This window comes from Roseivivax sp. CAU 1761 (genome assembly GCF_054482755.1).
Genome location: NZ_JBTLRM010000001.1, coordinates 270591 through 324647, shown reverse-complemented (window position 1 = coordinate 324647; position 54057 = coordinate 270591). Strand labels below are relative to the sequence as shown.

Genomic DNA, 54057 nt, shown 5'->3' with positions numbered 1-54057 from the left:
ACGGTTGCGACCTGCCGGCGACAGCCCGCTCAGCCGCGCCGGCAGCGCGGTCGGCGCAGGCCCTGCGGCTTTGCGCATCGGCGCCGTTCCGGCGCGCCGGAGGCGGTCGCGGCCCTCCCGGGACAGCGCGCCCGAGCGGGCGGGCGGACGCCGAGCGCGCCGCGCGGCGCGGCCCCGGCGCGCCGCCGGATCAGCGGTCGGGCACCAGCAGCGAGGCGTCGCCGTAGGAGAAGAAGCGGTAGCCTTCGCGCACCGCATGGGCATAGACGGCGCGCATGCGCTCGGTGCCCATCAGCGCCGAGACCAGCATCAGCAGGGTCGATTTCGGCAGGTGGAAATTGGTCATCAGCGCGTCGGTCGCGCGGAACGCGAAGCCGGGATAGATGAAGATGTCGGTCTCGCCCTGCCAGGGCCGGATCGCGCCGGTCTCGCGCGCCGCGGTCTCGATCAGGCGCAGCGCCGTGGTGCCCACGGGGATGATGCGGCCGCCGGCGGCGCGGGTGGCGGCGATCTCGGCCGCGGCGGCTTCGGTGACCTCGCCCCATTCGGCATGCATGCGGTGGGTGGTGACGTCCTCGACCTTGACCGGCAGGAAGGTGCCGGCGCCGACATGCAGCGTCACCCGCGTCGTCTCCACCCCCTGGGCGGCGAGCGCCGCGAGCAGGTCGGCATCGAAATGCAGCGACGCGGTCGGCGCCGCCACGGCGCCCGGCTTTTCGGCCCAGACGGTCTGGTAATCCTCGCGGTCCTGCGCGTCGGCCGGGCGGCGCTGGGCGATGTAGGGCGGCAGCGGCATCGCCCCGGCCTCGGCCAGCGCGGCGTCGAAGGCCTCGCCCGCGAGGTCGAAGCGCAGCACGCCCTGGCCCTCCTGCTTTTCCACCAGCTCGGCCGAGAGCCGGTCGGAAAAGCGGATCGCCTCGCCCTCGCGGATCTTCTTCAACGGCTTCAGGAGCGCCGTCCAGGTGCCGTCGGCGCGCGGCTCGAGCAGCGTCACCTCGATCCGCGCCGCGGTCTCGCCCTCGGACCCGGCGCGCTTCCGCGTGCCGGAGAGCCGCGCCGGCAACACCTTGGTATCGTTCAGCACCAGCCGGTCGCCGGGGCGCAGCCAGTCGCCGAGGTCGCGGACCACCGCGTCGCTGATCCGGTCGCCCTCGGCCACCAGGAGCCGCGCCGAGCTGCGCGGCCGGGCCGGCCGCGTGGCGATCAGCTCCTCGGGCAGGTGGAAGTCGAACTCGTCCAGTTTCATCCGGCACTCCGCAGGCTCGGTCAGGGCGAGAGATCCGGCGGCGGGCGGCGGAAGATCTCGCGGAACATGCCGGGGGTGAACACCGAAAGCGGATTGACTGCAACCTTGGGCGCGGCGGCGTTGCCGCTCAGTGTGAAGCTGAAGCCGACCAGGCCCTCGCCGCGCCGGGTCAGGAGGCTGCCGATCGAGTTCAGCACGTAGATCGGCGACAGCACGCCCTGCATGTCGAGTTCGCGCCGCCGCAGGTCGTAATAGCCGTCCATCGACAGCCCCATCGACGGGCCGGTGGCGCTGGATTGCGACAGCACCACCCGGTCCGGGGTCAGGCGGAACCGGGCCTGCACGTTCTCGAAATAGATCCCCGGCCCGCGCAGCTGGTCGATGATGCCGACGATGGAGATGCCGTCGAGCAGCGCGGCGATGGCCGGCGCGTCGCGCAGCCGGGCATCGGTGACGGTGACCGCGCCGTCGTAGCTGCCGGGCTGGAGCGGGATCGGCGCGAGGTTCAGCACCATGCGCCCGCCCGCCACGGTCTTCAGGATGCCGGTGGATTCCAGCACGTCGCCAGCCTGGTCGGAGGCCAGGCGCAGCCCGGTGCCGCCATTCTGCGGGAGGAGCTGGCCCTCGACCGCGGCGCCGGTGCCGTCCATCCGGGCGCTGAAATTGCCCTCCAGCCCGCTGCCGCGCGTGGCGAAGCGGCCGGCGAGATCGGTCAGCGCGATGCCCTCGGCCACCACCAGACGGTCGAGGGAAAGCTGGATCGGCATGCTGCCGCCGCCCGCGCCGTCGCCGCCCCCGGCGCTGTCCAGCCCGCGCAGGTCGACCCGGCCGCCGGCGACGCGCAGCTCCGGCATCTGGCCGGCGCCGCGGCCGGCCAGCGTCACCCGGGCATCGAGCCAGTCGCCGATCTGCACGCGCTCGAGCCGCAGCGCGTCGAGCCCGCCGCCCGGGCGCAGGCTGAGGGCGCCGGTCGTCCGCAGCCCGCCTGCCTCCAGGCGCAGCCGGTCGATCCGCGCCGGCGCGCCCAGTTCCCCGGCCAGCTCCAGCGTGCCGGTGGCCGCCGCGGGCAGTCGCCAGCCCAGCTGCGGCAGCGCCAGCCCGATCCCCGCCAGCCTCGAGCTCAGGGTGAAGCGCGGCGCGCGGCCGGGCGGCAGCTCCAGCTCCAGCCGCCCCGGCCCGGCGCCCGAGAGCAGTCCCTGCGGCAGCGCGATGTCGAAGGCCTCGGCCGCTTCCGGCGACAGCCGGACCTCGCCGCTGACCCTTCCGGCGGCGCCCGGCGCAAAGAGCGGTTGCGTCCAGGCGCCGTCGAACGGCACCCCGGACAGCGTGCCCGCCCCGGCGATCCGGACCTGCTCCATGTCGACCGTCAGGTCGAGCCGGTCCGCCGCCAACCGCCGTCCCGGCACCACCCGGTCGCTGTCGAAATCCTCGATCGTGCCGGCCATCGACAGGGCCATCTCCTCGGGCGGCACGCCCGGTCCCAGCGGCCGCTGCAACCGGCCCTCGATTCGGACCCGGCCCGAGCCCAGGTCGACCGGGCGGCCGCTGCGGCGCATCACCGCCAGCGGCTCCTGGTCGAGCAGCGACAGCGCCGCGGTGAGCGGCGCCTCGGCGCGGAGCCGCAGGTCGCCCTGGGCCGGGCGCTGGGCGGTGTCGGGGATCACGAAGGCGGTGCCGGCGATGTCCACCGCGCCGCCCTCGGGCGGCACCAGGCGGCCCTGCGACACCGCCACCGACAGCCGGTCCTGCCAGAAGGTGAACTGCCCGGAGGCCGCCTCGGCCGGCGGCAGCGTCTCGTGGAACCGCACCCGGGCCTCCTCGAAACGGAAATCGACGTAGAGGTCGGGCCGCTCGCCGGGATCGCGGCGCAGGGCGAAGATGGCATCGCGGATGCGCCCGCCCTCGACATTGTCGAGGAACCAGGCCCGGCTGCCGGCGGCGAGCCGCGCCGGCCAGTAGGCGGCGACGAGGTCGGGCCCGGCCTCGGGCGCGGTGGCGTCGAGCGCCGCGCTCCAGCCCTCGGCATCGGCGCGGACCCGGCCGCGCGCCTCCAGCGCCAGCCCCGGATCGGTCACGCTGAGCCGGCCGAGGGTGAGCCGGAAGGGGTCGAGGCGCAGGCGGAACTCGGTCTCGGCGCGCTCGATGACCAGCGGCTCGGCCAGAACGTCGGGCATCGGCGCGGCGCGCCCCGACAGGGTGAACTGCCCGGTCAGCTCGGGGCGCAGCCCGCCGCCGCCGAGCCCCGACAGGGTCGCCCGCCCGGCGGCCGAGACCCGGCCCTGCGGCCCCTCGGCGGCGATCTCGGAGAAGTCCAGCGCCCCGGCGGAGGGCAGGTAGGAGAAATAGGCATGGGCCGAGTCGAAGGGCACCGGGCTCGCGGCGTCGCTGGGCTGCAGCGCCCCGGCGCCGATGCGCAGCGTGGCGTCGAGCCCGCCGAGCCCGCCGCCGGGCTCGCTCCAGCCGCGCAGCGAGCCCGAGATCGGCGCGCGCAGGGCCGACAGCCAGGACAGCGCCGGGCTCTGGCTTGCGATGTCGTCGGCGGCCAGGCCGGTGAGACTGAGCCCGAAGCTCAGCGAGGTCGAGCCGATGCGGCGCTCGGCGTCGATGGCCAGGCGCGCCGGATGCGCGCCCTCGCCGGCCAGCCGGGCCGCCGCGGCGAGCCGCATGCGCCCGCCCTCGCGGCGCATCGTCAGCTCCTCGGCGCGCGTCGTCCAGCTGCGCCCGGCGCGCAGGTCGTCGTAGCGCAGGGTGACGTCGCTGACCCGGATCAGGTCGAGATCGGCCAGCCGCGGATCGGCGAGCAGGCGGTCGAGCCGCCGCTGCGCCTCCGCCAGATCCGGCACCGGCCCCTGCCCCGGCCGGCCGAGCCCGATCCCGAGCCGGCCTTCGGCGTCGCGTTCCAGCGCCAGATCCAGCCCCGACAGCCGCACGTCGCGCAGCGCCACGCCGCCGCGCAGCAGCGCCGGCGTCGAGACCGTCACCGCGATCTCCTCGATGCTGGCCACGGTGCCGCCATCGGCGGTGCGGAGCGCCGTCTGGTCGAGGATCAGCTCCGCCGTGCCGTCGCCGCGCAGCCCGACGCGCAGCGCCTCGAGCTCGAGCCGCCCGCTGCCCAGCACCGGCGCCAACCGCGCCGCGATGTCGCGCTCGAGCCAGCCCGGCGGCGGCAGCGGCCGGTCGAGCAGCGCCCAGCCGGCGAGCCCCAGCGCCACCACGGCCAGCGTCGCGGCGCTGAGCAGCGCGCCGATCCAGCGCCACGGATGGCGCCACAGGCGCCGCGGCGCGGGGCGGCGGCGGCCGCGCCGCGACGGCGGAACGGGAGCGGGAGCGGCGTTCAAGTCTGCGGTTCTCGGGACGGGCGCACTGGCGGTTTCCTTGCGGGACGCGCTTCACTATGGTCCGCGCGGCGTCCGAGACCAACCGCCGGACGCAGAGATTTCCCGGTCGAGAAGGTTCAACATGCTGGCATCCGACGATCCCGCCCCTGACTTCACCCTGCCGGTCACCGGCGGTGGCACGGTGACCCTGTCGCAGCTCCGCCCGTCGCCGGTGGTGCTGTTCTTCTATCCGCGCGACGCCACCTCGGGCTGCACCACCGAGAATCGCGACTTCACCCGGCTCGCCCCCGAATTCGAGGCGCTGGGGGTGCGGGTCTTCGGCATCTCCGCCGACAGGATCGAGAGCCACGACAAGTTCATGGCGCGCCAGGAGCTGACGGTGCCGTTGCTCGCCGACACCGAGGCCGAGACCTGCACCGCCTACGGCGTCTGGGCCGAGAAGAAGATGTACGGCAAGACCTTCATGGGCATCCAGCGCGCCACCTTCCTGATCGACGGCGAGGGCCGGGTGCGCAAGGTCTGGCCCAAGGTGAAGGTCCCCGGCCATGCCGAGGAGGTGCTGGAGGCCGCGCGGGAGCTGCAGGCGTGAGCGCCGCGGGCGACGCCCGGCCCGACAGTCTAGCGGCGATGGCGGTGGACGTGCTGACCACCGCCGACGGGCGCGCGAAGACCGCCCGGTCGCGGGCCCATGCGGCGCGCTGGCAGGCCGCGCGCGCCGCCGGCGCCGCGCTGCCCGTCGGCCGCGCCGCCCCGCCTGACCGCCCGGCCCGCCCCGCGGCGCCGGAGCTGCGCGATCCCCGCGACGTGCCGCGGCGCCGGCCGGGGTCGCCGGCGGGGCGGATCGCGCTGCTGCACGCGGTGGCGCATATCGAGCTCAACGCGGTCGATCTGCACTGGGACCTGATCGCGCGCTTTACCGACACCCCGATGCCGCCGGGCTTCTATGACGACTGGGTCAAGGCGGCGGACGAGGAATCGAAGCATTTCAACCTGATGTGCGACTGTCTCGAGGGCGCGGGCAGCCATTACGGCGCCCTGCCCGCGCATGCCGGCATGTGGCGCGCCGCCGAGGACACCCGCGACGACATCCTCGGCCGGCTCGCGGTGGTGCCGATGGTGCTGGAGGCGCGCGGCCTCGACGTGACGCCGGGGATGATCGAGCTCTTCCGCAAGGCCGGCGCCGCCGACGCGGTGGCCGCGCTGGAGACCATCTATGCCGAGGAAGTCGGCCATGTGGCCTATGGCTCGAAATGGTTTCACTTCCTCTGCGGCCGGGGCGAGATCGACCCGCTGCCGAAATTCCACGAACTGGTGCGGCGCTATTTCCACGGGCCGCTGAAGCCGCCCTTCAACGCCGAGAAGCGCGCCGAGGCGGGGCTCGCCCCGGATTTCTACTGGCCGCTTGCTGAGACCGACGGCGACACCCGCAGGGCTTGAATCGGGTTAACACATGCGGGAATCGGCGGATTTCTGCCGCTTCGGCGCGTTTCCGCGACCTGCCCGGAATCGTTTGCCTGAAAATGTTGCGGAAAAGCAGCGGACTGGCTACTCGCTTTCCTCAAGGCGCCGCAGGGGATGATCGAGCGCCGGCCCGGGGACGGCAAGAGGGACAGACCTGTGAGAACGCGGCTCGCGATCAAGACACACGCCATTCTGGAACGTTTCTTCCCCGAGCGCCGGCTCTTCCTGCGATCCGACAGCGACACCCGCTTCATCCGTCTGCGCTCCGAGACGCAGGCCGTGGCCTTTCTCGGCGGCGCGCTGATCGTCGCCTGGGCGATCGTCGCCACCGCGGTGCTGCTGATGGATTCGATCGGCGCCGGCAGCTACCGCGAACAGGCGCGGCGCGACCAGATCAACTACCAGCAGCGGCTCAACGACCTTGCCGCGGCCCGCGACGCCCGCGCCGCCGAGGCGCGCGCCGCGCAGGAGCGCTTCAACTCGGCGCTCGAACAGGTGTCGCAGATGCAGTCGCGCCTGCTCGATTCCGAGGCCCGGCGCCGCGAGCTCGAGACCGGGCTCGACGTGGTCCGCTCGACGCTCGGCGACACCATGAAGCAGCGCGAGGAGGTGCGCGACCAATACGCCGCCCTCCGCACCCGGCTCGAACAGGGCGGCGGGCTGGCGCCGGCCGGCAGCGACGCCACGGTGGACTTCCTGACCGCGGCGCTGGCCCGCACCGCGGAGGAGCGCGACCGCGTGGTCGCCGATGCCGAGGATGCGCTGGTGCGCGCCGACGAGCTGGCCACCGAGATCCGGCTGATGGAGGAGAAGAACGACCTGATCTTCCGCCAGCTCGAGGAAGCGATGACCGTCTCGGTCAAGCCGCTCGACAAGATGTTCGAGGCCGCCGGCATGGATCCCGACCGGATCATCAGCCAGGTCCGCCGCGGCTATTCCGGCCAGGGCGGCCCGCTGACGCCGCTGTCCTTCTCGACCCGCGGCGAGGATCTGGGCGCCGACGCCGCCCGCGCCAACGGCATCCTGTCCGAGATGGACAAGCTGAACCTCTACCGGATCGCGGCCCAGAAGGCGCCCTTCGCCTCGCCGCTGAAGGACGCCTTCCGCTTCACCTCGGGCTTCGGCAAGCGCTGGGGCCGGCTCCATGCCGGGACCGATTTCGCGGCGCCGCACGGCACCCCGATCTACGCCACCGCGGACGGCGTGGTGACCCATGCCGGCTGGCAATCGGGCTACGGCAAGCTGGTCAAGATCAAGCACGAGTTCGGCATCGAGACGCGCTACGCCCACAATTCCAAGATCAATGTGACGGTCGGCCAAAGGGTCTCGCGCGGCCAGCAGATTGCTGCTATGGGGAACACAGGACGGTCCACGGGCACGCATCTCCATTACGAGATCCGTGTCGGAGGCGAGCCCGTCAATCCGATGACCTACATCAAGGCTGCGAACGATGTTTTCTAAGAGCAAGATCAACGAGCCGGCGCCGAAGCCGGAGGACAGCAAACCGGCGGCAGCCCCGGAAGCCCCACGCCAGTCGGGCGAATACAAGCCCTCCGCGCCGAAGGCCAAGCCGCCGGCCTCGGTGCTCTCGAGCGATCTGCACATCACCGGCAACGTCAAGACGACCGGCGACATCCAGGTCGAGGGCACGGTCGAGGGCGACATCCGCGCGCATCTGCTGACCGTGGGCGAAACCGCCACGATCAAGGGCGAATGCATCGCCGACGACGTCGTCGTCAACGGCCGCATCGTCGGCCGGGTGCGCGGCCTGAAGGTCCGCCTGACCGCCACCGCGCGGGTCGAGGGCGACATCATCCACAAGACCATCGCGATCGAATCCGGCGCCCATTTCGAGGGTTCGGTGCAGCGTCAGGACGATCCCCTGTCGCGCGGCCGCACCTCGCAGGGCGGCGGTCAGGCCGGCGCCCAGCCGACCAACGGCCAGCCCGCCGCGCCGGCGCAGTCGCGCCAGGGCTGACGCCCCCGGCCCCGCCCGGGCCCCCCGCAAGAACGAACCCGGCCGGCGGTGCCATCCGCCGGCTTTTTCGTTGGCCGTCGACCGGCGCGCCGCGCCGCGCGCGGGACCGCGATCAGGCTTGCAGCTCGGCGTCCCAGTACAGGAAGTCGATCCAGCTCTCGTGCAGATGGTTGGGCGGGAAGCGGCGGCCCATGTTGCGCAGCTCCTCGGCGCCCGGCTGGCGCGGCGGCTTGCGCAGGCTGAGCCCGGCCTGCCGCAGGCTCTTCGAGCCCTTGCGCAGATTGCACGGCGCGCAGGCCGCCACGACGTTCTGCCACGAGGTCACGCCGCCGGCGGCGCGGGGCACCACGTGGTCGAAGGTCAGGTCGCCCTTCGAGCCGCAATACTGGCAGCGGAATTCGTCCCGCAGAAAAAGATTGAAGCGCGTGAAGGCCACGCGCTTCTGGGGTTTGACGTAATCTTTCAGGACCACCACGCTCGGTATCCTGAGCGTCATCGAGGGACTGCGCACCACCTCGTCGTATTCGGCGATGATGTCCACCCGGTCGAGGAAGGAGGCCTTCACCGCCTCCTGCCACGGCCACAACGAGAGCGGGTAATAGGAGAGCGGCCGGTAATCGGCGTTCAGCACCAGGGCCGGGTGATTTCTGAGCGCGCCCGGCTCGCGCACGAAACTTGTCCTGAAGTCGCCGTTCATGGTCGAGTCGTCCTCCGCCCTGTCTGCCCGTCCTCCGGACCGCCAGGGCGGGAGCCCCGCCCCAGCCGTAACTCCACTATATATCGCGGAACCCCTCTGGCAAGCTCCGCGATATGCTGTGTGGCTCCCGGCATAGCGGGTGCCTGCGACAGCGGCATGACACCGCCCCCTGGCGCGCCGCGTCCGGACCTCTACCTTACCACGGATGAGCCCGCCCGACGCCCCCAGCCACGTTCTCGAAGCCGCGATCTACGCGGGCGATCTCGACGCCGCGGAACACTTCTGGGGCGATGTGCTGGGGCTCGACCGCATCGTGCGGGTGGCGCAGCGCCACGTCTTCTTCCGCTGCGGCAGCGGCGTCGTGCTGGTCTTCAATCCCGATGAGACCGAGAAGCCGCCGGGCAACCCGGACCTGCCGGTGCCGCCGCACGGCGCGCGCGGGCCGGGCCACGTCTGCCTGGCGGTCGACGGCACGGCGCTCGATGCCTGGCGGCAGCGGCTGGAGGCACGCGGGGTGGAGATCGAGGCCGATTTCAACTGGCCGAACGGCGCCCGCTCGATCTATGTCCGCGACCCGGCCGGCAATTCGGTGGAACTGGCCGAGCCGCGGCTCTGGCAGGGCTAGGCGGCGGCGGACCGGCGGCGCGGCCCGCCGAGGCTTGGCGGCCGGATCAGAGGTTGCACTTGTCGCGCAGGAAGGCCAGCGCCACCGACAGCCCGTCGGGCGCGATGCCGTGCGCGGTGCCCTTCATGATATGGGCGTAGACCTCGGACCAGCCGGCCTTCTGCAGCGCCTCGGCCGCCGCGGGAAGGCTCTGGACCGGGACCACGTCGTCCTGATCGCCATGCACCAGCAGCACCGGCGGCCGCGACAGGGTCTCGTCCTCGAGCAGTTCGGGCTGCAGCAGCCGGCCCGAAAAGCCCACCAGGCCGGCCAGCTCGTCCTCGCGCCGCGGCGCCACGTGCAGCGCCATCATCGTGCCCTGGCTGAAGCCGAACAGCACCACCTGTTCGGGCAGCAGGTCCTCGTCGACCATCAGCGCGTCGAGGAAGGCGTCGAGATCGGCCACCGCGGCGCGCATCCCGGCCTCGGCCTCCTCCTGGCTCGAGCCGTCGATCCAGGGGATCGGGAACCACTGGTATCCCATCGGCGCGCCGGCGCAGGCCTCGGGCGCGTCGGGCGCCACGAAGAGCGTGTCCGGCAGGTGCTCGGCCAGGGGTTCGGCGAGCCCCAGCAGATCGGCCCCGTTGGCCCCGTAGCCGTGCAGGAAGACCACGGCGGAGCGGATGGAGCCCGAGGCGGGCTCCCGGCGGCCGGCTTGCAGAACGCGCGTCATGCGATGCCCTCTCTCTGTTTGGCCACGTGGTAGTAGGCCCAGAGCGCACGCGCCGCAACCGCCCGCCAGGGCGACCAGGCCTCGGCCATCTGCCGGAGCGCGCGCTCGCGCGGCCGCTCGGGCAGCGCGAAGAGCAGCCGCGCCGCCTCCTGCAGCGCCAGATCGCCCGGCGCGAAGACGTCGGCCCGGCCGAGCGAGAACATGGCGTAGATCTCCGCGGTCCAGACGCCGATCCCCTTGACCCGGGTCAGGGTGGTCACGACCGTCTCGGTGGGCGCCCTGCGGAGCGCGTCGAAGTCGATCCCCGCCTCGGCCAGCGCCTTGGCATAGCTGGCCTTCTGGCGGCTCAGGCCGAGGGCGCGCAGATCCTCGATCTCGGCGGCGCGCAGCGCCGTCTCGCTGGTCATCCCGGCGGCGTCGAGGCGGGCCCGGATGGCCCGCGCCGAGGCCACCGAGACCTGCTGGCTGACGATCGCCGAGAGCAGCTGGTCGAAGCCGTCGGGGCTGCGCCGGAGCGGCAGCGGGCCGGTCAGTTCCAGCGCATGGGCAAAGCGCGGCTCGGCCGCGGCCAGCCAGGCCGCGCCCTCCGCGACGCAGGCCTCGCCGCGGATCACGCGGCCGACGGGGTCAGGGTCTGCAGCCATCTCAGGGCCTCCTTCACGCTTGCCGCCCGCGGCCCCGCGGGCCGGGCCGGCCGGTCGATCATCGCCACCCGGAGGCCGAGCCGTTCGGCCGCGCGCAGCTTGGGCTCGGCGCCGGGGCCGCCGGCATTGCGCAGCAGCAGCGCCTCGATGCCCAGGGCGCGGAACAGCCGCATCTCCGAGCCGAGGTCGAAGGGCGGCCGGCCGGGCACGAAGGCGACGCGGCCCAGGCGCCCGGCCCGGTCGTCCGAGACCACCCGCAGATAGGTCGCGACCGGCAGGCGGCGCAAGGCGGCGAGGTCCTCGCGGCCGGTGGCGGCAAAGAGCCGGGCGCCCCGCGGCAGCACCCGGGCGGCCTCGCCGGCATGGCGCAGCCGGTGCCAGAATGCGCCGGCGCCGGGTCGCCAGGGCGGGCGGACGAGTTGCAGATGCGGCAGGCCGAGACCGCGTGCGGCGCGGGCGGCGGCGTGCGCGGTCTCGGTGTCGAACGGGTGCGCGGCCTCGATCACCGCGACGACGCCCTGCCCGCCGAGCCATTCGGCATCGATCGGGCCGGTCGCCGCCGGCGGCGCGCCCGGCACCGCCCGCCCGGTGGCGGGCAGGCGCAGCCGCGCCCCCGGCAGGCTGCGCGCGAGCTGCCGGGCCTCCTGGCTGGCGCCGATCACCAGGACCGGCAGGGGCGAGGCATCCATCATCGCCCCCGACCTAGCGCGCCCGGCGGCGCGATGCCAGCGTGGCGGCACCGGCCCTTCCTGGGCCTTCCCGCGCCTCCCCGGCCCGCACGCCGTCGATGCCGCCGCTGGCGCCCCCCGGGCGGGCCGGGCCCGAGCCGCCGCCGCCCGGGGCCGAGGGACGCCGCGCCCCCTGCCCGTCCGGCGCCGCGTGCGAGACCGGTTTTGCGGTACAACCGCGGGCTTGCCCGGGGGATGCGGGGGCACTACCCCTTCGGCATGAAAAGTCCCGCCGACCACCGCGCCCGCCGCAACGTCGCCGTCCTCGTGGCCGCCCAGGCGCTGCTCGGCGCGCAGATGCCGATGCTGTTCATCGTCGGCGGCCTCGCCGGACAGTCGCTGGCGCCCAATCCCTGCTTCGCCACGTTGCCGATCTCGCTCATCGTGTTGGGCTCGATGCTGTCGGCGCAGCCGCTCTCCTTTCTGATGCAGCGCTTCGGCCGCCGCGCCGGGTTCTTCGCCGGAGCCGCGGGCGGCGCCGCCGGCGGGGCCATCGGCGCCTGGGGGCTGGCCACGGGGTCCTTCCCGATCTTCCTGGCCGGGTCGCTCTGCACCGGGCTCTACATGTCGGCGCAGGGCTTCTACCGCTTCGCCGCCGCCGACACCGCCTCCGAGGCGTTCCGGCCCAAGGCGATCTCTTACGTGCTGGCCGGTGGGCTCGCCTCGGCGCTGATCGGCCCGCAGCTGATGAAGCTCACCGCCGAGGCCTACGCCGTCCCCTTCCTCGGCACCTACCTCGCGGTGATCGGCGTCAACCTCGCGGGCGCGACGCTGTTTCTGTTCCTCGACATCCCGCGGCCGCCGGCGCCGGCGCATGACGCGCCGCGCGGCCGCTCGGTGGCCGAATTGCTGGCGACGCCGCGGATCGCCGTGGCGGTGATCTGCGCCATGGTCTCCTACGCGCTGATGAACCTGGTGATGACCTCGACCCCGCTCGCCGTGGTGGGCTGCGGCTATACCAGCGCCAACGCCGCCGACGTGGTCAGCGCGCATGTGCTGGCGATGTTCGCGCCCTCCTTCTTCACCGGCCACCTGATCGCCCGCTTCGGGGTCGAGCGCATCGTCGGGACGGGCCTCGTGCTGCTCGCCGCGGCGGGCGCGGTGGCGCTGTCGGGGGTCGCGCTGGGGCAGTTCTTCGGCACCCTGATCCTGCTCGGGCTGGGTTGGAATTTCGGCTTCATCGGCGCCACCGCGATGCTCGCCGGCGCCCATGCCCCGGAAGAGCGCGGCCGCGTGCAGGGCATGAACGACATGATCGTCTTCGGCGGCGTGACCCTCGCCTCGCTGGCCTCGGGCGGGCTGATGAACTGCTCGGGCGGCTCGGCCGCGGCCGGCTGGACCGCAGTCAACCTCGCCATGCTGCCGTTCCTGACGCTGGCCGGCGGCGCGCTGCTCTGGCTGGTGCTGCGGTCGCGGCGCGCGGCGCGGCCGGCGGAGTAACTGGTTGGACCTGCGCGGCGCTCCTGCCGGGGCCTGGTGCAATGCGTCCTCGAACGTGCGCCACGGGTAACGCGTCAGTGGGCCATCCTTGCCGACGATCGGGCCAGGCACCCGGTGCGGAGCGAAGGCCGAAGGCCTCCGCGCAGCGCCGGGCGGCCCCCCGGCCCGGCGATCTGGTGGGGCTGGGTCCGTCGCTTCAATCTTTTCCGGATGTGGCCAGGATAAAACACTGGAGTCCACGGTCGGGATCGCCGCGCCGCGGCCCGTCGATGCGCGGCTCCACACTGTAATTTCAAACCGCGGTTTTCAGATCAGCCTGGCACCGTTTTCTCTAGCGTCCGGCGGCGCATACACCCTCCGCTCGGCTCCGTGCCCGAAGGTCGCTGGGCCGGATCAGGCACCCGGTGCGGAGCAAAGGCCGCAGGCCGCCGCATATCGCCAGGCCGCCCCCTGGCCCGGCGATCCGGTGAGGCTGGGCACTCAGCTTCGATCTCTTTCGGAGGTTGCAACGATAAACCAAGGGATTCCGCGGGCAGGCTCGCCGCGCCGCGGCCCGTCGATGCGCGGCTTCGCGCTGCAGGACGAACGCAAATCTGCGCTCCGGGGCGTGGTTTGTCCGGAGGGGCGTTGCAACAGCCTGTCGGCCTCAGGGCAGCCGGCGCAGCCCGGCGGCGGCGGCGGCAAGGCCGGCCCGCTCGGCGAGGCCCGGGCCGGGAAGCGTGCCGTCCAGCACCGCCTGCGGAGCGCGCGCAGCGGCGGCCAGAACGCCCTGCACCCGCCACGCGGCGAGATCGGCCTGCCGCTGCGGCGCGTCGGGCCGGGTTGCCAGCGCCCCGCCGGAGAGCTCGTGCCGCCAGTCCCGGACCAGGGCCGAGACCGCCTCCGGCCCGGCGCCGGGCAGCGGTCTCGCGCCGCGGCGCAGAAGCTCCGGCACCGCACGCAGCCAGCTCGCCCGCGCCACCGCCGTGCCCACCGCCCTTGCCCGCGCCTCCTGGCGCGACCCGAGCGCCCGCGACGCCGCCCAGTGAAGCGCCCCGCCGGTTGCCGCGAGGAAGGCGTCGAGCGTCGCGGCGTCCTCGAACCGCACGCCCTGCGCCTCCTGCCGCCGCGCCTCGACTCCGGCGGCAAGGATGCGCGCCCCCTCGGCATCGAGCACATGGGCCAGCGGCGTCACCACCTCATGGCGGCGCACCACCCCGCCCCCGGCGATCTCGGCGAGCGCGTCGGCCCACCATTGCAGCCGCATCTCGGCGATCAGCGGCTCCTGCGTGACGTAGGGCGCGCGCGCCACTTCCAGGTTGCAGGCATAGAGCGGGAACAGCACGCGACGCGCCGGTACCGGCGCCGCCATGACCGCGCGGAAGCGGTCGGGGTCGCCGCGCTCGACGATGCGGGCGCAGGCGATGGTGTCGGCATCGAAGCTCATGGCCCCCACCCAAGCCCCGGCGCCGGCCCCGCCAGCCTCACGCCGTATCCCGGGCGAGCTTCCAGCGCACCGCGTCCAGCAGCGCCTCGAAGCTGGCATCGACGATGTTGGCCGAGACGCCCACGGTGGACCAGCGCCGGCCCTCGCCGTCCTCGCTGTCGATGATCACCCGGGTCACCGCCTCGGTGCCGCCCTGGGTGATGCGCACCTTGAAGTCGACGAGGCGCATGTCCTCGATGACCTCCTGGTAGCGCCCCAGATCCTTGGCCAGCGCCTTGGCCAGCGCGTTCACCGGGCCGCGGTCCGACCCGGTCTCGTCCATCGACTCGCTGACCGACAGCTTCTTCTCGCCGTCGATCTTCACCACCACCACGGCCTCCGACAGCGACACCGTCTCGTCGCGCTTGTTCTTGCGGCGCTCGACGGTGACCCGGTAGCGCTTGACCTCGAAGAACTCCGCCGCCTGGCCGAGCTCGGAGCGCGCCAGCAGCTCGAACGAGGCCTGCGCGGTGTCGTAGGCGTAGCCCTCGGCCTCGCGCGCCTTCACCGTCTCGAGGATGCGCGCCAGCGCCGGATGGTCGGGGGCGACCTCGATCCCGGCCTCGACCAGGCGCCGGCGCAGGTTCGACTGCCCGGCCTGGTTCGACATCGGGATGAAGCGCCGGTTGCCGACCGCGGCGGGGTCGATATGCTCGTAGGTCGCCGGATCCTTGAGAATGGCGCTGGCATGCAGCCCGGCCTTGTGGGTGAAGGCCGAGGCGCCGACATAGGGAAGCTGCTTTAGCGGCACGCGGTTCAGGATGTCGTCGAGCATCCGGCTGGTCCGCGTCAGCCCCTCGAGGGCGGCGTCGCTGACGCCGGTCTCGAAGGCGTCGCGGTAGGGGGCCTTGAGCTTCAGGGTCGGGATCAGCGAGACGAGGTTGGCGTTGCCGCAGCGCTCGCCCAGCCCGTTCAAGGTGCCCTGGATCTGCCGGGCGCCGGCCAGCACCGCGGCCAGCGAGCCCGCCACCGCGGTCTCGGTGTCGTTGTGGGTGTGGATGCCGAGCCGGTCGCCGGGGATGCCGGCGGCGATCACCTCGGCCACGATGCGGCCGATCTCCACCGGCAGGGTGCCGCCATTGGTGTCGCAGAGCACCACCCAGCGCGCCCCGGCCTCCAGCGCGGCGCGCAGGCAGTCGAGCGCGTAGCCCGGATCCGAGAGGTAGCCGTCGAAGAAATGCTCGGCATCAAACAGCGCCTCGCGGCCCTGCGCCGCGCAATGCGCGATGGAGGCGCGGATGTTCTCGACATTCTCCCCGGGCGCGATGCCGAGCGCGGTCGCGACATGGTAGTCGTGCGTCTTGCCGACGAGGCAGACGGCCGGCGTGCCGGCGTTGAGCACCGCGGCCAGCACGTCGTCATTCTCGGCCGAGCGGCCGGCGCGCTTGGTCATGCCGAACGCGGTGAGGGTGGCGCGGGTCGGCGGCACCTCGTCGAAATAGGCGCTGTCGGTCGGGTTGGCGCCGGGCCAGCCGCCCTCGATGTGATCGACGCCCAGCGCGTCGAGCGCGCGGGTCACCCGCAGCTTCTCGGCGGTGGAGAACTGCACGCCCTGGGTCTGCTGCCCGTCGCGCAGGGTGGTGTCGTAGAGGTAGAGGCGGTCAGGCATCGGCGGTCTCCGAAAACGGGGCGCGATGGGCGGAGCAGGCGGGTCGGGCATCGACCGGCGCCGGGGACGGCGGCACGGGGGTGTGCGCGACGGTCCTGCGCGGGGCCGGCGCCGGCGCCGGGCGGGCCTGGTGCAGCCCGGGCTCGGTGACCAGCACGCGGCTTGGTGCCGCCGGGCCGCACCCGTGACGGACAGCGCCTGCCCGGGCGGGCGCCGAGGCGGATGCGGGACGGCTGGCAAACGTTTGCGCGCCGTGCTGCGGCTGCCCCCCGTGGCGCGGTCGAAAGCGCCAGCCGCGGGGCGGGCAGGCGCTGCCCGGCGCGGGCGCCGGGCGGGCCGGTTGAAACCGGTGCCCGGTGACCGGCGCCGGGGTGGTCCGGACAAGCTGGTGGCGCAAGCGGGCCGCAGGGGCCGCCTGCGGCGCCGTGGCGGCGCTCCGGCTCACGCCACGCCCTCGAGCCGGGCCGGGTCGAAGCCGGGACCGGGCAGCAGTTCCACCCCGGCCTTCGACATCCGCACCTCGACCCCGGCCGCGGTCAGCACAGCCTTCAGCCGGTCGACCTCGGCGAAGTCCTTGGACTGCATCGCCGCCGCGCGGGCCTCGGCGAGCCGCGCCTCCCAGCCCGCCAGGCCCTCGGTGCCGGCGCTCTCCCAGCCGCCCAGCGCGGGCTCGAGGAGCCCGAGCAATTCCGCCCCGGCCTTGAGGCCCGCGGCGTCGCCCGCCGCCGCCAGCCGGTGCAGTTCGCCCAGCGCGCCGGCGGTGTTGAGATCGTCGGACAGCGCCGCGAGCACCGGCTGGGGGAGCGCGCCCGCCGCAACGCCGTCGGTCAGCGCCCGCCACTTGCGCAGCGTCGCTTCGGCGTCGCGCCGCTTCTCCGCGGTCCAGTCCATCGGCTTGCGGTAATGCGTCGAGAGCAGCACGAAGCGGATCACCTCGCCCGGGATGCCCTGATCCAGAAGGTCGCGCACGGTGAAGAAGTTGCCCAGCGACTTGGACATCTTCTTGCCCTCGACCTGCAGCATCTCGTTGTGCAGCCAGACCCGGGCGAACTCGCCGCCCGGATTGGCGCAGCAGGACTGCGCCAGTTCGTTCTCGTGGTGCGGGAACAGCAGGTCGTTGCCGCCGCCATGGATGTCGAAGCTCTCGCCCAAGAGCTCGAAGCTCATCGCCGAGCACTCGATGTGCCAGCCCGGCCGGCCCCGGCCCCAGGGGCTGTCCCAGCCCGGCAGGTCGGGCGCCGAGGGTTTCCAGAGCACGAAATCCATCGGATCGCGCTTGTAGGGCGCGACCTCGACCCGGGCGCCGGCGATCATGTCGTCGAGGCTGCGGCCCGAGAGCCGGCCGTAATCCGGATAGCTGCCGACCGCGAAAAGCACGTGGCCCTCGGCTTCGTAGGCATGGCCCTTGGCGATCAGGTCCTCGATCATCGCAACCATCTGGGCGATATAGGCGGTGGCGCGCGGCATGTGGTCGGGCTCGAGCGCGCCGATGGCGGCCATGTCCTCGAGATACCAGCGCGCGGTCTCGTCGGTGATCTCGGCGATCGGCCGGCCGGTCTCGGCGGCGCGGGCGTTGATCTTGTCGTCGACGTCGGTGAAGTTGCGCACATAGGTCACGTGCCCGGCGCCGTAGACCTGCCGCAGCAGTCGGTAGAGCACGTCGAACACCACCACCGGGCGGGCATTGCCGAGATGCGCCCGGTCGTAGACCGTCGGCCCGCAGACATACATCCGCACATCGCCGGCATCGAGCGGGGTGAAGTCCTCCTTGCGGCGGGTCTTCGAATTGGTCAGCCGGATCTGCATGTCTGCCTCCGCACGGGGTCGCGTTCGGGGAGCGGGATAGCAAGGCAAGGGGCCGAGGGAAACCGCTTCCCGCCACCCGGCGCGCCGGCGCGGGGACGCTCCGGAGCCTGTCCCGCCGGACCTGCGCGACCTGCCCGCCCCGCCGCCCGTGCCCGCCGCCCGCAGGGCGAAGGCCGCAGGAACTCCGCCATTCCCCTCCGCGTTTGCCCCGCAACACGGTTTACCATCCGGAGGAGTCCCATGGACCTCGTTCGCATCATCCTGGCCATCCTGCTGCCGCCGCTCGGCGTCTTCCTGCAGGTCGGCCTCGGCAAGCATTTCTGGATCAACATCCTGCTGACCATCCTGGGCTACATCCCCGGCATCGTGCATGCCGTCTGGGTCATCGCCCGCACCGGGCCGCGCACGGCATGAGCCGGGCCGCGCAACCGCTTCACCGGGATCGCGATTTCGAGCATCTCGAACGCGTCGAACGCCTGGCGCACCGCATGGACCGGGCGTTCCGCCTGCCGGGCACGCGGATCCGGCTGGGCTGGGATTCGATCCTCGGCCTGGTGCCGGGGATCGGCGACACGCTGGCGCTCGCCCCCGCGGCCTATATCCTGCAGACCGCCTATCGCATGGAGGCGCCGACCTCGACGCTGGTGCGGATGGGGGCCAATGTGGGCATCGACTGGCTGATCGGCCTGGTGCCGCTGGCCGGCGATATCCTCGATGTCGGCTACAAGTCCAACACCCGCAACGCGCGGCTGCTGCGGCGTCTGGTGGAGCAGCGCCACGGCGCCGCGCCGATGCGGACCTCCGACCTGCACGCCGCGTGAGCGGCACCGCGATCGGGCGGGAGGCCAAAGAAAAAGGGGCCCGGGGGCCCCTTTTGCATGCGGCGATGACGCCCGCGTCAGCCGACGATCTCGAGGCCCGCGAAGAAGAAGGCGATCTCGTCCTTGGCGGTCTCCGGCGCGTCCGAGCCATGCACCGAGTTCTCGCCCACGGATTCGGCGAACTCGGCGCGGATGGTGCCCTCGGCGGCGTCGGCCGGGTTGGTGGCGCCCATCACTTCGCGGTTCTTCTGGATCGCGTTCTCGCCTTCCAGCACCTGCACCACGACCGGCTCGGAGGCCATGAACTCGCACAGCTCGTCGTAGAACGGACGCTCGGCATGAACCTTGTAGAACTCGCCGGCCTGCGCCTTGGACAGGCGGATGCGCTTCTGCGCGACGATGCGCAGGCCCGCTTCCTCGAACTTGGCGTTGATCTTGCCGGTCAGGTTGCGCCGGGTGGCGTCGGGCTTGATGATGGAAAGCGTGCGTTCGGTGGCCATTGTCGCCTCTCTCATGGTGCTGCTGGCGCCATGGCGGCGCCCGTCCGGCGCGCCCTTACCACGCGCCCGGCAGCTTGCAAACCGGATAGCGGCGGGCGCCTCTCAGGCCGGCTCGATGTCGCCCTCGGCGCGGCGGGCGTGGAACTCGGCCTCGAAGGCGGCGAAGCGGCCGCCGGCGATCGCCGCGCGCATCTCCGCCATCAGCGTCTGGTAGTAATGCAGGTTGTGCCAGGTCAGCAGCATGCCCGAGATCATCTCCCCGGCGCGGAAGACGTGGTGCAGGTAGGCGCGCGAATAGCCCCGGCAGGCGGGGCAGGTGCAGTCCTCGTCGAGCGGCCGCGGATCGTCGGCGTGCCGGGCGTTCTTCAGGTTGACCTGGCCGCGCCGCGTCCAGGCCTGTCCGGTCCGGCCCGAGCGCGACGGCAGCACGCAATCCATCATGTCGATGCCACGCTTGACGGCGCCCACGATGTCGTCGGGCTTGCCCACCCCCATCAGGTAGCGCGGCTTGTCCACCGGCAGGTGCCCCGGCGCGTGGTCGAGACAGGCGAACATCGCCTCCTGCCCCTCGCCCACGGCGAGACCGCCCACGGCGTAGCCCTCGAAGCCGATCTTCGTGAGCGCCGCGGCGCTCTCCTCGCGCAGATCGGGCTCCAGCCCGCCCTGCTGGATGCCGAAGAGCGCGTGGCCCGGCCGGTCGCCGAAGGCCTCGCGCGAACGCTCGGCCCAGCGCATCGACAGCCGCATCGACTCCTCGATCCGTGCCCGGTCGGCGGGCAGCGCCGGGCATTCGTCGAAGGCCATGACGATGTCGGAGCCCAAGAGCCGCTGGATCTCCATCGACCGCTCCGGCGTCAGCTCGTGGCGCGAGCCGTCGATATGGGAGCGGAAGGTGACGCCCTTTTCGGTGAGCTTGCGCAACTCGGCCAGGCTCATCACCTGGAAGCCGCCGGAATCGGTGAGGATCGGCTTCGACCAGTTCATGAAGCGGTGCAGCCCGCCGAGCCGCGCCACCCGTTCGGCGCCGGGGCGCAGCATCAGGTGATAGGTGTTGCCGAGCAGGATGTCGGCGCCGGTCGCGGCGACGCTCTCCGGCAGCATGGCCTTCACCGTGGCGGCGGTGCCGACCGGCATGAAGGCCGGCGTGCGGATCTCGCCGCGCGGCGTGGAGATGGTGCCGGTGCGGGCCGCGCCGTCGGTGCCGTGAAGCGAGAAGCTGAAACCTGTCATGGCCGCCCGTTTGGCCGATCCGGCGCGCCGCGGCAAGGCCCCCGGCCTTGCGGCTGCGCGGCCCGCTTGCTACCGCTGTGTCCCCCGACCCGCTTCAGGAACGTTGCATGACCGACAGCCAGGACCCCGCACAGGATCTCATCCGCTTCGGCTGGGAGGAATGGGTGGCGCTGCCGGGGCTCGGCCTGCCGGCGCTCAAGGCCAAGGTCGATACCGGCGCGCGCACCTCGGCGCTGCACGCCTACGACATCGAGACCTTCGGCTCGGCCAGCGCGCCGCGGGTGCGCTTCACCGTGCACCCGGTGCCGGGCCGCGAGGACCTGGTGATCCCGTGCTCGGCCAAGGTGCTGGACCGCCGCATGGTGACCAGCTCCAACGGCGAGAGCGAGAGCCGCTACGTCATTGCCGCCGATCTCGAGGTCGGCGGCCAGCGCTGGCCGATCGAGCTCACCCTGACCAACCGCGCCGCGATGGCGAGCCGGATGCTGTTGGGCCGCGAGGCGCTGAAGGATCATATCGCCATCGTCGCCACCGACCGCTTCCTGCAGCCGGAACTGTCCTACGACGTCTACGCCTCGACCAAGATGCGCAGCTCCGCGCCCAACCGCGCGCTGCGCATCGCGGTGCTGAGCCGGGAGGCCAATTACTCGACCCGCCGGCTGGTCGAGGAGGGCGAGGGCCGCGGCCACACCGTCGAGGTCATCGACACGACGCGCTGCTACATGGCGATCAACGCCATGGCGCCGGAGGTGCATTACGACGGCGCCCGCCTGCCCCGCTACGACGCGGTGATCCCGCGCATCGGCGCCTCGATCACCGCCTACGGCACCGCGGTGATCCGCCAGTTCGAGACCATCGGCACGTTCTGCGTCAACGGCTCCGAGGGCATCGCCGCCTCGCGCGACAAGCTCTACGCCCACCAGCTGATGGCGCGCCACAAGATCGGCATGCCGAACACCGCCTTCGCCGCCAGCCCCAAGGACACCGACAGCCTGATGCGGCTGGTCGGCACCGCGCCGATGATCGTCAAGCTGCTGGAATCGACGCAGGGCAAGGGCGTGGTGCTGGCTGAGACCAAGAAGGCGGCGCAATCGGTGATCGACGCCTTCCGGGGGTTGCGCGCCAACTTCCTGGTGCAGGATTTCGTCAAGGAGGCCGCCGGCGAGGACATCCGCTGCCTGGTGGTGGGCGGCCGCGTCGTGGCGGCGATGAAGCGCACCGGCGCCGAGGGCGATTTCCGCTCCAACCTGCATCGCGGCGGCACCGCGCAGGTCATCCGGATCACCCGCGAGGAGCGCGAGACGGCGCTGCGCGCGGCGCGCGCCTTCCGGCTCAACCTCGCCGGGGTCGACCTGCTGCGCTCGGAAAGCGGGCCGAAGGTGCTGGAGGTCAATTCCAGCCCCGGGCTCGAGGGCATCGAGACCGCCTCGGGCAAGAACATCGCCGGGCGGCTCTACGACCATATCGAGGAGCGCGTGCGGCCGGCCCCGGTGCGCAAGCGCAAGCTCCTGGGCTGAGGCCCGGCGCTTGCGGTCGCGCCCGGGCGGGCCTATCCCCGCGGGGTCGAGGACAAGGGGGCAACGGGTGGCACAGGGCAGGAACGGCCGGGCCCGGACGGGCCGGGCCGGCACGGCGGAGGCAGGCGGCTGGCGCGACCGCGCCGTCGACCTCGCAGCGCGCGGGCTGATCGGGGCGCTGCGCGCCCTGCCCCTGCGGCTCCGGCTGCGTCTCATGGGGGCGGCGATGGCGCGGCTGGTGGCGCCGCTGGCGGGCTACCGCCAGCGCGCGCTCGACAACCTCGCCCATGTCTGGCCCGACATGCCGCTCGCCGAGCGGCGCCGCATCGCCGAGCGCGTGGCGGACAATTTCGGCCGCACGATGATCGAGAATTACGACATCGAGGGCCTGCGCGACCGCATGGCCGGGGCCCGGATCTCGGGCGACGGGCTGGCCGAGATCGAGGCCGCCCGCGCCGCCGGCCGGCCGATCCTCTTCGTCACCGCCCATTACGGCAATTTCGAAGCCCCGCGCGCCGCGCTGGTGGCCCGCGGCTGGCAGATCGGCGGCCTCTACCGGCCGATGTCCAACCCCTATTTCAACGCCCATTACGCCGAGAACATGCACCGGCTCTCGGGGCCGGTCTTCGCCCAGGGGCGGCGCGGCACGATGGGGCTGGTGCGCCACCTCTCCGAGGGCGGCGCCATGGTGCTGCTCTTCGACCTCTATGCCGGCAAGGGCGTGCCCATCGACTTTCTCGGCCGCCCGGCACCGACGCTGACCTCGGCGGCCGAGATCGCGCTGCGCACCGGCGCGCTGATGGTGCCGTTCTTCGGCATCCGGCAGCCCGACGGGGTACGCTTCGAGGCGGTGTTCGAGGCACCGATCCCGCATGGCGAGCCGGTGGAGATGATGCGCGAGGCGACGCGCCGACTGGAGGCGCGCATCGAGGCCGATCCGGCGCAGTGGTTCTGGGTGCACCGGCGCTGGAAGCCGGACCGCCAGGCCAAGCGTCAGCGCAAGCGCGCGGCGGCGAAGATCGGCCCGTAATCCTCGCCCTGCACCATCACCACGGCGGGCGCGTCGCCCTCCAGCGGCACGCGCTCGCGGAACTCCGACACCCCGTCCCAGCGCCCGACGATGTCCCAGTCGGTGACGACGTGACTGTAGGTCAGGCGCTTGCCGGCATTCTCGCCCCGGCGCACCTGCACCGATTCCTGGTCGGAATAGCGCACGAGGTAGATCACCGCCGGTCCGACCGCGGCGCCGGTCTCGGCGGCGATGGCCAGCATGTCGGCCTCGCGGGCGATCGCCAGCGAGACCGGGCTTTCGCGCGCCGCGTGCTCGGCGATCAGCGCCGCCACGTCCTTGGCACGGTTGCCGACGACGTCGTGCTGGCCCTCGACGACCATCTGCGGGGTGTAGATCGAGACCCGGTCCTCGGATCGGGCATAGCCCTTCTGGCGGGCGGTGAAGCGCGGCTGGGCGAAGCTGTCCTTCCAGCCGATATAGTCCCAGTAATCGACGTGCAGCGCCAGCGCGATGACATCGTCGCGCTGCGCCAGCTCGGCCAGCAATGCATCGGCCGGCGGGCAGGAGGAACAGCCCTGCGAGGTGAACAGCTCCACCACCACCGGAGGATCCCCCAGCACCGGCTGGCCGAGCAGCGCGCCCGTCAGACCGCAGCACAGGGCAAGGGGACGCAACATGGGAAACTCCGGCGGCTGTTCCGGACTCCAGCGATACCCCAATGCATACAAATGAAGCCAATCAAGGTTTTGCGAGAGCGCGGCACCGTGATCGGAAAGCCGCTTGCCGTGAATTGTGCACCACGGTATACAACGCGCCGCAAGGGCCTTGAACCGCGGCCCGGTCCGGGGCAGACACGCTGCAAGTTTCGCCCCGCTGTCCCAGCACTATTTCAAGGAGGCTATTCATGCCCATTACCGTTGGCCAGGACACGTCGAAGACGCGCAGGTCGCTGTCCGCAGACGGCCAGACCGTCTCCTATTACTCGATTGCCGCGGCGCAGGAGGCCGGCCTGGGCGATTTCTCGCGCCTGCCGAAATCGCTCAAGGTGGTGCTTGAGAACATGCTGCGGTTCGAGGACGGCAACACCGTCGTCACCGACGACATCAAGGCCTTCTCCGAATGGGCCGCGAATGGCGGCCGGGGCAACCGCGAACTGGCCTACCGCCCGGCCCGCGTGCTGATGCAGGACTTCACCGGCGTGCCGGCGGTGGTCGACCTTGCGGCGATGCGCGACGGCATCAAGGCGCTCGGCGGCGATCCCCAGAAGATCAACCCGCTGAACCCGGTCGATCTGGTCATCGACCATTCGGTGATGATCGACGAGTTCGGCAACCCGCGCGCCTTCCAGATGAACGTCGACCGCGAATACGAGCGCAACATCGAGCGCTACACCTTCCTCAAGTGGGGCCAGAAGGCGTTCAACAACTTCCGCGTGGTGCCGCCGGGCACCGGCATCTGCCACCAGGTGAACCTCGAATACCTCGCCCAGACGGTCTGGACCGACACCGACCAGAACGGCGAGACGGTGGCCTATCCCGACACCCTCGTCGGCACCGACAGCCACACCACCATGGTCAACGGCGCCGCCGTGCTGGGCTGGGGCGTCGGCGGCATCGAGGCCGAGGCGGCGATGCTGGGCCAGCCGATCTCCATGCTGATCCCCGAGGTCATCGGCTTCAAGCTGACCGGCGAGATGGTCGAGGGCACCACCGCCACCGACCTCGTGCTGCGCGTCACCAAGATGCTGCGCGACAAGGGCGTGGTCGGCAAGTTCGTCGAATTCTACGGCGACGGGCTCGACAACGTGACGCTGGCCGACCGCGCCACCATCGGCAACATGTCCCCCGAGTTTGGCGCCACCTGCGCCTTCTTCCCGATCGACGACGAGACCCTGCGCTACCTGCGCACCACCGGCCGGGCCGAGGACCGCATCGCGCTGGTCGAGGCCTATGCCAAGGAACAGGGCATGTGGCGCGAGCCGGGCGCCGAGCCGGTCTTCACCGACACGCTCGAGCTCGACATGGGCACCGTGAAGCCGGCGATCTCCGGCCCCAAGCGGCCGCAGGACCACGTCAACCTCGAGGAGGCGGCGAAGACCTTCCACGCCTATGTCGACGGCCAGCGCGACGGCGCCAAGGAAAGCGCTCAGGCGGATGTGCGCTGGGAAGGCGAAGGCGGCCAGCCCGAGCCGAAGAAGATCCCCGGCGACACCGGCAGCCACAAGCGCGGCTTCGTCAAGATGAAGGACATCGACGGCGAGGAGGTCGAGTTCCAGCTGCATGACGGCTCGGTGGTGATCGCCTCGATCACGTCCTGCACCAACACCTCGAACCCCTACGTGATGATCGGTGCCGGTCTCGTCGCCAAGAAGGCGCGCGCCCTCGGCCTCGACCGCAAGCCGTGGGTGAAGACCTCGCTGGCGCCGGGCTCGCAGGTCGTCTCGGCCTATCTCGAGGCCGCCGGCCTGCAGGACGACCTCGACGCCATCGGCTTCAACCTCGTGGGCTATGGCTGCACCACCTGCATCGGCAATTCCGGCCCGCTGGCGCCGGAGATCTCCAAGTGCGTCAACGACAACGACCTGATCGCCACCTCGGTCCTGTCGGGCAACCGCAACTTCGAGGGCCGGATCTCCCCGGATGTCCGCGCCAACTACCTGGCCTCGCCGCCGCTGGTCGTGGCCTATGCGCTGGTCGGCGACATGAACGTCGACATCGCCAACGACCCGATCGGCCAGGACAAGGACGGCAACGACGTCTTCCTGAAGGACATCTGGCCGACCCAGGCCGAGATCGCCGAGCTGGTCGAGAAGACCGTGACGCGCGAGAGCTTCCAGGAGAAGTATGCCGACGTCTTCAAGGGCGACGAGAAGTGGCAGGCGGTCGAGACCACCGATGCCGAGACCTATGACTGGCCCTCGACCTCGACCTACGTCCAGAACCCGCCCTATTTCCAGGGCATGGACCCGGAGCCGGGCGAGATCCACAATGTCGAGGGCGCCCGCGTCCTCGCCATCCTCGGCGACATGATCACCACCGACCACATCTCGCCCGCCGGCTCCTTCAAGGAGACCACCCCGGCCGGCCAGTACCTGGTCGAACGCCAGGTGCCGGTGCGGGAGTTCAACTCCTACGGCGCGCGCCGCGGCAACCACGAGGTGATGATGCGCGGCACCTTCGCCAACATCCGCATCAAGAACGAGATGCTGGACGGCGTCGAGGGCGGCTACACGCTCGATCCCGAAGGCAACCAGACGTCGATCTACGACGCCGCGATGGCCTATCAGGACCAGGGCACCCCGCTCGTCATCTTCGGCGGCGAACAGTACGGTGCCGGCTCCAGCCGCGACTGGGCGGCCAAGGGCACGGCGCTGCTGGGCGTCAAGGCGGTGATCGCCGAGAGCTTCGAGCGTATCCACCGCTCCAACCTGGTGGGTTTCGGGGTCATCCCCTTCGAGTTCACCGGCGGCGACACCCGCAAGTCGCTGAACATCACCGGCAAGGAGACGGTGTCGATCCACGGTCTCGACGATGTCATGCCGGGCGCCGAAGTGCCCTGCAAGATCACCTACGAGGACGGCACCAAGAAGGAGATCACCCTCAAGTGCCGGATCGATACCGCCATCGAGGTCGATTACGTCAAGCATGGCGGCGTGCTGCACTACGTGCTGCGCCACCTCGCCAAAGCGGCGTGATCCGCACCAGCGCGGCGTGAGGCTATCGGGGCCGGCACTTTCGGGTGCCGGCCCTTTGCGTTCCGACGGGCCGATCGCGGATCGGGCCCGGCCCCGTGGGTTCCATCACATGCCTGCGAGAGCGGTCACACCCGCTGTGCGCCCATGCGGGACGACCTCGCCGCCACATGTCCCTAAATGCAGCGGTCGAACGCTCATCGAGGCAAGGAGGCAGACATGACCGACCGCAGCACCCTTTTCCAACCCGCGCGCCTGGGCGACCTGACGCTGCCCAACCGCGTCCTGATGGCGCCGCTGACCCGCAACCGCGCCCATGACGACGGCACCCCGGCAGAGATGGCCGAGACCTATTACGGCCAGCGCGCCTCGGCCGGCCTGATCGTCAGCGAGGGCGTGCAGATCTCCGACATGGGCAAGGGCTACATCAAGACGCCGGGCATCTACACCGACGCCCATGTCGCCGGCTGGAAGAAGATCACCGACGCGGTGCATGCCGGCGGCGGGCGCATCTTCGCGCAGCTCTGGCATGTCGGCCGCATCAGCCACACCTCGCTGCTGCCCGAGGGCCGCAGCCCGTACGGCCCGACCGGCGAGGCCGCCGAGGCGCACACCTTCACCCATCAGGGCTTCGAGCCGACCTCGACCCCGGTGGCGATGACCGAGGACGACATCCGCCAGACCGTGGCCGATTTCGTCACCGCCGCGAAGGCCGCCAAGGCGGCAGGCTTCGACGGCGTCGAGATCCACGCCGCCAACGGCTACCTGCTGGAGCAGTTCCTGATGGACGGCGTGAACGACCGCAGCGACGCCTATGGCGGCTCGGTCGGGAACCGCATGCGCTTTCTCGAGGAGGTGATCGACGCCGTCTCCGGGATCTGGCCGCGCGGCCGCATCGGCGTGCGCCTGTCGCCGCTGGGTCAGTTCAACGGCGTCTCGGACAGCGATCCGGAAACCAATTTCGGCACCGTCATCGCGCGGCTGGACGGCAAGGGGCTGGGCTACCTGCACCTCGTCGAGCAAGCGCCGGGCGCCGAAACCACCGCCGAGCAGGTGGAGATCATGAAGCGCCTGCGCGCCAAGTGGTCGGGCTTCACCATCGTCAACGGCGGCTATGACGGCGACAGCGCCGCCCGGGCGGTCGCCGAAGGCCATGCCGACGCCGTCACCTTCGGGCGGCCGTTCATCGCCAACCCCGACCTGCCGAAGCGCCTGCGCCTGAACGCCCCGCTCAACGAGGGCGACCAGGACACCTTCTACGGCGGCGGCGCCGAGGGGTACATCGACTATCCCTATCTCGACGGCCCGGTGCAGGACGAAGCCGACAAGGCCGCCTGACCGGCCGCGAATGGTTGCGAGTTCGGATCGCGGCGACGCCAGGGGCCGGTGAGGCCCGCGGACGCCGCCGCGTGGTTGCCAGTGCGGACCGGCCCCCCTCGGGGCCGGTCCTTTTTCGTGCCGGGGGGCGCAAGCGGCGGCCCCCTTCCCGCCGCCGCCCCGCCACCGGCGCCATCGAGCGACGCGGCACCGCCCCGCTCCGGCCCGGCCCCTCCGACGGAGGTCCGGACCCGGCCAGCCCGGAACGGCGTGGCTCCCTGCCGGCCCCCTGACGCCGCTGTTGGCCCGGCATCGGTCCCCCGGTCCCGCGCAGCCGCACATTCGCCGTGCAGGCCCTCCGGTTTTCCCTCGCCGCGACTTCCGCTAGGTCATCGCCGAAACGGAAAAAGGAGGAGTCCCATGCTGAACGTCCTGTCCCGTCCGCTGGTGCGGATCATGGACCGTTACCTGCCCGATCCCTTCGTCTTCGTCCTTGTGCTGACGCTGATCGCGGCGTTGGCCGCGATGCTGGTCGAGGGCACCGGCCCGCTCGCCGTGGTGGGGATGTGGGGCGACGGCTTCTGGTCGCTGCTGCAATTCTCCATGCAGATGTTGCTGGTGCTCGTCACCGGCTACATGATGGCCTCCACGCCGCTGGTGCGCCGGGGCCTGGCCGCCCTGGCCGACACCGCGAAAAGCGCCGGCGGCGCCATCCTGCTGGTCTCCGTGGTCTCGCTGCTGGCCTCTTGGATCAACTGGGGGTTCGGCCTTGTCGTCGGCGCGCTCTTCGCCAAGGAACTGGCCCGCAAGGTCGAGGTCGACTACCGGCTGCTGGTCGCCTCGGCCTATTCCGGCTTCATCGTCTGGCATGGCGGGCTGGCCGGGTCGATCCCGCTCTCCATCGCCACCGAGGACCACCCCTTCGCCGACCAGATCGGCGTGATCCCGACGGGCGAGACGATCTTCTCGTTCTACAACCTCGCCATCGTGGCCGCGCTTTTCGTCGCGGTGCCCTTCATCAACCGAGCGATGATGCCGAAGGACGCCGACCGCGTGCTGATCGACCGGGCGCTCCTGAACGAGGGCGACGCAGGCGAGACCCGCCCCGGCACCCCGGCCGAGCGGATCGAGAACAGCCGCGCGCTGTCCTGGCTGATCGGCGCCGCCGGCGCGGCCTGGCTCATCCAGCATTTCGCCGCCGGGGGCGGGCTGTCGCTCAACGTCATTAACTTCCTCTTCCTGACGCTCGCCATCCTGCTTCACGGCACCCCGGCCAACCTGCTCCGGGCGCTGCATCAGGCGGTGAAGGGCGGCGCCGGCATCGTCATCCAGTTCCCGTTCTATGCCGGGATCATGGCGATCATGGTCGAGTCCGGCCTCGCCGCGACGGTCTCCGAGGGGCTGGTGGGTCTGGCCAGCGCCGCGACCCTGCCGTTCTGGACCTTCCTGTCGGCCGGGCTGGTGAACTTCTTCGTGCCCTCGGGCGGCGGCCAGTGGGCGGTGCAGGCCCCGGTGATCATGCCCGCCGCCGAAGCGCTCGGCCTCGATCAGGCGCGCGCCGCCATGGCGGTGGCCTGGGGCGATGCCTGGACCAACATGGTGCAGCCCTTCTGGGCGCTGCCGATCCTCGGCATTGCCGGGCTCCGGGCCAAGGACATCATGGGCTTCTGCACCGTGCACCTGATCCTGTCGGGCCTGATCATCGCGCTCGGCCTGACCTTTCTCTGAGCGCGCGATATGCCCAAACGGCAGGCAGTTGCGCCAGGTCCGCCCGCCTCCGCGGCAGCCGGGGGCGGGCGATGCGCGGCAAACCGCCCGTCACGAAACGGTGAGCCCCGCCTGCGTCATCTCACCGCTACAAACGTCGCATAACAAGAACCATCTGACGGGCAGTCGAGAGATGCAGAAGAAACGCCGCGGAATGAAAGTCGTCACCCTCCTACAGGCCGCCGCACTGGCGGTGCTCACCGTGTTCGGAGCCCATGCCGCCGGCCTCACGCCGGCCAAGACGGCGGCCGATCCCGCCTGTCTGGCGCTGAGCCAGGACCGCTGCGCCCAGCCGTCGCGGCAGACCGGCCTGCCGAACACCGCCCTGCCGAACACCGCCCTGCCGCGCGACAGCACGGCGCAGGTGCACTAGCGCCGCGGCACGCAGGGGGGCGCAGCCCCCGTCACGGCCCTGCCCGCCCGCCGGTTCCGGCGGGCGTTCGCATGTCCGGCGGCGCGGTCAACCGGTGGGCCCGGCCTCGGCCAGCGCCGCCTCGAGCGCCGGCAGGAAGCGCCGCTCGTAATCCGACCCGACCAGCGGACCCTGGAAGCGGAAGCGCACCGTGCCGTCGGCCCCGACGATGAAGGTCTCGGGCGGCGCGGTCACCCCCCAGTCGATCGCGGTGCGGCCCTTGGGATCGAAGGGCACCGCCACGAAGGGCGACCGTTCGTCCTCGAGATAGGCCCGCGCCGGCGCCTCCTGGTCGCGGAAGTTCACGCCGACGAGGCGCAGCCCGTCCGCCTGCATCTCCAGAAGGGTCGGATGCTCGGCCCGGCAGGGCGGGCACCAGCTGGCCCAGAAGTTCACCAGCACGACCTCGCCGCTGCCGAAGATCTCCGGGTCGAGCGCCGGGTAGCCCGGCAGCGCCTGCTCGGTGATCGGCGGCGTCGCCTGGCCGATGCGCGTCGAGGGCAGGCCCTGCGGATCGTCGCGATACATGCCGAAATAGGCCAGCGCCGCGAATCCCGCGAAGATCACCGGCGGCAGGATCATCAGCGGCCTAAGCGCCATCGCGCATCCTCCGTCCCTCGACCTTCTCGAGCGCCTCGCGCACCCGGCGCGAGCGCCACAGGCTGACCGCCACCAGCGCCGCCAGGAGCCCCAGCGACACCGCGTAGGCCGACAGCACCGCCTCGGCGTATTTCCCCAGATCCGGCATCAGGCCATCCTTTCCCGGGCGATCAGCGCCCGCATCCGCCGCGCCCGGATCTCGGTCCGGGTGCGCAGCAGCACCAGCGCCACGAAGAGCAGCACGAAGCCCGCCATGCAGACCAGCAGCGGCAGCCAGAAGACGTCGGCCACGTTCTCCTCGGCGTCGAGCGACAGCGACGCGCCCTGGTGCAGGCCCTGGTTCCAGAACAGCACCGCGTAGCGCGACAGCAGCGCGAAGACCGAGCCCACGAGGCAGAGGATCGAGGTCAGGTCGGCGGCGGTGTCGTCGTTCTCGATCGCCGCCCAGAGCGCCGAGTAGCCGAGATAGAACAGGAACAGGATCAGGAACGAGGTCAGGCGCGGATCCCAGGCCCACCAGGTGCCCCACATCGGCTGGCCCCAGATCGCCCCGGTGGCCAGCGCGATCACCGTCACCACCGCCCCGACCGGCGCCGCGGCGCGCGCCGCCAGCGCCGAAACGTGGTGCCGGCGCACGATCCAGATCAGCGAGGCCACCAGCATCATCAGCCAGGCATTGATCGCCATCAGCGCCGCCGGCACGTGCAGGTAGATGATCTTCACCGTGGAGCCCTGCCGGTAATCGTCGGGGGTGAAGAAGAACCCCCAGACCAAGCCCACCGCGAGGCAGAGCGCCGCCAGCACGGCCAGCGGCGGCAGCAGGCGGTCGGTCACGCGGATGAACCTGACCGGGTTGGCGTAATCCCACAGCGACATGCCTGCCTCCTAAGCTGCCGCCGCGGCGGCTTCAATTCACATCTGTGCGGGACTCAGCGCAGGTTGATCCGCAGCACCGCGGCCGAGGCGAAGGGCAGGAGCGCCAGCGCCCCCAGGCTGATCCCGGCCAGCAGCATAAGCGGGGTCTCGAGGGCCAGTCCCGCGGCACCGCGTCGCGCGACCTCCGAGCCGAAGACCAGCGTCGGCACGTAGAGCGGCAGGACGAGCAGCGACAGCAGCAGCCCGCCGCGCTTCAGGCCCACGGTCAGCGCCGCGCCGAAGGTGCCGATCACCGACAGCGCCGGGGTGCCGAGGAGCAGCGAGACGAAGAGCCAGACATAGCCCGGCCCCGGCAGGTTCAGGAGCACCCCGAGCGCCGGCGCCGCCAGCACCAGCGGCAGGCCGGTGGTCAGCCAATGCGCCGCCGCCTTCACCGTCACCAGCCCCTCCATCGGCAAGGGCGCGGTGGCCAGCAGCTCCAGCGCCCCGTCCTCGCGGTCGAGCGCGAAGATCCGGTCGAGCGACAGCAGGCAGGCCAGGAGCGCGCCGATCCACAGGATGCCGGGGGCGATCCGCGCCAGCAGCCCGGTTTCGGGCCCCACGCCCAGCGGCACCAGCACCGTCACCACCAGGAAGAAGGCCAGGCCCAGCCCGAAGCCGCCGCCGGCCCGCACCGCCAGCCGCAGATCGCGCACGAGGAGCGCGATCACAGGAAGGCCTCGTCGGCCCGCGCCAGTTGCGGCCGTGCCCGGAAGCCGGTCACGTCGAGCTCGCGCGCGGTGGCCAGGCCCAGGTCGATATGGGTGGCGATGAGCGCCGCACCGCCCTCGGCCAGGTGGCGGCCGACCGCCGCGGCGAAGAGCGCCACCGAGGCCCGGTCGAGCGACACGGTGGGCTCGTCGAGGGCCCAGACCGGCCGCCCGGTGACCAGCAGGCGGGCCAGCCCCAGCCGCCGCGCCTGGCCCGCCGACAAGGTGCCGGCGGGCCGGTCGGCGAGGTCGTCGAGGGCGAAGTCGCGCAGCGCGCGGTCGATCCCGCCGGCGCCGAAGGCCGCGGCCCAGAAGCGCAGGTTCTCGGTCACCGTCAGCGTCGCCTTGATGCCGTCGGCATGGCCGGCATAGGCGACGCCCTCGCCGCCCGCGACGCGGCCGGCAAGCGGCGGCGCCAGCCCCGCCACGCAACGCAGCAGCGTGGTCTTGCCGGCGCCGTTGGGCCCGCGCAGCACCACCGCCTCGCCGGCCGCCAGCGCCAGCGACACGCCGTCGAGCACCGGCACGCCACCGCGCGCCACCGAGAGCCCGGTCAGGGACAGAAGCGGCGCGCCGGTCATCGCGCCGCCGGCCGGTCCGCAGGACCGGACGGCCAGAGCAGCGCGCGCGCCAGCGCGCTCCGCCGGATCGCCGCCGGCCGGATCGCCTTCGTCCGGTTCAGACCGGCAGCACGGCCAGCGCCACGCGCCGGCCCTCCGACAACAGAACGTTGTAGGTGCGGCAGGCGGCCGGCGAGTTCATCACCTCCACGCCGAGCCCCGCCGCCTCAAGTTCGCCGCGCAGCCCGGCCGGCAGATGCGCCGTCTCGGCCCCGGTGCCCACGAACAGCACGTCGACCTCGCCGGCCAAGGCCAGCAGCGCCGCGGCGTCGTCATAGCCGCCCCAGGCCCGGGTGCCCTGCCCCGACAGCAGCAGCGCGCCCTCGCGCAGCGTGCCGCCGATGCGGAAGAAGCCCGGCCCGTAGCCGTCCACCGGCTGCGCGTCGGTATAGGTGATCTCGTTCAGCCGCATGCCGGCCCTCCCTGGCGCGCCTCAGGCATCCACGTTGGCGAATTGCGTGCCGCCGGCGCCGTCCTCGGGCTTCGACCAGTCGCGCTTGACGCCGAGCCGGTGCAGGATCGCCGAGGCCACGAAGATCGACGAATAGGTGCCCACGAAGATGCCCCAGATCATCGCAAAGACAAAGCCCCGGATGACGTCGCCGCCGAGCACGAAGAGCGCCGCCAGCGCGATCAGCGTGGTGATCGAGGTCATCAGCGTGCGGCTCAGCGTCTCGTTGATCGACAGGTTCAGCACCTCCTTGAGCGGGCGCTTCTTGAACCGGATCAGGTTCTCGCGCACCCGGTCGAAGACCACCACGGTGTCGTTCAGCGAATAGCCGACGATGGTCAGCAGCGCGGCGATGATGGCCAGGTCGAAGCGGATCTGCAGCTCCGAGAAGATGCCGATGGTCAGCACCACGTCGTGCACCAGCGCCGCCACCGCGCCGACCGCGAACTGCCATTCGAAGCGCAGCCAGATATAGATCAGCACCGCCGCGATGGCGAGGACCACGGCGATCACCGCGGTCTGGATCAGCTCGCCCGAGACCTTGGGCCCGACCGATTCCACCGAGGTGAAGGAGATGTCGGGGGCCACTTCGGTCAGCGCCGTGCGCACCCGCTCGATGGTCTCCGGGGTCACCGCTTCGGCCTCGTCCTGCGGCGCGATGCGCACCATGGCGACGTTCTTGTCGGGGCCGAAGGAGGGGTCGAAGACCTCCGAGATCACCACGTCGCCAAGCTCCAGCGCGTTCAGCGCCGATCGGTAGGCGCCGACATCGACCGGCTCGGCGCTCTCGGTGCGGATCGTGGTGCCGCCGCGGAAGTCGATGCCGAAATTCAGTCCCTGCAGCAGGAAGGAGGCCAGCGCCACCGCCACCATCACCGCGGAGATGCCGAGCCACAGCTTGGAGCGCGAGAAGAAATCCCAGTTCGTCTCGGCGGGGACAAGTTTCAGGCGCATGGTCCGGCCTTTCTCAAACGGTGATGGTCTTCGGGCGGCGGCGCTCGAACCACATGGTGATCAGCAGGCGCGTGACGAAGATCGCGGTGAAGACCGAGGTGCAGATGCCGAAGCCCAGCGTGATCGCGAAGCCGCGCACCGGGCCCGAGCCCATGGCGAAGAGGATGATCGCGGTGATGATCGTGGTGATGTTGGCGTCGACGATAGCCGACAGCGCCTTCTCGTAGCCCAGCTCGATGGCCCGCGCCGGTCCGCGCGCGGTCTTCAGCTCCTCGCGGATGCGTTCGAAGACCAGCACGTTGGCGTCCACCGCCATGCCCACAGTGAGCACGATGCCGGCGATGCCCGGCAGGGTCAGCGTGGCGCCGATCAGGCTCAGCAGCCCGAACAGCAGGAAGATGTTCAGGATCAGCGCGATGTTGGCGAAGATGCCGAAGAGACCGTAGGAGGCCACCATGAAGACCAGCACCGCCGCGAAGGCCACCGCGGTGGCGAGCTTGCCGGCCTCGATTGAGTCGGCGCCGAGCTCCGGGCCGATGGTCCGCTCCTCGAGGAAGGTCAGCCCGGCGGGCAGCGCACCGGCGCGCAGCAGCACCGCGAGCTGGGTCGATTCCTCGATGCTGAAGTCGCCGGTGATGATGCCCGAGCCGCCGGGAATGTGGCTCTGGATCACCGGGGCCGAGATCACCTCGTTGTCGAGCACGATGGCGAAGGGCGAGCCGATATTCTGCGCGGTGTAGTCGCCGAAGCGGCGCGCGCCGGTGGCGTCGAAGCGGAAATTGACCGCCGGCCGGCCGTTCTGGTCGAACGAGGGCTGGGCGTCGACCAGCTCCTCGCCGGTGACCACCGGCGCGGTCTCGAGGGTATAGTAGACGCCCTCCTCGTCCATCGCCGGCAGCACCTCCTCGCCGGGCCCGGGCTGCGCCTCGGCGTCGCTGGCGCGGCCCAGAACCGGTTGGAAGGTCAGCTGCGCGGTGGTGCCGATCAGGTCCTTCAGCTCCTGCGCCGAGCCGATGCCCGGCACCTGGATCAGGATGCGGTCGCCGCCCTGGCGCTGGATCGTGGGCTCGCGGGTGCCGACCTCGTCGATGCGGCGGCGGATGATCTCCAGCGCCTGCTGCAGCGTGCGCTCGTCGACCGCGCGCTGCTCGGCCTCGGAGAGCCGCACGACGATCTCGCGGCCCTCGCCCGCAACCTCGATGTCGTTGGCGCCGCCCTGCGCCAGAGCCGCGGTCGAGCTGACCGGGCGCGCCAGGTCGCGCACCGCGGCGAGCGCCGCCGCCATGCCCTCGGGCTCCGAGACCGCGACCCGCAGCTCGCCCGGCGCGCCGTCCTGCAGGCGGATGGTGCCGATCTCGTCGCGCAGCGGGCGCAGCGCGTCGCGGATCTCCGGCCAGAGCGCCTCGAGCCGGCTCTCATAGACGTCCTCGACCTGGACCTCGGCCAGCAGATGCGCCCCGCCGCGCAGGTCGAGCCCGAGATTGACCAGCCCCGAGGGCAGCCAGCCGGGCCAGCTTGCCGCGGCGGCGGCGCGCTCGGGCGTCTCGCCCTGGCGCTCGATGGCGATCACCGCGTCGTTGCGGCTCTCGACCCGGCCGTAGAACAGGTTCGGCAGGGCCAGGACCAGCCCGGTGAGCACCACCGCCCAGATCAGGACGCGTTTCCAGGTGTCGATCTGCAGCATCAGCGGGGCGCCTCGTAGTCAGCGTGGATCGGGTCGCGGGCGAGCGCCGGGACGGCTCAGGCTTCGGCCTTGGCCGGCTCGCTCTTCGACAGGACCTGGGCGATGGTGGCCTGCACCACGCGGACCTTCACGCCCTCGGCGATCTCGACGTCGAGCTCGCCTTCCTTGACCTTGACCACCTTGCCGATGATCCCGCCCTGCGTCACCACCTGGTCGCCCCGGCGCAGCGCCTGAACCATCTTCTGATGATCCTTGAGCTTTTTCTGCTGCGGGCGGATCAGCAGGAAATACATGATCGCGAAGATCAGGATCAGGGGGATGAACTGGGCGATGGCGTTGCCGTCCATGGGCAGGCTCCTTGTCGGTGGCGGTCGGGGACCGGGAGGGCCCAGTCGCGGTTTGCGCGGAACCTATGGCGGGCTTCGGGCCGATGCAAGCGCATGGGCCGACCGCTCTCGTCGCGGCAGCCGCCGCGCGCTACACTCCCCGGATGCGCCGCGTCCTCGCCCCCCTCCTGCTGCTCCTGGCCCTCGCGCCGCCGCCGCCCGCGGTCTCCGAAGAGGTCGGCACGGCGGCCCTTCTGCCGGCGGTCGGGCGGCTAAACATCGCCGGCTACCGCAGCCGCGGCATGTGCACCGCCACGCTGGTGGCGCCGGCTTTGGTTCTGACCGCGGCGCATTGCGTGCTCGACCGCGACGGCACGCCGAAGCCGCGCGCCGACATGGTCTTCGTGGCCGGCTGGACCGGGCGCGGCCATGCCGGGGCGTCGCGCATCCGCGCCCTGCGGCCGCATCCCCGGGCGATCGGCGCCGACGGCATCGACGTGGCGCATGACCTGGCGCTGCTCGATCTCGCCGTGCCGCTGGCGGTGACGCCGCTCGACCTCGGCGCCGCCTCCCCGGCCGGCCCCTTCGCGCTGGCCGGCTATGCCCGCGCCCGGCCGCACCGCCTGGCGCTCACCGAGGAATGCGGCGGCACCGCCGGGCGCCGCGGCTCGGGGCGGGTCTGGCGCCTCGATTGCCCGGTCGATTACGGCCAGTCCGGCGGCCCGGCGCTGTTCGGCGCAACCCGCAAGGTGGCCGCGGTGATCTCCGCCCGCGAGGGTGCCGCCAGCCTCGCCGTGCCGGTCGATGCCTGGGTCCGGGCCGAGATCGCCCGGCCCTACACTCCCCCGGGGGATTGAGGCATAAGGCCCGGGAATCGGCTTGCCGCCGGCCCCGGACCCTGCCCCAGACCCAAGGAGACCGCCCAGATGCACGACATCCGCGCCATCCGCGAGGCCCCCGAGGCCTTCGACGCCGCGCTGGCCCGCCGCGGTGCGGAGCCCGCCGCCGCGGCGATCCTGGCGCTCGATGCCGAACGCCGCGAGGCCATCCACGCGGCCGAGACCGCCCAGGCCGAGCAGAACCGCGCCGCCAAGGAAATCGGCCGCGCCAAGGCCGCCGGCGACGAGGCCGAGTTCGAGCGGCTGCGCGCCCTGGTCGCCGACAAGAAGGCCGAAGTGGCGGCGCTGCAGGCCCGCGCCAAGGCGCGCGACGCCCAGCTCGACGAGATGCTGATGGGGCTGCCGAACCTGCCGCATGACGACGTCCCCGACGGCGCCGACGAGGCCGACAACGTGGAGATCAGGCGCTGGGGCGAACCGCGCGAATTCGACTTCCGGCCGAAGGAGCATTACGAGCTCGCCGCGGTCCGCGACGGCATGGATTTCGAGACCGCCGCCAAGCTTGCCGGCTCGCGCTTCGTGGTGCTCTCGGGCGGCGTGGCGCGGCTGCACCGGGCGCTGGCGCAGTTCATGCTCGACACCCACGTGGCCGAGAACGGGCTGACCGAGACCTGGACCCCGGTCCTGGTGCGCGAGGAGATGATGCGCGGCACCGGCCAGCTGCCGAAATTCGGCGAGGACAGCTACCAGACCACCGACGGCCGCTGGCTGGTGCCCACCGCCGAGGTGACGCTGACCAACATCGTCAACGACCTGGTGGTCGAGGAGAGCTACCTGCCGCGGCGCTACGTCGCCCACACCCAGTGCTTCCGCTCCGAGGCCGGCTCGGCCGGCCGCGACACCGCCGGCATGCTGCGCCAGCACCAGTTCGAGAAGGTCGAGATGGTCTCGATCACCCATCCCGACCACAGCCGGTCCGAGCTCGACCGCATGACCGGCTGCGCCGAGGGCATCCTCGAACGGCTCGGCCTGCCCTACCGCACCGTGGTGCTCTGCACCGGCGACATGGGCTTCGGAGCGCGGCGCACGCATGACATCGAGGTCTGGCTGCCGGGCCAGGACACCTACCGCGAGATCTCCTCGGTCTCGGTCTGCGGCGACTTCCAGGCGCGGCGGATGAATGCCCGCTTCCGCCCGGCGGGCGGCGGCAAGCCGGACTGGCTGCACACGCTGAACGGATCCGGGCTGGCGGTCGGGCGCTGCCTGATCGCGGTCCTCGAGAACGGCCAGGAGGCGGACGGCTCGGTCACCCTTCCGGCGGCGCTGCATCCCTGGCTCGGCGGCCGCACCCGGCTCGACGCCGCGGGAGCGCTGGTCTGACCGCCGCCCGCCCCGACCCGGCCCCTCTGGGGCGCCGGGCGCGCGCCGGAGCCGCCGCCGCCTTCGCCGCGGCGCTGGCCTTTGCCGCGGCGCCGCTCCTGACCGGCGGCTTCGCGGGCTTTGCCGCCGACCGGTTCCCGGTGCCGCAATCCGACCCGCCGGTGCAGCCGGCCGGCTACGCCTTCGCGATCTGGGGGCTGATCTATCTCTGGCTCCTGCTCGGCACCGGCTACGGCCTGTGGCGGCGCGCCGGCGATGCCGACTGGACGCCGGCCCGGCCCTGGCTGGCGCTCAGCCTCGGGCTCGGCGCCTTCTGGCTGCCGCTGGCGGCGCGCTCGGTGCCGGCCGCCACGGCGCTGATCCTCGTCATGCTGGCCACCGCGCTGCTGGCTTTGCGGCGCACCGGCGGCCGCGACCGGGTCTGGCAGACCGCGCCGGTGGCGCTCTATGCCGGCTGGCTGACCGCCGCCGCGGCGGTCTCGCTGGGCCTGATGATCGCCGGCTACGGCCTGCTGCCCGAAACCCCGGCGGCGCTCCTCGCCATCGCCGGCGGCCTCGCCCTGGCGCTGGCGGTGCAGCGCCGGCTGTCGCGCGCCCCGGAATACGGCATCGCGGTGATCTGGGCGCTGGCCGGCATCCTCGTCGCCAATGCCAGCCCGCCGAACTGGCCGGTGGCGGGCCTCGCCGCCGCCGGCATCGCCGCCCTCCTGGCCCTGCGCCCGACCGACGCGGCCTGAGCCCCGCCCAGGCGGACCGCGGCCCCTGCCTTCTTCTGAGCCAAAATATCCCGGGGGTGCGGGGGCAGCGCCCCCGCCCGCCGGCCGGCCGCAGGCCGGGCGGCCAGCCCCGCGCACCTACACCCTTAGAGGTAATCCGCGCGCTGCAGCCCGTATTTCGCCATCTTCTCGTTCAGCGTCCGGCGCGGCAGGCAGAGCTCCTCCATCACCGCCGCGATCGAGCCCTTGTGGCGCCGCATCGTGTTGTCGATCAGCATGCGTTCGAAGGCCTCGACATATTCCTTCAGCGGCTTGCCCTCGGTGGTCATCACCGGCTTCATCTCGGCGTGGTCGTTCATCAGCAGCGAGGCGATGGTGCCGGTGCCGCGGCGCGATTGCAGCGTCGCGCGTTCGGCCAGGTTGATGAGCTGGCGCACATTGCCGGGCCACGGCGCCTGCAGCAGCTGCGCCGCCTCCTGGGCCGAGACCTGCGGCGCCTCGCAGCCGTACTCGTCGGCATATTGCTCGGAGAAGCGGGTGAACAGCGTCAGGATGTCCTCGCCGCGCTGGCGCAGCGGCGGCACGGTGATGCGGAGCGCCGCCAGCCGGTAGAACAGGTCCGAGCGGATCGCCGTCTCGCAGGTCTTGCCCTCGTCCTGGAGGTTGCAGATCGCCACGATCCGGGTCTCGGGCGGCGTGCCCTGCTCGTTGATCACCGACAAGAGCCGCGCCTGCGCCTGGTCCGACAGCGCCTCGATGTCCTCGAGCACCAGGGTGCCGCCGCGGGCCTCCTCGACCGCCGGCAATTGCGTGTCGTCGGGCTCCATCGGGCCGAAGATGCGCTTCATCAGCGTCGGCTCGTCCATCGCCGCGCAGGGCAGCAGCACGAACTTCTTGCCGGCGCGGCTGCCCACCGCGTGCAGGGCATGCGCCACCAGCGTCTTGCCGGTGCCGGTCTCGCCGTCGATCAGCACGTGGCCGTCGGCCTGGCCGAGATCGAGGATGTCCTCGCGCAGCCGCTCCATGGCCGAGGATTGCCCGATCAGCTTCTGCATCAGCTGGCCGCCATCGGACAGCTCCTTGCGCAGGATGCGGTTGTCGAGCGTCAGCCGCCGCGCCGCGGTGGCCTTCTTGGCCAGCTCCGACATGCGCTCGGGGTTGAACGGCTTCTCGAGGAAGTCGAAGGCGCCGATGCGCATCGCCTCGACCGCCATCGGCACGTCGCCATGGCCGGTGATCATGATCACCGGCAGCGAACTGTCGAAGCCCATCAGCTTCTTCAAAAAGGAGATGCCGTCCATGCCGGGCATCTTGATGTCGGAGATGACGATGCCGGGATAGTCGGGCCCGAGCGATCCCAGCGCCTCCTCGGCGCTGGCAAAGCTCTCGGTGTCGTAACCCGACAGCGCCAGCCACTGGCTGATCGACTGGCGCATGTCCTTTTCGTCATCGACGATCGCGATCTTCATCGCCTTGGGCATCGCGTTCACTCCGCGGCTTGTTGGTCTTCGGTCAGGATCGGCAGCTGCATTTCGAAAACGGCGCCGCCATCCTCGGCGTTCCGTGCCGTCAGGCGCCCGCCGAGATCGTGCACGATCCCCGAGGAAATGGCGAGGCCGAGCCCCACCCCGTCCCCGGGCTGCTTGGTGGTGTAGAAGGGCTCGAACAGCGCCTCCAGATCCTCGATGCCGTGGCCGTTGTCGCGCACCGTCAGGATGGCGGTGTCGCCGGAGGCCAGCAGCACCTCGATATGCGGGTTGCGCACCGTCTTGGTGGCGTCGAGCGCGTTGCGCAGGAGGTTCACCAGCACCTGCTCGATGCGGGTGCGGTCGCCCATCACCCGCACCGGATGATCGGGCAGGATGCGGTCGATGCGCACCTTCCGCGATTTCAGCTGCGGCTCCATCATCGACAGCGCCGAGGCCAGCGATTCGCCGAGATCGACCGGCGACAGCCGGTCCTGCCCCTTGCGGGCGTAGGATTTCAGCTGCCGGGTGATCGCGCCCATGCGCTCGATCAGGTCGTCGATGCGGTGGAAGGCGGCCTGCGCCTCCTCGGGGCGGTTCCTTTGCAGCAGCAGCCGCGCCCCGGCAAGGTAGGTCTTCATCGCCGCCAGCGGCTGGTTGAGCTCGTGGCTGACCGCCGCCGACATCTCGCCCAGGGCGGCCAGCTTGGAGCTCTGCTCCAGCGTCTGCTCGGCCACGGCGAGGTTCATCTGCACCCGCTCGCGGGCCGCGATCTCGCGCTGCAGCCGGGCGTTGAGGCGCCGCAGCTCCGCCGATTCGCGCTGGAACAGCGCCATGCGCAGGGCGGTCTTGCGGCTCAGCGCGTAGAAGGCCAGCGCCGCCAAGAGCGCGAAGACCATGATCTCCAGCGCCAGCACGCCGTTCACCCGCTCGCGCACGCTGGCATAGGTGGTGAAGGAGGCGATCGACCAGCCGCGGAACGGGATCCGGCCCTCGACCCGCATCACCGCCTCGCCCTGCACGTAGGCGTCGGCAGGCACCGCGCGCCAATCGGTGGTGGCCTGGATGGCGCGTTCGATGGCGGTCGCCGGGGATTGCCGGTCGAGCGCGTCGGCGACCTTCAGCCCGCGCCAGCGCGGCTCGGTGGCGAGGATGATCGTGCCCTCGCTGTCGGTCACCAGCACGGCGTCCGAGATCCCCGCCCAGGCGCGCTCGAACTTGGCCAGGTCGACCTCGACGACGATCACCCCGATGGCGGTGCCCTGGTCTTCCAGGCGTCGCGAATAGGTGAAGCGGTAGCCGCCGGATTCGCGCTCGATGGTGGTGAAGACGGTGGCGTTGGAGCGGATCGCGTCGACAAAATAGGGCGCCTGCCGGTGCTGTTCGCCCAGCCGGTTGCGGTCGGTGGCGGCCACCGTGCGGCCCTCGCGGTCGAGCAGCATGATCGAGGCGGCGCCGATCTCGTCCACGTAGGAGATCAGGCGCTGCGAGCTCTGCACGTAATCGCCGGAGTTCAGCGCCGAGATCAGCGCCGGGTCGCGGGCCAGGAGCTGCGGCACGATGGCGTTGCGGCGGATCTCCGAGAGCAGGTTGCCGGAATACAGCGCCAGCCGCAGCTCGGCGCGGTTGCGGGTGCTCTCGGTGAAGCGGTCGGTGAGCAGCGCATTGGTGACCCAGAGGGTGGCCAGCGCCGCCACGAACAGCGCGATCAGCGCTGCCCGTACCCGCCAGCCGAGCGGTCCGCTGCGCCGCGACCCGCTCCCCGTTGCGTCACCCTCCGACATGCACGGATCCTAATGTCACCACCGCCCGGCAACAAGTCAGGCGGTGGCCATGGCCTCGGCCAGATGCGCGAAAAGCCGCTGTCCGTCGGTGCCGCCGTGACCGGCATCGGCGGCGCGCTCGGGATGCGGCATCATGCCGAGGACCCGGCGGTTCTCCGACAGGATGCCGGCGATGTCGTTGACCGACCCGTTCGGGTTCTCGCCGTAGGTAAAGGCGATGCGGTCCTCGCCGGCGAGCCGCGCCAGGGTCTCGGCATCGGCGATGTAATTGCCGTCGTGATGCGCGATCGGGATGCGCAGCGTGTCGCCGGCGGCATAGCCCCGGGTGAAGACGCTGTCGGCGGTGCCGACGACCAGCGGCACCGTGCGGCAGATGTATTTCAGCCCGGCATTGCGCAGCAGCGCCCCCGGCAGGAGGCCGGTCTCGCACAGGATCTGGAAGCCGTTGCAGATGCCGAGGACGAAGCCGCCGCGCGCGGCATGGGCGGCCACGGCGCGGCAGATCGGCGAATTCGCGGCGATGGCGCCGCAGCGCAGGTAATCGCCGTAGGAGAACCCGCCCGGCACCGCCACGAGGTCGATGCCCTCGGGCAAAGCCGTCTCCTTGTGCCACACCATGCGGGTCTCGATGCCGGCGGCCTCGAGCGCCACCGCCAGGTCGCGGTCGCAGTTGGAGCCGGGAAAGACCAGGACCGCGGCGCGCATCACAGGGTCTCGATCCGGTAGCTTTCGATCACCGTGTTGGCGAGCAGCTTCTCGCACATCTCGGCGATGCGCGCCTCGCTGGTGCCGGGTGCGAGGTCGAGCTCGATCACCTTGCCCTGCCGCACGCCCTCGACGCCCTCGAAGCCGAGCCCGCCCAGCGCGTGACGGATCGCCTCGCCCTGCGGGTCCAGCACCCCGTCCTTCAGCATCACATGCACCCGTGCCTTCATCCGCGCGCGTCCCCGTGTGTTAGAGATGTTCCGTGCTTCCGGCGCCCGCCGCGGGGCGCCGGCGGCGTCAGTTGATCAGCGTCGGCTTGGTCACCGGATGGGCGTTCTTCGGCATCACGCCAAGCCGCCGCGCCACCTCGGTATAGGCGTCCGAGAGCGAGCCCAGATCGCGCCGGAACACGTCCTTGTCGAGCTTCTGGCCGGTCTCGGCATCCCACAACCGGCAGCTGTCGGGCGAGATCTCGTCGGCCACGACGAGGCGCTGGAAGTCGCCCTCGTAAACCCGGCCGATCTCGATCTTGAAATCCACCAGCCGGATGCCGACCGCCATCATCACCCCGGACAGGAAGTCGTTGACCCGGAGCGCCAGGCTCAGGATGTCGTCCATGTCCTGCTGGCTGGCCCAGCCGAAGGCGGCGATGTGCTCCTCGGTGACCAGCGGGTCGCCGAGCTTGTCGTCCTTGTAGTAATACTCGACGATCGGGCGCGGCAGCGCCGTGCCCTCCTCCATGCCCAGCCGCTGCGCCAGCGAGCCGGCGGCGATGTTGCGCACCACCACCTCGAGCGGGATGATCTCGCAGGAGCGCACCAGCTGCTCGCGCATGTTCAGCCGTCGGATGAAATGCGTCGGCACGCCGATATTCTTGAGGCCGGTCATGAAGAACTCGGACAGGCGGTTGTTCAGCACCCCCTTGCCGTCGACCACGTCCTTTTTCTGCGCGTTGAAGGCGGTGGCGTCGTCCTTGAAATACTGCACCAGCGTGCCGGGCTCGGGCCCTTCGTAGAGGATCTTCGCCTTGCCCTCGTAGATCTTCTTGCGCCGTGCCATGGCGGACCTTTCCTGAGACATGCGGACGCGAACCGGGCGCCCGTTTGACGCCTCCTTTAGTCCAAGCCCCCCTCGGTCGCAAGCGCCGCACCACGGGCCCCGCCCGGCGCCGCAAGCGGCGCTTGCCCGGACCGGGGCGGCAATGGCACCATGGTCCCCCGGAATTCTGTGTGAGGAGGACGCAGATGACCACCTTCGACGAACGCGAACGGGCCTTCGAGGCGAAATTCGCGCATGATGAGGAAATGCGGTTCCGCGCCGCCGCGCGCGGCTACCGGCTGCTCGGCCTCTGGGCCGCCGAACGCAAGGGCCTGAGCGGTGCCGAGGCCGACGCCTATGCCCGCGAGCTGGTGCGCTCCGATCTCGAGGTCAACGGCGCCGAGGCGGCGGTGGCGCGGGTCGCCGGCGATCCCGGGGTGCGGGCCGATGCCGACACCGTGCGGGAACGCCTGGCCGAATGCTTCGCCGAGGCCAAGCGGCAATTCACCGAGGACGCGGCCGCCTGACGCCCCCGCCGGCGCCCGGGGCGGCTTCGGACCTGGCCCGCGCCGGACCGGCATCTGTCGCCCGCCGCCCCGCGCCCTGCCGTATCCGGAACCCGGTGACGGCTGGCGTGCCGCGGCGCCGGTCAGAGCAACGCCGGTCAGAACAGCGACAGCTGGTCGCCGGGCTGCGGCGGCACCCGGAACAGGTCGCGGCGCAGCGGCGCGGTGGCGCGGTCGAGCCCGAGCCGGCGCGCCGCCAGCCGGAAGCGCTGGTCGATCAGTTCGGCATAGGGCCCCTCGCCGCGCATCCTGCGGTGCCAGCGGGAATCGTAGGTCTTGCCGCCATGCATCTCGCGCAGCCGCGCCATCACCCGGGCGGCGCGGTCGGGGTAGTGCCGCTCGAGCCAGTCCTGCCAGAGATCGGAGACCTCGCGCGGCAGCCGCAGCATGATCCAGCTCGCCGCGTCGGCGCCGGCCTCGGCCCCGGCCTCCATCACCCGCTCGAGTTCGGGATCGGTGAGCGCCGGCACCACCGGCGACACCATCAGCCGCACCGGGATGCCGGCATCGCTGAGGCGCCGGATGGTGGCCAGGCGGCGCGCCGGGGACGGCGCCCGCGGCTCCATCCGGCGCGCCAGGACCGGGTCGAGCGTGGTCACCGACAGGCCGACCCGGGCCAGTCCCGACGCGGCCATCGGCGCCAGGATGTCGATGTCGCGCTCGACCAGCGTGCCCTTGGTGACGATCGCCACCGGGTGACGGAAGTCGCGCAGCACCTCGAGCAGGCCGCGCATCACCTTCCGATCCCGTTCGATCGGCTGGTAGGGATCGGTGTTGGTGCCGATCGCCACCGGGGCGACAATGTAGCCGCGCCGCCGCAGCTCCCGGGCCAGCACCGCGGGCGCCTCGGGCCGGGCCACCAGCCGGGTCTCGAAATCGAGCCCCGGCGACAGGCCGAGATAGGCGTGGCTGGGCCGCGCGAAGCAGTAGATACAGCCATGCTCGCAGCCGCGATAGGGGTTGATCGAGCGGTCGAAGGGAATGTCGGGGGAGCGCACATAGGTCAGCACGCTGCGCGGCCGCTCCTCGGCGATCTCGGTGCGCAGCGGCGGCACCGCCTCGGCGATGTCCCAGCCATCGGCGAAATCCGCGCGGCTGTAGCGCTCGAACCGGCCGGCATCGCGCGACGCGGCACCGCGGGCGCGGCTCTGTTCGGGATCGACGGAGGTCTGGAACCGGGCCATGCTGCCATCATGGAACATTGCGCGAACACTGGCAAGCGCTCCGGCGACGACGGCCCGCGCACCCGCCGCCGGGGAAGCAGATTTTCGCCACGGTTTTCGCGGTTTCCCTTTCCAGCCCCCACGGGCTGACCCATATTGGGACTCAGAGAGGAGACGACGATGCCCGTGACATCCTTTACGCTGCTGCTGGCCTTCGTGCTGTGCGCCGCCCTGCTGACGGTCTGGGCGATCAGCGCATGGGGCGCGCTGACGATCCTGCCGGTGCTGATCGTGGCCGCGGCGCTGGCGCGCTGGGGCCTGGGCCACGTCCCTTTCGACGACCGTCACACCTGACGCTTCCGCCACGCCCGCTGTAGCGCCCGCCGGCCCCGCCGGTCACTCCGCTTGGCGGTCGAGCAGCGCCGAGATGGGCGTCACCGCCACCGCGTCGTCGCGGTTTGCCAACCCCCAGAGCACCAGCGCCGACAGCGTATCGGCGCGCAGCCGGCCCACCACCACGGCGGAGCCGGTCTGCCGCGCCCGGAACGCCGCCTGATCGAGGATGCGGCGCTGCACGCGCGGCGCCTCGCCGTCGCGGCCGAGCTCGCGGAACACCGTCGCCGCCGGAACGCCCGCCTTGCCTGCGGCATCGGCGAGGGTGTCGAGCCCGCCCGCCAGCGCCACCACCCCGTGGCCCGAACGGCCGAGCCAGTCGAGCGCCCGGCCCCCGCCCGAGGGCGCCTCCTGCAACGCGAGATCCGGCGCCTCGAGCAGCGCCACCGCCTCCGGCACCGCCGCCACGGCGCCGTCGAGGACCGCGTCGATGTCGTCGGCGCGCGCGCCCTTGGGGGCGGCGGCGAGCGCCATGACCTCGAAGCCATGGGCGCGGTAGCCCGCCATCCGCGAGGCGGCATCGGGCAGCCGCGGGTCGATGGCGAAGGTCACCGGAACCGGCAGCCCGGGCACCGCCTCCGGGCCCAGCGGCCCGACCCCGTCATCGATCAGCACGATCGCCAGCCGCGGCTGGTCAGCGGAGAGCGCCTCGGCCGGGGCGGCGAAGCGGCGCAGCGGCGAATCCGCGCCCGGCGCCGCGGGCCGGGCCGCGGCCGTGTCCTCCGGCGTCTCCGGCAGCGGTCCCGCATTCCTGGGCTTGCGGATCGGAACGCCGCGGTTGGTGTCGGTCAGCGTGCCGGCGGGCGCGCCGATCTGCGGCCGCTCCGCCGCGGCGCCGGGATCGGCCGGCGCGGAGGGCTCGGCCGGGGCGGCGCCGGCGGAGGGGTCGTCCGGCGCCACCGGCGCCAGCGACCGGGTCTGCGCCGGCGGCGCATCGTCCCCGGCGGCGGCAAGGCCCGTCCCGGCAGGATCCGGCAGCGGCCCGGCTTCCCGGTCCGCCGCCTCGTCCGGTTCCGTGGGTCCGGCCGCCTCCGCCTCCGGCGCAGGTTCGGGGGCGTCGGGATCTGCCGCCGCGGGCGCCGCGGGAAGACGCGCGGCGGCGCCGTCATCCGGTCCCGCGAGCGGGCTGGCGGCCTCCGGCACGGCGGGGGCCGGCGGCTGGTCGGGCAACAGCGCCGCCAGGTCCCGCGGCTCGGCCGGCGGGGCGTCGGCCCCGGGACGGTCGCCCTCCGCGGCGCCGCGGGCCGGCGGGGCATCGGGCGCGTCCGAGGGGGTGTCCGGGGGCGTGCCGGGAACGCCGGCGGGACCTTGCGGCGCGGTCAGCCCGCTCTCGGGGCGCGGCAGGCCGCTGGGCCGCCCCGGCGCGGCGTCGCCGGAGGCGGCGCCGGGCGCCGTCAGCCCGCCCGGATCGCCGGTTCGCACCGGCCGCTCCGATCCCGGCCGCCGCGCCGGTCCCGCGCCGGGCTCGGTCGCCGCGTCGGCGTCGCCCCGAGGCCCGGGGCGGCTGTCGCGGTCGAGCCGCGGCGCCCCCCGGTCCGGCTCCGCGGCGGGGCGGTCCAGCCGGGCGATCTCGGACCGCATCACCGGGTCGAGCGGGTTCGGCGCGGCGGGCTCGGCCTCCCCGGCCCCGGGTTCGGGCACCGCGCCCTGCAGGCCCGCCAGGCCGGGACGGCGGGGCGGATCCTCGGCCCTAGGCGAGCCCTCGGGGCGCGCCACCGCGCCCAGGCTCCGCGCCAGCGGCGCGGTCTCCGGGCTGGTCGATTGCCCGGCGCGGATCTGCGGCGCCGTCTCCGACCGGTCGAGTGCCTGGGCGCCGAGTTCCGGCGCCTCCACCGCCATCCCCGGCGCGACGGAGCGGAATTCGAGCCGCGCCAGCGCCCGCGGCGCGCGGTCCGGCCCGCCCACCGCGAAGGGCGCCTCGGGGCTGTCCGCCGGGCGCTCCGCGGCGCTGTCGAGCGCCAGGTCGGGGCGCCCTTCCGGCGCGCTGCCGGGCTCGGGATCGGCGCCGATCGCCACCGCCTCGGCGATGCGCGGCCGCGCCGCGGCGGCCGGACGCGCGGGCCCGCTTTCCCGCTCTGCCCGGCCGAGCTCCGCCGGCGCGGGCGCCCCGGCCACCGGGTCTGCGGCGGGACCCGGCGCGTCGAGCCCGGCCGCCTCGGGCGTCCCCTCGGGAGCGGCCAGTTCCGCGACGTCCTGTGCTAGCGCCGGGGGCGGCGCATCCGGGGCCGCGTCGCTCTCCGCCACCGCCTCGGCCGCGGCCTCTGCGGGGTCCTCAGCGGAGTCCTCGGCCGCGTCCTCCGGCGCCGCCCCGGGCGCCTCCGCGCGCTGCGCCGGCGGCGGCAGCGTCAGGTCGGGGCGGTCCGGCGCCGGGGCCCGGTCGGGCGCGGCCGTGCCCTCCGCCGGGCCGGGCGCCGCATCCGCGGGGCTCTCCTCGCCCGCGCGCCGGGCCAGCACCTCCGCCGCGAGATCGGTCTCGTGCGCCGGAGCGCGCAGCCGCGGGCGTTCGAGGCCCAGCATCCCGGCCCCCACCGACAGGACCGCACCGGCTGCCAGGCTCGCCGCCAATCCCGCGGCCGCGCCGGTCAGATAGCCCCGTCTCATGCGCCGTTCCTTTCCGCTCGCCCCGTCGCAGCCTCCGGCCTCTTGGGGACCGGTCGGTGCCGCGCGGTTCCGGCCTCTTGACCTCCCCGAACGCGGCGCGCCAAGTATATCGCGACCGCGCCCGCCGCGACCACCCCCCGTTGCGCCCGCCGCGCCGAAAGGCCCTCTATGCTGCTTCTGATCGACAATTACGATTCCTTCACCTACAACCTCGTACACCTGATCGGCGGCCTCGGCGCCGAGATAAAGGTGGTGCGCAACGACGCGCTGACGGTGCAGGAGGCGATGGCGCTGAACCCCTCGGGCATCGTGCTGTCGCCCGGGCCCTGCGATCCCGACCGCGCCGGCATCTGCCTCGAGCTGACCCGCGCCGCCGCCGAGAGCCGGACGCCGCTGCTCGGCGTCTGCCTCGGCCACCAGACCATCGGCCAGGCCTTCGGCGGCCGCGTGGTGCGCCATACCGAGATCGTGCACGGCAAGCTCGGGCAGGTGCAGCACGCCGAGGCCGGGGTCTTCGCCGGCCTGCCCTCGCCCTTCGCCGCCACCCGCTATCATTCGCTGGTCGTCGAGCGCGCCAGCCTGCCCGCCGAGCTGTCGATCACCGCCGAGCTGACCGACGGCACCATCATGGGCCTCGCGCATCGCGACCTGCCGATCCAGGGCGTGCAGTTCCACCCCGAATCCATCGCCTCCGAACACGGCGCGCGGATGATGCGGAACTTCCTCGACACCATCCCGGTGGCGGCGGCATGAGCGAGGCGCTGAAACCGCTGATCGGCGCCGCCGCCGACCGTCCGCTGACCCGCGACGAGGCCGAGCGCGCCTTCTCCCTGCTCTTCGAGGGCGAGGCCACGCCGAGCCAGGTGGGCGGCCTGCTGATGGCGCTCCGGACCCGCGGCGAGACGGTGGAGGAATACGCCGCCGCGGCCAGCGTCATGCGCTCCAAATGCCACAAGGTGAAAGCGCCCGAAGGCGCCATGGACATTGTCGGCACCGGCGGCGACGGCAAGGGCACGCTGAACATCTCCACGGCCACCGCCTTCGTGGTGGCCGGCGCCGGGGTGCCGGTGGCCAAGCACGGCAACCGCAACCTGTCGTCGAAATCCGGCTCCGCCGATGCGCTGACCCAGATGGGCGTCAACGTCATGCTGCCGGCGGCCCGGGTCGGCGCAGTGCTGGCGGAGGCCGGGATCTGCTTCATGATGGCGCCGATGCACCACCCGGCGATGGCCCATGTCGGCCCCAGCCGCGCCGAGCTCGGCACCCGCACCATCTTCAACATCCTCGGCCCGCTGACCAATCCCGCCGGCGTCACGCGCCAGCTCACCGGCGCCTTCTCGCGCCAGCTGATCCGGCCGATGGCCGAGACGCTGCGGGCGCTCGGCAGCGACCGCGCCTGGCTGGTCCATGGCGGCGATGGCACCGACGAGCTGTCGATCTGCGGCATCTCCTGGGTGGCCGAACTCGACCGCGGCACGGTGACTGAGCGCGAGCTGCACCCCGAGGAGGCCGGATTGCCCGAACACCCGTTCGAGGCGATTCTCGGCGGCACGCCCGAGGAGAACGGCCGCGCCTTCCGCGCCCTGCTCGACGGCGCCCCCGGCGCCTATCGCGACGCGGTGCTGCTGAATTCCGCGGCGGCGCTGGTGGTCGCGGGGCGCGCCGCGGATCTGCGCGAAGGCACGGCAATGGCGGCCCAGAGCATCGATTCCGGGGCGGCCCGCGGCAAGGTCGAGACGCTGGCGCGGCTGACCCGGGCGTGAGCGACGCCGAGATCCCGGCCGCCTGGGCGCATCTGCCCTTCTTCGCCCGCGACTGGCCGCGCATCCGCGCCGCGCTCGCCGCCGAGCCGCGCCCGGTCTTGCCGCCCGAGGGCGAGCGCTTCGCCGCCCTCGCGGCGACCCCGCCCGAGGCGGTGCGCGCGGTGATCCTCGGCCAGGATCCCTATCCGACCCCCGGCCATGCCCACGGCTTCGCCTTCTCCGTGGCCCCGGGAACACGGCCCCTGCCCCGGTCTCTTTCCAACATATTCAAGGAGATGGAGGCCGATCTTGGCGCGTCGCGCGAAGCCGGAGACCTGCGCCCCTGGGCCCGCGAGGGCGTGCTTTTGCTGAACACCGCGCTGACCGTTCCGGCCGGCGCGGCCGGCGGCCACCGACGGCTCGGCTGGGCGCGGCTGACCGAGGAGGTCCTCTCTGCGCTGTCCGACCGGCCGCGGGCCTTTCTGCTCTGGGGCGGGCATGCGCAGGGCTTCCGGCCCTTCATTACCGGCGCCGAACACCTTATCCTCGCCTCGGCACACCCCTCGCCGCTGTCGGCGCGGCGCGGCTTTTTCGGGTCGCGCCCCTTTTCCCGCGTCAATGCCTGGCTTAGCACCCGGGGCGAGACCGAAATCAACTGGATGAGGACATGACCGAGACCATTCTGGACAAGATCAAGGCCTACAAGCTCGTCGAGATCGCCTCCGACAAGGCGACCATGCCGCTGTCGCTGATCGAGGAGGCGGCCAAGAACGCCGACCCCGTGCGCCCCTTCGCCGAGAGCCTCGCCCGCGCCCAGGCCACCGGCTACGGGCTGATCGCGGAGATCAAAAAGGCCTCGCCGTCCAAGGGTCTGATCCGCGAGGATTTCGACGTCACCGCGCTGGCCGAGGCCTATGAGCGCGGCGGCGCCACCTGCCTGTCGGTGCTGACCGACATGCCGAGCTTCAAGGGCGCCAAGCCCTACCTGACCCAGGCCCGCAACGCGACGCGGCTGCCGGTCCTGCGCAAGGATTTCATCTACGATCCCTACCAGATCGTCGAGGCGCGCTCGCTGCATGCCGATTGCATCCTGCTGATCATGGCCTCGCTCGACGACGGCCAGGCGGCCGAGCTCGAGGCCTGCGCCATGGAGTGGGGCATGGACGTGCTGATCGAGGTGCATGACCGCGCCGAGCTCGACCGCGCGCTGGCGCTGAAATCGAAGCTGATCGGCGTCAACAACCGCGACCTGCACAGCTTCGAGACCTCGCTCGACACCACCCGCGATCTCGCCCCGCACCTGCCCGATGACCGCATGCTGGTCTCGGAAAGCGGCCTCAACACCCCCGACGACCTGCGCGCCATGGCCGAGGCCGGGGCCCGGTCCTTCCTGATCGGCGAGGCGCTGATGCGCGAGGAGAATGTCGAGGCGGCCACCGCCCGCATCCTCGCCGACCCGGTGCCGGCCTGACATGGCGGGGCTCACGCATTTCGACGCCGAGGGCCATGCCCATATGGTCGACGTCTCTGAAAAGGCCCATACCGCGCGGCTGGCCGTCGCTGCGGGATGGGTGAAGATGGCGCCGGAAACGCTTGATCTCATTGTCGAAGGCCGCGCCAAGAAGGGCGATGTCATGGGCGTGGCCCGCCTCGCCGGGATCATGGGAGCGAAGCGCACCGCGGACCTGATCCCGCTCTGCCATCCCTTGCCGATCACCAAGGTCGCGGTCGAGATCACCCCGGACCGGGAGCTGCCGGGGCTGCGGATCGAGGCCACGGTGAAGACCGCCGGGCAGACCGGGGTCGAGATGGAGGCGCTGACCGCGGTCAGCACCGCGGCGCTCACCGTCTACGACATGGCCAAGGCGGTGGATCGCGGCATGGAGATCGGCGGCGTCCATCTGCGCCTGAAGGACGGCGGCAAGTCGGGCCGGTACGAGGCGCCATGATCAGCGTCGATGCGGCGCTCGAGGCGCTCTTCGCGCTGATCGCGCCCCTGCCCGCCGAGGACGTGCCGCTGCGCCGCGCCGCCGGCCGGGTGCTGGCCGCCGACGCCGTCGCCACCCGCGACCAGCCGCCCTTCGCGGCCTCGGCCATGGACGGCTACGCGGTGGCCGAGGCGGCGCCCGGCGCCGAGTTCACGGTGATCGGCGAAAGCGCCGCGGGGCACGGCTTTGCGGGCCGCGTCGGCCGCGGCCAGGCGGTGCGCATCTTCACCGGCGCGCCGCTGCCCGAGGGCGCGGCCCGGGTGGTGATCCAGGAGGACGTGAGCCGCGACGGCGACCGCATCCGCATCACCGGGCAGCTCGGAGACGGCGATCACCTGAGGCCGGCCGGGACGGATTTCCGCGCCGGGTTCCGGCTGCCGGCGCCGCGGCGGCTCGCGCCCAACGACGTCGCGCTTCTGGCCGCGATGAACGTGCCCGAACTGCGCGTGGCGCGACGGCCGCGGGTGGCGCTGATCGCCACCGGCGACGAGCTGGTGATGCCGGGCGAGCGCCCCGGCCCGGACCAGATCGTCGCCTCCAACACCTTCGGCCTTGCGGCGCATCTCGAAGCCGAGGGCGCCGAGGTGCGGATGCTGCCGATCGCCCGGGACGACCGGGCGGCGCTGGCAACCGTGCTGGGCCTCGCGGCGGGCGCCGATCTCGTCCTCACCGTGGGCGGCGCCTCGGTCGGCGACCACGATCTGGTGGCCGAGGTGGCCGGGGCGCGCGGGCTCGACCGGGCCTTCTACAAGGTGGCGATGCGCCCCGGCAAGCCGCTGATGGCCGGCCGGCTGGGCGACGCGGTGATGATCGGCCTGCCCGGCAACCCGGTCTCGGCGCTGGTCTGCGGCCATGTCTTCGTCGCCCCCGTGATCCGCGCCCTGCAGGGCCTGCCGGCGGTCCGCGCGCCGCGGCGGCGCGGCGTCCTGGCGGCGCCGGCGCCGGCCAACGGCCCGCGCGAGCATTACATGCGGGCGCGGCTCGGCTCCGCGGGGCTGGAGATCGCCTCCCGGCAGGACAGCGGGCTCCTGAGCGTGCTCGCCGAGGCAGACGCCCTGGTGGTGCGCCCGCCCGGCGATCCGGCGCGCAGCGCCGGCGACAGCGTCGAGTATCTGGCCCTCTGAGCCGCCCTACTTGGAGGCCGGCGCGGGGCCGGCAGGGTGGCGGCGCGGGGCCGGAAGAATACCGGTGCCGGGCCGGCGGGCCCTGGCGAACGCCGGCGCGGGGCCGGCAGGGTGCCGGAACGGGGCCGGAAGAATACCGGTGTCGGGCCGGGCCGGCGGGCCATGGCGAACGCCGGCACGGGGCTGAAAGGGCGCCGGCGCGGGGCCCGAAGGATACCGGTCCGGGCCGGCGGGCCATGGCGGGCGCCGGCGCCGCGCCGCTCAGGCGATCCGGGC

General features: G+C 72.2%; 54 protein-coding genes and 1 pseudogene (1 of these 55 cut by a window edge). 25 read left to right on the top strand and 30 right to left on the bottom strand.

Annotated elements, in window-relative coordinates; all coding sequences use genetic code 11:
• Positions 1-190 precede the first annotated feature (190 nt).
• Together queA and ACXYMW_RS01540 are read right to left on the bottom strand one after the other, a co-directional pair.
• Positions 191-1246 (bottom strand): tRNA preQ1(34) S-adenosylmethionine ribosyltransferase-isomerase QueA, encoded by a 1056-nt coding sequence (gene queA / locus ACXYMW_RS01545; protein WP_459033515.1) that lies wholly within the window; start codon positions 1244-1246, stop codon positions 191-193.
• A gap of 20 nt (positions 1247-1266) precedes the next feature.
• Positions 1267-4584, bottom strand: a complete 3318-nt coding sequence (locus ACXYMW_RS01540) for a YhdP family protein (RefSeq protein ID WP_459033514.1) — start codon at positions 4582-4584, stop codon at positions 1267-1269.
• Positions 4585-4705: 121 nt separating this feature from the next.
• Here ACXYMW_RS01540 and ACXYMW_RS01535 point away from each other — a divergent pair, with 121 nt between their 5' ends.
• From ACXYMW_RS01535 to ACXYMW_RS01520, 4 genes are all read left to right on the top strand, one after another.
• The gene (locus tag ACXYMW_RS01535) at positions 4706-5173 is read left to right on the top strand and encodes a peroxiredoxin (RefSeq protein WP_459033513.1); all 468 of its coding nucleotides are present in this window, start codon (positions 4706-4708) and stop codon (positions 5171-5173) included.
• Positions 5174-5211: 38 nt separating this feature from the next.
• A complete protein-coding gene (locus tag ACXYMW_RS01530) occupies positions 5212-6021 on the top strand; it encodes a ferritin-like domain-containing protein (RefSeq protein ID WP_459033556.1) in 810 nt (269 codons plus the stop codon).
• Positions 6022-6201: 180 nt separating this feature from the next.
• The gene (locus tag ACXYMW_RS01525) at positions 6202-7506 is read left to right on the top strand and encodes a DUF5930 domain-containing protein (protein ID WP_459033512.1); all 1305 of its coding nucleotides are present in this window, start codon (positions 6202-6204) and stop codon (positions 7504-7506) included.
• Complete coding sequence (locus ACXYMW_RS01520) at positions 7496-8023, top strand: bactofilin family protein (protein WP_459033511.1); 528 nt, start codon at positions 7496-7498, stop codon at positions 8021-8023. The genes ACXYMW_RS01525 and ACXYMW_RS01520 overlap by 11 nt, the downstream gene beginning before the upstream one ends.
• Positions 8024-8135: 112 nt before the next feature.
• Here the strand turns inward: ACXYMW_RS01520 and ACXYMW_RS01515 are convergent, their stop codons facing one another.
• Positions 8136-8720 (bottom strand): HNH endonuclease, encoded by a 585-nt coding sequence (locus ACXYMW_RS01515; protein ID WP_459033510.1) that lies wholly within the window; start codon positions 8718-8720, stop codon positions 8136-8138.
• Between the two features lie 205 nt (positions 8721-8925).
• Here ACXYMW_RS01515 and ACXYMW_RS01510 point away from each other — a divergent pair, with 205 nt between their 5' ends.
• The gene (locus tag ACXYMW_RS01510; protein ID WP_459033509.1) at positions 8926-9345 is read left to right on the top strand and encodes a VOC family protein; all 420 of its coding nucleotides are present in this window, start codon (positions 8926-8928) and stop codon (positions 9343-9345) included.
• Positions 9346-9391: 46 nt separating this feature from the next.
• Here ACXYMW_RS01510 and ACXYMW_RS01505 read toward each other — a convergent pair whose 3' ends face one another.
• From ACXYMW_RS01505 to ACXYMW_RS01495, 3 genes are read right to left on the bottom strand one after another with little or no spacing between them, the layout of a single operon-like run.
• On the bottom strand, positions 9392-10057 hold the full coding sequence (locus ACXYMW_RS01505) for an alpha/beta hydrolase (RefSeq protein ID WP_459033508.1): 666 nt from the start codon (positions 10055-10057) through the stop codon (positions 9392-9394).
• Positions 10054-10701 (bottom strand): DNA-3-methyladenine glycosylase family protein, encoded by a 648-nt coding sequence (locus tag ACXYMW_RS01500; RefSeq protein ID WP_459033507.1) that lies wholly within the window; start codon positions 10699-10701, stop codon positions 10054-10056. The genes ACXYMW_RS01505 and ACXYMW_RS01500 overlap by 4 nt, the downstream gene beginning before the upstream one ends.
• Entirely contained in the window at positions 10668-11441 is a 774-nt protein-coding gene (locus tag ACXYMW_RS01495; RefSeq protein WP_459033506.1) for a precorrin-6A/cobalt-precorrin-6A reductase, read from the bottom strand. Before ACXYMW_RS01495 ends, ACXYMW_RS01500 begins: the two co-directional genes overlap by 34 nt.
• A 207-nt stretch (positions 11442-11648) precedes the next feature.
• Here ACXYMW_RS01495 and ACXYMW_RS01490 point away from each other — a divergent pair, with 207 nt between their 5' ends.
• Positions 11649-12869 (top strand): MFS transporter, encoded by a 1221-nt coding sequence (locus ACXYMW_RS01490; protein ID WP_459033505.1) that lies wholly within the window; start codon positions 11649-11651, stop codon positions 12867-12869.
• A 646-nt stretch (positions 12870-13515) separates the two neighbouring features.
• On the opposite strand, the gene ACXYMW_RS01485 is transcribed toward ACXYMW_RS01490, so the two are convergent.
• The 3 genes from ACXYMW_RS01485 to cysS all read right to left on the bottom strand — a co-directional run bounded on the left by ACXYMW_RS01485 (position 13516) and on the right by cysS (position 17749).
• Entirely contained in the window at positions 13516-14295 is a 780-nt protein-coding gene (locus ACXYMW_RS01485) for a squalene/phytoene synthase family protein (protein WP_459033504.1), read from the bottom strand.
• 37 nt (positions 14296-14332) lie between these two features.
• Positions 14333-15943, bottom strand: a complete 1611-nt coding sequence (gene cimA, locus ACXYMW_RS01480; protein ID WP_459033503.1) for a citramalate synthase — start codon at positions 15941-15943, stop codon at positions 14333-14335.
• A gap of 441 nt (positions 15944-16384) precedes the next feature.
• On the bottom strand, positions 16385-17749 hold the full coding sequence (cysS, locus tag ACXYMW_RS01475; RefSeq protein ID WP_459033502.1) for a cysteine--tRNA ligase: 1365 nt from the start codon (positions 17747-17749) through the stop codon (positions 16385-16387).
• A gap of 240 nt (positions 17750-17989) precedes the next feature.
• On the opposite strand from cysS, the gene ACXYMW_RS01470 reads away from it, so the two are divergent.
• Both ACXYMW_RS01470 and ACXYMW_RS01465 read left to right on the top strand, forming a co-directional pair.
• The gene (locus ACXYMW_RS01470) at positions 17990-18163 is read left to right on the top strand and encodes a YqaE/Pmp3 family membrane protein (RefSeq protein WP_459033501.1); all 174 of its coding nucleotides are present in this window, start codon (positions 17990-17992) and stop codon (positions 18161-18163) included.
• Positions 18160-18570, top strand: coding sequence for a DUF4112 domain-containing protein (locus ACXYMW_RS01465; RefSeq protein ID WP_459033500.1), 411 nt, complete (start codon positions 18160-18162; stop codon positions 18568-18570). Before ACXYMW_RS01470 ends, ACXYMW_RS01465 begins: the two co-directional genes overlap by 4 nt.
• A 77-nt stretch (positions 18571-18647) precedes the next feature.
• Here ACXYMW_RS01465 and ndk read toward each other — a convergent pair whose 3' ends face one another.
• Both ndk and tgt read right to left on the bottom strand, forming a co-directional pair.
• The gene (gene ndk / locus ACXYMW_RS01460) at positions 18648-19070 is read right to left on the bottom strand and encodes a nucleoside-diphosphate kinase (protein WP_459033499.1); all 423 of its coding nucleotides are present in this window, start codon (positions 19068-19070) and stop codon (positions 18648-18650) included.
• Positions 19071-19172: 102 nt separating this feature from the next.
• On the bottom strand, positions 19173-20300 hold the full coding sequence (tgt, locus tag ACXYMW_RS01455; RefSeq protein WP_459033498.1) for a tRNA guanosine(34) transglycosylase Tgt: 1128 nt from the start codon (positions 20298-20300) through the stop codon (positions 19173-19175).
• A 107-nt stretch (positions 20301-20407) separates the two neighbouring features.
• Between tgt and rimK the strand changes: the two genes are divergently transcribed.
• The gene (rimK, locus tag ACXYMW_RS01450) at positions 20408-21817 is read left to right on the top strand and encodes a 30S ribosomal protein S6--L-glutamate ligase (RefSeq protein WP_459033497.1); all 1410 of its coding nucleotides are present in this window, start codon (positions 20408-20410) and stop codon (positions 21815-21817) included.
• A gap of 67 nt (positions 21818-21884) precedes the next feature.
• Entirely contained in the window at positions 21885-22847 is a 963-nt protein-coding gene (locus ACXYMW_RS01445) for a lysophospholipid acyltransferase family protein (protein WP_459033496.1), read from the top strand.
• On the opposite strand, the gene ACXYMW_RS01440 is transcribed toward ACXYMW_RS01445, so the two are convergent.
• Positions 22811-23506 (bottom strand): DUF1223 domain-containing protein, encoded by a 696-nt coding sequence (locus tag ACXYMW_RS01440; RefSeq protein ID WP_459033495.1) that lies wholly within the window; start codon positions 23504-23506, stop codon positions 22811-22813. The genes ACXYMW_RS01445 and ACXYMW_RS01440 overlap by 37 nt on opposite strands.
• 227 nt (positions 23507-23733) lie before the next feature.
• Here ACXYMW_RS01440 and acnA point away from each other — a divergent pair, with 227 nt between their 5' ends.
• From acnA to ACXYMW_RS01420, 4 genes are all read left to right on the top strand, one after another.
• Positions 23734-26523 (top strand): aconitate hydratase AcnA, encoded by a 2790-nt coding sequence (gene acnA / locus ACXYMW_RS01435; RefSeq protein ID WP_459033494.1) that lies wholly within the window; start codon positions 23734-23736, stop codon positions 26521-26523.
• A 216-nt stretch (positions 26524-26739) separates the two neighbouring features.
• Positions 26740-27858 carry an alkene reductase gene (locus ACXYMW_RS01430; protein ID WP_459033493.1) on the top strand — a complete coding sequence of 373 codons (1119 nt, stop codon included), beginning with the start codon at positions 26740-26742 and terminating at the stop codon, positions 27856-27858.
• A gap of 399 nt (positions 27859-28257) precedes the next feature.
• Positions 28258-29565, top strand: a complete 1308-nt coding sequence (locus tag ACXYMW_RS01425; RefSeq protein ID WP_459033492.1) for a short-chain fatty acid transporter — start codon at positions 28258-28260, stop codon at positions 29563-29565.
• Between the two features lie 193 nt (positions 29566-29758).
• Positions 29759-29977: a hypothetical protein gene (locus ACXYMW_RS01420; RefSeq protein ID WP_459033491.1), complete on the top strand. Its 219-nt coding sequence runs from the start codon at positions 29759-29761 to the stop codon at positions 29975-29977.
• An 87-nt stretch (positions 29978-30064) separates the two neighbouring features.
• Here ACXYMW_RS01420 and ACXYMW_RS01415 read toward each other — a convergent pair whose 3' ends face one another.
• The 9 genes from ACXYMW_RS01415 to yajC form a co-directional block, all read right to left on the bottom strand.
• Entirely contained in the window at positions 30065-30616 is a 552-nt protein-coding gene (locus tag ACXYMW_RS01415) for a DsbE family thiol:disulfide interchange protein (RefSeq protein WP_459033490.1), read from the bottom strand.
• The gene (ccmD, locus tag ACXYMW_RS01410) at positions 30606-30767 is read right to left on the bottom strand and encodes a heme exporter protein CcmD (protein ID WP_459033555.1); all 162 of its coding nucleotides are present in this window, start codon (positions 30765-30767) and stop codon (positions 30606-30608) included. The genes ACXYMW_RS01415 and ccmD overlap by 11 nt, the downstream gene beginning before the upstream one ends.
• Positions 30764-31492, bottom strand: coding sequence for a heme ABC transporter permease CcmC (ccmC, locus tag ACXYMW_RS01405; protein WP_459033489.1), 729 nt, complete (start codon positions 31490-31492; stop codon positions 30764-30766). The genes ccmD and ccmC overlap by 4 nt, the downstream gene beginning before the upstream one ends.
• A gap of 53 nt (positions 31493-31545) precedes the next feature.
• A complete protein-coding gene (ccmB, locus tag ACXYMW_RS01400) occupies positions 31546-32202 on the bottom strand; it encodes a heme exporter protein CcmB (RefSeq protein WP_459033488.1) in 657 nt (218 codons plus the stop codon).
• Complete coding sequence (gene ccmA, locus ACXYMW_RS01395; protein ID WP_459033487.1) at positions 32199-32822, bottom strand: heme ABC exporter ATP-binding protein CcmA; 624 nt, start codon at positions 32820-32822, stop codon at positions 32199-32201. The genes ccmB and ccmA overlap by 4 nt, the downstream gene beginning before the upstream one ends.
• A gap of 97 nt (positions 32823-32919) precedes the next feature.
• Positions 32920-33273: an Mth938-like domain-containing protein gene (locus tag ACXYMW_RS01390; RefSeq protein WP_459033486.1), complete on the bottom strand. Its 354-nt coding sequence runs from the start codon at positions 33271-33273 to the stop codon at positions 32920-32922.
• A 21-nt stretch (positions 33274-33294) separates the two neighbouring features.
• Positions 33295-34266, bottom strand: coding sequence for a protein translocase subunit SecF (gene secF, locus ACXYMW_RS01385; protein WP_459033485.1), 972 nt, complete (start codon positions 34264-34266; stop codon positions 33295-33297).
• 13 nt (positions 34267-34279) lie between these two features.
• A complete protein-coding gene (gene secD / locus ACXYMW_RS01380; RefSeq protein ID WP_459033484.1) occupies positions 34280-35950 on the bottom strand; it encodes a protein translocase subunit SecD in 1671 nt (556 codons plus the stop codon).
• Between the two features lie 56 nt (positions 35951-36006).
• A complete protein-coding gene (gene yajC / locus ACXYMW_RS01375; RefSeq protein ID WP_459033483.1) occupies positions 36007-36297 on the bottom strand; it encodes a preprotein translocase subunit YajC in 291 nt (96 codons plus the stop codon).
• 143 nt (positions 36298-36440) lie between these two features.
• Here yajC and ACXYMW_RS01370 point away from each other — a divergent pair, with 143 nt between their 5' ends.
• The 3 genes from ACXYMW_RS01370 to ACXYMW_RS01360 all read left to right on the top strand — a co-directional run bounded on the left by ACXYMW_RS01370 (position 36441) and on the right by ACXYMW_RS01360 (position 39232).
• Positions 36441-37133, top strand: coding sequence for a trypsin-like serine peptidase (locus ACXYMW_RS01370; protein WP_459033482.1), 693 nt, complete (start codon positions 36441-36443; stop codon positions 37131-37133).
• Between the two features lie 69 nt (positions 37134-37202).
• Positions 37203-38495 (top strand): serine--tRNA ligase, encoded by a 1293-nt coding sequence (gene serS / locus ACXYMW_RS01365; protein WP_459033481.1) that lies wholly within the window; start codon positions 37203-37205, stop codon positions 38493-38495.
• A 26-nt stretch (positions 38496-38521) separates the two neighbouring features.
• A complete protein-coding gene (locus tag ACXYMW_RS01360; RefSeq protein ID WP_459033554.1) occupies positions 38522-39232 on the top strand; it encodes a hypothetical protein in 711 nt (236 codons plus the stop codon).
• Positions 39233-39357: 125 nt separating this feature from the next.
• Here the strand turns inward: ACXYMW_RS01360 and ACXYMW_RS01355 are convergent, their stop codons facing one another.
• The 6 genes and pseudogenes from ACXYMW_RS01355 to purC all read right to left on the bottom strand — a co-directional run bounded on the left by ACXYMW_RS01355 (position 39358) and on the right by purC (position 44225).
• Positions 39358-40692 carry a sigma-54-dependent transcriptional regulator gene (locus tag ACXYMW_RS01355; protein WP_459033480.1) on the bottom strand — a complete coding sequence of 445 codons (1335 nt, stop codon included), beginning with the start codon at positions 40690-40692 and terminating at the stop codon, positions 39358-39360.
• 5 nt (positions 40693-40697) lie between these two features.
• Complete coding sequence (locus tag ACXYMW_RS01350; protein WP_459033553.1) at positions 40698-41198, bottom strand: sensor histidine kinase; 501 nt, start codon at positions 41196-41198, stop codon at positions 40698-40700.
• A pseudogene (locus ACXYMW_RS01345) lies at positions 41187-41363 on the bottom strand (histidine kinase dimerization/phospho-acceptor domain-containing protein); the annotation flags it as partial. The gene ACXYMW_RS01350 and the pseudogene ACXYMW_RS01345, both read right to left, overlap by 12 nt.
• 1134 nt (positions 41364-42497) lie before the next feature.
• Positions 42498-43166, bottom strand: a complete 669-nt coding sequence (purQ, locus tag ACXYMW_RS01340) for a phosphoribosylformylglycinamidine synthase subunit PurQ (RefSeq protein ID WP_459033479.1) — start codon at positions 43164-43166, stop codon at positions 42498-42500.
• Positions 43166-43396: a phosphoribosylformylglycinamidine synthase subunit PurS gene (gene purS / locus ACXYMW_RS01335; protein ID WP_459033478.1), complete on the bottom strand. Its 231-nt coding sequence runs from the start codon at positions 43394-43396 to the stop codon at positions 43166-43168. Before purS ends, purQ begins: the two co-directional genes overlap by 1 nt.
• Positions 43397-43463: 67 nt before the next feature.
• Entirely contained in the window at positions 43464-44225 is a 762-nt protein-coding gene (purC, locus tag ACXYMW_RS01330) for a phosphoribosylaminoimidazolesuccinocarboxamide synthase (protein ID WP_459033477.1), read from the bottom strand.
• 185 nt (positions 44226-44410) lie between these two features.
• Here purC and ACXYMW_RS01325 point away from each other — a divergent pair, with 185 nt between their 5' ends.
• On the top strand, positions 44411-44731 hold the full coding sequence (locus tag ACXYMW_RS01325) for a DUF1476 domain-containing protein (protein WP_459033476.1): 321 nt from the start codon (positions 44411-44413) through the stop codon (positions 44729-44731).
• Between the two features lie 137 nt (positions 44732-44868).
• Here ACXYMW_RS01325 and ACXYMW_RS01320 read toward each other — a convergent pair whose 3' ends face one another.
• A complete protein-coding gene (locus ACXYMW_RS01320) occupies positions 44869-45954 on the bottom strand; it encodes a PA0069 family radical SAM protein (protein ID WP_459033475.1) in 1086 nt (361 codons plus the stop codon).
• Between the two features lie 159 nt (positions 45955-46113).
• Between ACXYMW_RS01320 and ACXYMW_RS01315 the strand changes: the two genes are divergently transcribed.
• The gene (locus ACXYMW_RS01315; RefSeq protein WP_459033474.1) at positions 46114-46287 is read left to right on the top strand and encodes a hypothetical protein; all 174 of its coding nucleotides are present in this window, start codon (positions 46114-46116) and stop codon (positions 46285-46287) included.
• 42 nt (positions 46288-46329) lie between these two features.
• Here the strand turns inward: ACXYMW_RS01315 and ACXYMW_RS01310 are convergent, their stop codons facing one another.
• Complete coding sequence (locus tag ACXYMW_RS01310) at positions 46330-48927, bottom strand: divergent polysaccharide deacetylase family protein (protein ID WP_459033473.1); 2598 nt, start codon at positions 48925-48927, stop codon at positions 46330-46332.
• Between the two features lie 168 nt (positions 48928-49095).
• Here ACXYMW_RS01310 and ACXYMW_RS01305 point away from each other — a divergent pair, with 168 nt between their 5' ends.
• From ACXYMW_RS01305 to ACXYMW_RS01280, 6 genes are read left to right on the top strand one after another with little or no spacing between them, the layout of a single operon-like run.
• Positions 49096-49680: an anthranilate synthase component II gene (locus tag ACXYMW_RS01305; RefSeq protein WP_459033472.1), complete on the top strand. Its 585-nt coding sequence runs from the start codon at positions 49096-49098 to the stop codon at positions 49678-49680.
• Positions 49677-50690 (top strand): anthranilate phosphoribosyltransferase, encoded by a 1014-nt coding sequence (gene trpD / locus ACXYMW_RS01300; RefSeq protein WP_459033471.1) that lies wholly within the window; start codon positions 49677-49679, stop codon positions 50688-50690. The genes ACXYMW_RS01305 and trpD overlap by 4 nt, the downstream gene beginning before the upstream one ends.
• Positions 50687-51340: a uracil-DNA glycosylase gene (locus ACXYMW_RS01295; RefSeq protein ID WP_459033470.1), complete on the top strand. Its 654-nt coding sequence runs from the start codon at positions 50687-50689 to the stop codon at positions 51338-51340. Before trpD ends, ACXYMW_RS01295 begins: the two co-directional genes overlap by 4 nt.
• Positions 51337-52140 (top strand): indole-3-glycerol phosphate synthase TrpC, encoded by an 804-nt coding sequence (gene trpC, locus ACXYMW_RS01290; RefSeq protein WP_459033469.1) that lies wholly within the window; start codon positions 51337-51339, stop codon positions 52138-52140. Before ACXYMW_RS01295 ends, trpC begins: the two co-directional genes overlap by 4 nt.
• A gap of 1 nt (position 52141) precedes the next feature.
• Positions 52142-52618 carry a cyclic pyranopterin monophosphate synthase MoaC gene (gene moaC / locus ACXYMW_RS01285; RefSeq protein WP_459033468.1) on the top strand — a complete coding sequence of 159 codons (477 nt, stop codon included), beginning with the start codon at positions 52142-52144 and terminating at the stop codon, positions 52616-52618.
• Positions 52615-53781: a molybdopterin molybdotransferase MoeA gene (locus ACXYMW_RS01280; RefSeq protein WP_459033467.1), complete on the top strand. Its 1167-nt coding sequence runs from the start codon at positions 52615-52617 to the stop codon at positions 53779-53781. Before moaC ends, ACXYMW_RS01280 begins: the two co-directional genes overlap by 4 nt.
• Before the next feature lie 261 nt (positions 53782-54042).
• On the opposite strand, the gene ACXYMW_RS01275 is transcribed toward ACXYMW_RS01280, so the two are convergent.
• Positions 54043-54057, bottom strand: the 3' end of a protein-coding gene (locus tag ACXYMW_RS01275; protein WP_459033466.1) for a hybrid sensor histidine kinase/response regulator. The gene runs 2235 nt beyond the window's last position; the window shows 15 of its 2250 coding nt (coding positions 2236-2250); its start codon lies beyond the right edge, outside the window; its stop codon occupies positions 54043-54045.

Bases quoted from the DNA above. Each gene is read 5' to 3' on its own strand.
- secD (WP_459033484.1), bottom strand. From the start codon at position 35,950: ATGCTGCAGATCGACACCTGGAAACGCGTCCTGATCTGGGCGGTGGTG.
- purQ (WP_459033479.1), bottom strand. From the start codon at position 43,166: ATGCGCGCCGCGGTCCTGGTCTTTCCCGGCTCCAACTGCGACCGCGAC.
- ACXYMW_RS01390 (WP_459033486.1), bottom strand. From the start codon at position 33,273: ATGCGGCTGAACGAGATCACCTATACCGACGCGCAGCCGGTGGACGGC.
- ACXYMW_RS01310 (WP_459033473.1), bottom strand. From the start codon at position 48,927: ATGAGACGGGGCTATCTGACCGGCGCGGCCGCGGGATTGGCGGCGAGC.
- ccmA (WP_459033487.1), bottom strand. From the start codon at position 32,822: ATGACCGGCGCGCCGCTTCTGTCCCTGACCGGGCTCTCGGTGGCGCGC.
- ACXYMW_RS01315 (WP_459033474.1), top strand. From the start codon at position 46,114: ATGCCCGTGACATCCTTTACGCTGCTGCTGGCCTTCGTGCTGTGCGCC.
- ccmC (WP_459033489.1), bottom strand. From the start codon at position 31,492: ATGTCGCTGTGGGATTACGCCAACCCGGTCAGGTTCATCCGCGTGACC.
- cimA (WP_459033503.1), bottom strand. From the start codon at position 15,943: ATGCCTGACCGCCTCTACCTCTACGACACCACCCTGCGCGACGGGCAG.
- ACXYMW_RS01325 (WP_459033476.1), top strand. From the start codon at position 44,411: ATGACCACCTTCGACGAACGCGAACGGGCCTTCGAGGCGAAATTCGCG.
- ACXYMW_RS01520 (WP_459033511.1), top strand. From the start codon at position 7,496: ATGTTTTCTAAGAGCAAGATCAACGAGCCGGCGCCGAAGCCGGAGGAC.
- ACXYMW_RS01320 (WP_459033475.1), bottom strand. From the start codon at position 45,954: ATGGCCCGGTTCCAGACCTCCGTCGATCCCGAACAGAGCCGCGCCCGC.
- purS (WP_459033478.1), bottom strand. From the start codon at position 43,396: ATGAAGGCACGGGTGCATGTGATGCTGAAGGACGGGGTGCTGGACCCG.
- rimK (WP_459033497.1), top strand. From the start codon at position 20,408: ATGACCGACAGCCAGGACCCCGCACAGGATCTCATCCGCTTCGGCTGG.
- ACXYMW_RS01415 (WP_459033490.1), bottom strand. From the start codon at position 30,616: ATGGCGCTTAGGCCGCTGATGATCCTGCCGCCGGTGATCTTCGCGGGA.
- ACXYMW_RS01490 (WP_459033505.1), top strand. From the start codon at position 11,649: ATGAAAAGTCCCGCCGACCACCGCGCCCGCCGCAACGTCGCCGTCCTC.
- ACXYMW_RS01305 (WP_459033472.1), top strand. From the start codon at position 49,096: ATGCTGCTTCTGATCGACAATTACGATTCCTTCACCTACAACCTCGTA.
- ACXYMW_RS01535 (WP_459033513.1), top strand. From the start codon at position 4,706: ATGCTGGCATCCGACGATCCCGCCCCTGACTTCACCCTGCCGGTCACC.
- purC (WP_459033477.1), bottom strand. From the start codon at position 44,225: ATGGCACGGCGCAAGAAGATCTACGAGGGCAAGGCGAAGATCCTCTAC.
- ACXYMW_RS01355 (WP_459033480.1), bottom strand. From the start codon at position 40,692: ATGCCCAAGGCGATGAAGATCGCGATCGTCGATGACGAAAAGGACATG.
- trpC (WP_459033469.1), top strand. From the start codon at position 51,337: ATGACCGAGACCATTCTGGACAAGATCAAGGCCTACAAGCTCGTCGAG.
- trpD (WP_459033471.1), top strand. From the start codon at position 49,677: ATGAGCGAGGCGCTGAAACCGCTGATCGGCGCCGCCGCCGACCGTCCG.
- ACXYMW_RS01420 (WP_459033491.1), top strand. From the start codon at position 29,759: ATGAAAGTCGTCACCCTCCTACAGGCCGCCGCACTGGCGGTGCTCACC.
- ACXYMW_RS01370 (WP_459033482.1), top strand. From the start codon at position 36,441: ATGCGCCGCGTCCTCGCCCCCCTCCTGCTGCTCCTGGCCCTCGCGCCG.
- ACXYMW_RS01505 (WP_459033508.1), bottom strand. From the start codon at position 10,057: ATGACGCGCGTTCTGCAAGCCGGCCGCCGGGAGCCCGCCTCGGGCTCC.
- ACXYMW_RS01530 (WP_459033556.1), top strand. From the start codon at position 5,212: ATGGCGGTGGACGTGCTGACCACCGCCGACGGGCGCGCGAAGACCGCC.
- ACXYMW_RS01430 (WP_459033493.1), top strand. From the start codon at position 26,740: ATGACCGACCGCAGCACCCTTTTCCAACCCGCGCGCCTGGGCGACCTG.
- cysS (WP_459033502.1), bottom strand. From the start codon at position 17,749: ATGCAGATCCGGCTGACCAATTCGAAGACCCGCCGCAAGGAGGACTTC.
- ndk (WP_459033499.1), bottom strand. From the start codon at position 19,070: ATGGCCACCGAACGCACGCTTTCCATCATCAAGCCCGACGCCACCCGG.
- tgt (WP_459033498.1), bottom strand. From the start codon at position 20,300: ATGACAGGTTTCAGCTTCTCGCTTCACGGCACCGACGGCGCGGCCCGC.
- ACXYMW_RS01280 (WP_459033467.1), top strand. From the start codon at position 52,615: ATGATCAGCGTCGATGCGGCGCTCGAGGCGCTCTTCGCGCTGATCGCG.
- secF (WP_459033485.1), bottom strand. From the start codon at position 34,266: ATGCGCCTGAAACTTGTCCCCGCCGAGACGAACTGGGATTTCTTCTCG.
- ACXYMW_RS01440 (WP_459033495.1), bottom strand. From the start codon at position 23,506: ATGTTGCGTCCCCTTGCCCTGTGCTGCGGTCTGACGGGCGCGCTGCTC.
- serS (WP_459033481.1), top strand. From the start codon at position 37,203: ATGCACGACATCCGCGCCATCCGCGAGGCCCCCGAGGCCTTCGACGCC.
- ACXYMW_RS01485 (WP_459033504.1), bottom strand. From the start codon at position 14,295: ATGAGCTTCGATGCCGACACCATCGCCTGCGCCCGCATCGTCGAGCGC.
- queA (WP_459033515.1), bottom strand. From the start codon at position 1,246: ATGAAACTGGACGAGTTCGACTTCCACCTGCCCGAGGAGCTGATCGCC.
- ACXYMW_RS01425 (WP_459033492.1), top strand. From the start codon at position 28,258: ATGCTGAACGTCCTGTCCCGTCCGCTGGTGCGGATCATGGACCGTTAC.
- ACXYMW_RS01515 (WP_459033510.1), bottom strand. From the start codon at position 8,720: ATGAACGGCGACTTCAGGACAAGTTTCGTGCGCGAGCCGGGCGCGCTC.
- acnA (WP_459033494.1), top strand. From the start codon at position 23,734: ATGCCCATTACCGTTGGCCAGGACACGTCGAAGACGCGCAGGTCGCTG.
- ACXYMW_RS01470 (WP_459033501.1), top strand. From the start codon at position 17,990: ATGGACCTCGTTCGCATCATCCTGGCCATCCTGCTGCCGCCGCTCGGC.
- ACXYMW_RS01500 (WP_459033507.1), bottom strand. From the start codon at position 10,701: ATGGCTGCAGACCCTGACCCCGTCGGCCGCGTGATCCGCGGCGAGGCC.
- moaC (WP_459033468.1), top strand. From the start codon at position 52,142: ATGGCGGGGCTCACGCATTTCGACGCCGAGGGCCATGCCCATATGGTC.
- ACXYMW_RS01510 (WP_459033509.1), top strand. From the start codon at position 8,926: ATGAGCCCGCCCGACGCCCCCAGCCACGTTCTCGAAGCCGCGATCTAC.
- ACXYMW_RS01465 (WP_459033500.1), top strand. From the start codon at position 18,160: ATGAGCCGGGCCGCGCAACCGCTTCACCGGGATCGCGATTTCGAGCAT.
- yajC (WP_459033483.1), bottom strand. From the start codon at position 36,297: ATGGACGGCAACGCCATCGCCCAGTTCATCCCCCTGATCCTGATCTTC.